The 56,654-nt window shown below is 61.0% G+C and carries 56 protein-coding genes and 1 tRNA gene (2 of these 57 cut by a window edge); 37 read left to right on the forward strand and 20 right to left on the reverse strand.

What is annotated here, in order from left to right:
- The 6 genes in view from SynA1544_RS12310 to SynA1544_RS12335 are tightly spaced (at most 22 nt apart) and all read left to right on the forward strand, a layout consistent with a single transcriptional unit that may run on beyond the window.
- On the forward strand, positions 1 to 413 hold the end of the coding sequence (locus SynA1544_RS12310) for a glycosyltransferase (protein ID WP_186513974.1). The gene continues 1,864 nt to the left of window position 1, outside the view; the window shows 413 of its 2,277 coding nt (coding positions 1,865-2,277); its start codon lies beyond the left edge, outside the window; the stop codon is at positions 411 to 413.
- Entirely contained in the window at positions 388 to 756 is a 369-nt protein-coding gene (locus SynA1544_RS12315; protein ID WP_186513975.1) for a hypothetical protein, read from the forward strand. The genes SynA1544_RS12310 and SynA1544_RS12315 overlap by 26 nt, the downstream gene beginning before the upstream one ends.
- A 22-nt stretch (positions 757 to 778) precedes the next feature.
- Positions 779 to 3,598: a peptidase domain-containing ABC transporter gene (locus tag SynA1544_RS12320; protein ID WP_186513976.1), complete on the forward strand. Its 2,820-nt coding sequence runs from the start codon at positions 779 to 781 to the stop codon at positions 3,596 to 3,598.
- Complete coding sequence (locus SynA1544_RS12325; RefSeq protein ID WP_186513977.1) at positions 3,598 to 4,854, forward strand: HlyD family secretion protein; 1,257 nt, start codon at positions 3,598 to 3,600, stop codon at positions 4,852 to 4,854. The genes SynA1544_RS12320 and SynA1544_RS12325 overlap by 1 nt, the downstream gene beginning before the upstream one ends.
- A complete protein-coding gene (locus SynA1544_RS12330; protein WP_186513978.1) occupies positions 4,854 to 5,132 on the forward strand; it encodes a hypothetical protein in 279 nt (92 codons plus the stop codon). The genes SynA1544_RS12325 and SynA1544_RS12330 overlap by 1 nt, the downstream gene beginning before the upstream one ends.
- On the forward strand, positions 5,125 to 5,874 hold the full coding sequence (locus tag SynA1544_RS12335; RefSeq protein WP_186513979.1) for a peptidylprolyl isomerase: 750 nt from the start codon (positions 5,125 to 5,127) through the stop codon (positions 5,872 to 5,874). Before SynA1544_RS12330 ends, SynA1544_RS12335 begins: the two co-directional genes overlap by 8 nt.
- Here the strand turns inward: SynA1544_RS12335 and SynA1544_RS12340 are convergent.
- Positions 5,860 to 6,924, reverse strand: a complete 1,065-nt coding sequence (locus SynA1544_RS12340) for a hypothetical protein (RefSeq protein ID WP_186513980.1) — start codon at positions 6,922 to 6,924, stop codon at positions 5,860 to 5,862. The two genes, SynA1544_RS12335 and SynA1544_RS12340, sit on opposite strands and share 15 nt — an antisense overlap.
- 61 nt (positions 6,925 to 6,985) lie before the next feature.
- On the opposite strand from SynA1544_RS12340, the gene SynA1544_RS12345 reads away from it, so the two are divergent.
- Positions 6,986 to 8,197 (forward strand): glycosyltransferase, encoded by a 1,212-nt coding sequence (locus SynA1544_RS12345; protein ID WP_186513981.1) that lies wholly within the window; start codon positions 6,986 to 6,988, stop codon positions 8,195 to 8,197.
- Here SynA1544_RS12345 and SynA1544_RS12350 read toward each other — a convergent pair.
- Entirely contained in the window at positions 8,146 to 9,357 is a 1,212-nt protein-coding gene (locus tag SynA1544_RS12350; protein ID WP_186513982.1) for a hypothetical protein, read from the reverse strand. The genes SynA1544_RS12345 and SynA1544_RS12350 overlap by 52 nt on opposite strands.
- A gap of 132 nt (positions 9,358 to 9,489) precedes the next feature.
- Here SynA1544_RS12350 and SynA1544_RS12355 point away from each other — a divergent pair, with 132 nt between their 5' ends.
- A complete protein-coding gene (locus SynA1544_RS12355) occupies positions 9,490 to 10,128 on the forward strand; it encodes a hypothetical protein (protein ID WP_186513983.1) in 639 nt (212 codons plus the stop codon).
- 99 nt (positions 10,129 to 10,227) lie between these two features.
- Entirely contained in the window at positions 10,228 to 11,523 is a 1,296-nt protein-coding gene (purB, locus tag SynA1544_RS12360) for an adenylosuccinate lyase (RefSeq protein WP_186513984.1), read from the forward strand.
- On the opposite strand, the gene SynA1544_RS12365 is transcribed toward purB, so the two are convergent.
- Positions 11,524 to 12,720, reverse strand: coding sequence for a polysaccharide biosynthesis/export family protein (locus SynA1544_RS12365; RefSeq protein ID WP_370594070.1), 1,197 nt, complete (start codon positions 12,718 to 12,720; stop codon positions 11,524 to 11,526).
- Between the two features lie 69 nt (positions 12,721 to 12,789).
- On the opposite strand from SynA1544_RS12365, the gene SynA1544_RS12370 reads away from it, so the two are divergent.
- The 3 genes from SynA1544_RS12370 to SynA1544_RS12380 are packed head-to-tail and all read left to right on the forward strand — an operon-like array spanning position 12,790 to position 15,341.
- Entirely contained in the window at positions 12,790 to 13,731 is a 942-nt protein-coding gene (locus SynA1544_RS12370; protein ID WP_186513985.1) for a GNAT family N-acetyltransferase, read from the forward strand.
- Between the two features lie 45 nt (positions 13,732 to 13,776).
- On the forward strand, positions 13,777 to 14,058 hold the full coding sequence (locus SynA1544_RS12375) for an acyl carrier protein (protein ID WP_186513986.1): 282 nt from the start codon (positions 13,777 to 13,779) through the stop codon (positions 14,056 to 14,058).
- A gap of 8 nt (positions 14,059 to 14,066) precedes the next feature.
- Complete coding sequence (locus SynA1544_RS12380; protein WP_186513987.1) at positions 14,067 to 15,341, forward strand: beta-ketoacyl-[acyl-carrier-protein] synthase family protein; 1,275 nt, start codon at positions 14,067 to 14,069, stop codon at positions 15,339 to 15,341.
- Here SynA1544_RS12380 and SynA1544_RS12385 read toward each other — a convergent pair.
- Positions 15,292 to 17,247, reverse strand: coding sequence for a 1-acyl-sn-glycerol-3-phosphate acyltransferase (locus SynA1544_RS12385; RefSeq protein WP_255477636.1), 1,956 nt, complete (start codon positions 17,245 to 17,247; stop codon positions 15,292 to 15,294). The genes SynA1544_RS12380 and SynA1544_RS12385 overlap by 50 nt on opposite strands.
- A 103-nt stretch (positions 17,248 to 17,350) precedes the next feature.
- Complete coding sequence (locus tag SynA1544_RS12390; RefSeq protein WP_186513989.1) at positions 17,351 to 19,348, reverse strand: capsular polysaccharide biosynthesis protein; 1,998 nt, start codon at positions 19,346 to 19,348, stop codon at positions 17,351 to 17,353.
- A gap of 32 nt (positions 19,349 to 19,380) precedes the next feature.
- Here SynA1544_RS12390 and SynA1544_RS12395 point away from each other — a divergent pair, with 32 nt between their 5' ends.
- Genes SynA1544_RS12395 through SynA1544_RS12430 form a run of 8 tightly spaced genes read left to right on the forward strand, consistent with a single transcriptional unit; the run spans position 19,381 to position 28,590 of the window.
- A complete protein-coding gene (locus SynA1544_RS12395) occupies positions 19,381 to 20,061 on the forward strand; it encodes a cytidylyltransferase domain-containing protein (RefSeq protein ID WP_186513990.1) in 681 nt (226 codons plus the stop codon).
- A gap of 26 nt (positions 20,062 to 20,087) precedes the next feature.
- Positions 20,088 to 21,395 carry a DUF6716 putative glycosyltransferase gene (locus SynA1544_RS12400; RefSeq protein ID WP_186513991.1) on the forward strand — a complete coding sequence of 436 codons (1,308 nt, stop codon included), beginning with the start codon at positions 20,088 to 20,090 and terminating at the stop codon, positions 21,393 to 21,395.
- Positions 21,392 to 22,420 carry a DUF6716 putative glycosyltransferase gene (locus SynA1544_RS12405; protein WP_186513992.1) on the forward strand — a complete coding sequence of 343 codons (1,029 nt, stop codon included), beginning with the start codon at positions 21,392 to 21,394 and terminating at the stop codon, positions 22,418 to 22,420. Before SynA1544_RS12400 ends, SynA1544_RS12405 begins: the two co-directional genes overlap by 4 nt.
- Entirely contained in the window at positions 22,417 to 23,736 is a 1,320-nt protein-coding gene (locus tag SynA1544_RS12410; protein WP_186513993.1) for a DUF6716 putative glycosyltransferase, read from the forward strand. Before SynA1544_RS12405 ends, SynA1544_RS12410 begins: the two co-directional genes overlap by 4 nt.
- 39 nt (positions 23,737 to 23,775) lie before the next feature.
- The gene (locus tag SynA1544_RS12415) at positions 23,776 to 26,061 is read left to right on the forward strand and encodes an N-acetylneuraminate synthase family protein (RefSeq protein ID WP_186513994.1); all 2,286 of its coding nucleotides are present in this window, start codon (positions 23,776 to 23,778) and stop codon (positions 26,059 to 26,061) included.
- Positions 26,058 to 26,975, forward strand: coding sequence for a hypothetical protein (locus SynA1544_RS12420; RefSeq protein ID WP_186513995.1), 918 nt, complete (start codon positions 26,058 to 26,060; stop codon positions 26,973 to 26,975). Before SynA1544_RS12415 ends, SynA1544_RS12420 begins: the two co-directional genes overlap by 4 nt.
- A gap of 3 nt (positions 26,976 to 26,978) precedes the next feature.
- A complete protein-coding gene (locus tag SynA1544_RS12425; RefSeq protein ID WP_186513996.1) occupies positions 26,979 to 27,755 on the forward strand; it encodes a sulfotransferase family protein in 777 nt (258 codons plus the stop codon).
- Positions 27,739 to 28,590 carry a sulfotransferase domain-containing protein gene (locus SynA1544_RS12430; protein WP_186513997.1) on the forward strand — a complete coding sequence of 284 codons (852 nt, stop codon included), beginning with the start codon at positions 27,739 to 27,741 and terminating at the stop codon, positions 28,588 to 28,590. The genes SynA1544_RS12425 and SynA1544_RS12430 overlap by 17 nt, the downstream gene beginning before the upstream one ends.
- A 30-nt stretch (positions 28,591 to 28,620) precedes the next feature.
- Here the strand turns inward: SynA1544_RS12430 and SynA1544_RS12435 are convergent, their stop codons facing one another.
- Entirely contained in the window at positions 28,621 to 29,307 is a 687-nt protein-coding gene (locus tag SynA1544_RS12435) for an SDR family oxidoreductase (RefSeq protein ID WP_186513998.1), read from the reverse strand.
- An 83-nt stretch (positions 29,308 to 29,390) separates the two neighbouring features.
- On the opposite strand from SynA1544_RS12435, the gene SynA1544_RS12440 reads away from it, so the two are divergent.
- The 3 genes from SynA1544_RS12440 (at position 29,391) to SynA1544_RS14960 (ending at position 30,350) form a co-directional block, all read left to right on the forward strand.
- Complete coding sequence (locus SynA1544_RS12440; protein WP_186513999.1) at positions 29,391 to 29,606, forward strand: Nif11-like leader peptide family natural product precursor; 216 nt, start codon at positions 29,391 to 29,393, stop codon at positions 29,604 to 29,606.
- A 4-nt stretch (positions 29,607 to 29,610) separates the two neighbouring features.
- The gene (locus tag SynA1544_RS12445; RefSeq protein ID WP_255477637.1) at positions 29,611 to 30,147 is read left to right on the forward strand and encodes a PAP/fibrillin family protein; all 537 of its coding nucleotides are present in this window, start codon (positions 29,611 to 29,613) and stop codon (positions 30,145 to 30,147) included.
- Between the two features lie 68 nt (positions 30,148 to 30,215).
- On the forward strand, positions 30,216 to 30,350 hold the full coding sequence (locus tag SynA1544_RS14960; RefSeq protein ID WP_255441776.1) for a hypothetical protein: 135 nt from the start codon (positions 30,216 to 30,218) through the stop codon (positions 30,348 to 30,350).
- A 10-nt stretch (positions 30,351 to 30,360) separates the two neighbouring features.
- Here the strand turns inward: SynA1544_RS14960 and SynA1544_RS12450 are convergent, their stop codons facing one another.
- Both SynA1544_RS12450 and SynA1544_RS12455 read right to left on the reverse strand, forming a co-directional pair.
- Positions 30,361 to 30,864: a DUF2808 domain-containing protein gene (locus tag SynA1544_RS12450; RefSeq protein WP_255477638.1), complete on the reverse strand. Its 504-nt coding sequence runs from the start codon at positions 30,862 to 30,864 to the stop codon at positions 30,361 to 30,363.
- Between the two features lie 104 nt (positions 30,865 to 30,968).
- The gene (locus SynA1544_RS12455; protein ID WP_186514001.1) at positions 30,969 to 31,454 is read right to left on the reverse strand and encodes a hypothetical protein; all 486 of its coding nucleotides are present in this window, start codon (positions 31,452 to 31,454) and stop codon (positions 30,969 to 30,971) included.
- 111 nt (positions 31,455 to 31,565) lie between these two features.
- Here SynA1544_RS12455 and SynA1544_RS12460 point away from each other — a divergent pair, with 111 nt between their 5' ends.
- Positions 31,566 to 31,790, forward strand: a complete 225-nt coding sequence (locus tag SynA1544_RS12460) for a hypothetical protein (RefSeq protein WP_186514002.1) — start codon at positions 31,566 to 31,568, stop codon at positions 31,788 to 31,790.
- A gap of 1,022 nt (positions 31,791 to 32,812) precedes the next feature.
- On the opposite strand, the gene SynA1544_RS12465 is transcribed toward SynA1544_RS12460, so the two are convergent.
- Positions 32,813 to 33,439, reverse strand: coding sequence for a MarC family protein (locus SynA1544_RS12465; RefSeq protein WP_186514003.1), 627 nt, complete (start codon positions 33,437 to 33,439; stop codon positions 32,813 to 32,815).
- Between the two features lie 1,451 nt (positions 33,440 to 34,890).
- On the opposite strand from SynA1544_RS12465, the gene SynA1544_RS12470 reads away from it, so the two are divergent.
- From SynA1544_RS12470 to SynA1544_RS12480, 3 genes are all read left to right on the forward strand, one after another.
- Positions 34,891 to 35,142 (forward strand): hypothetical protein, encoded by a 252-nt coding sequence (locus tag SynA1544_RS12470; RefSeq protein ID WP_186514004.1) that lies wholly within the window; start codon positions 34,891 to 34,893, stop codon positions 35,140 to 35,142.
- Between the two features lie 178 nt (positions 35,143 to 35,320).
- Positions 35,321 to 36,670, forward strand: a complete 1,350-nt coding sequence (locus SynA1544_RS12475; protein WP_186514005.1) for a hypothetical protein — start codon at positions 35,321 to 35,323, stop codon at positions 36,668 to 36,670.
- Entirely contained in the window at positions 36,670 to 37,449 is a 780-nt protein-coding gene (locus SynA1544_RS12480; RefSeq protein ID WP_186514006.1) for a PDZ domain-containing protein, read from the forward strand. The genes SynA1544_RS12475 and SynA1544_RS12480 overlap by 1 nt, the downstream gene beginning before the upstream one ends.
- Positions 37,450 to 37,477: 28 nt before the next feature.
- Here SynA1544_RS12480 and SynA1544_RS12485 read toward each other — a convergent pair whose 3' ends face one another.
- The 3 genes from SynA1544_RS12485 to SynA1544_RS12495 form a co-directional block, all read right to left on the reverse strand.
- Positions 37,478 to 37,879, reverse strand: a complete 402-nt coding sequence (locus tag SynA1544_RS12485) for a hypothetical protein (protein WP_186514007.1) — start codon at positions 37,877 to 37,879, stop codon at positions 37,478 to 37,480.
- Positions 37,880 to 38,010: 131 nt separating this feature from the next.
- Positions 38,011 to 38,508 (reverse strand): hypothetical protein, encoded by a 498-nt coding sequence (locus tag SynA1544_RS12490; protein WP_186514008.1) that lies wholly within the window; start codon positions 38,506 to 38,508, stop codon positions 38,011 to 38,013.
- Positions 38,509 to 38,584: 76 nt separating this feature from the next.
- Positions 38,585 to 39,367 (reverse strand): hypothetical protein, encoded by a 783-nt coding sequence (locus SynA1544_RS12495; protein ID WP_186514009.1) that lies wholly within the window; start codon positions 39,365 to 39,367, stop codon positions 38,585 to 38,587.
- Between the two features lie 104 nt (positions 39,368 to 39,471).
- Between SynA1544_RS12495 and SynA1544_RS12500 the strand changes: the two genes are divergently transcribed.
- Together SynA1544_RS12500 and SynA1544_RS12505 are read left to right on the forward strand one after the other, a co-directional pair.
- A complete protein-coding gene (locus tag SynA1544_RS12500; protein WP_186514010.1) occupies positions 39,472 to 39,675 on the forward strand; it encodes a hypothetical protein in 204 nt (67 codons plus the stop codon).
- A gap of 47 nt (positions 39,676 to 39,722) precedes the next feature.
- Positions 39,723 to 40,292, forward strand: coding sequence for a hypothetical protein (locus tag SynA1544_RS12505; protein ID WP_186514011.1), 570 nt, complete (start codon positions 39,723 to 39,725; stop codon positions 40,290 to 40,292).
- A gap of 41 nt (positions 40,293 to 40,333) precedes the next feature.
- Here the strand turns inward: SynA1544_RS12505 and SynA1544_RS12510 are convergent, their stop codons facing one another.
- Together SynA1544_RS12510 and SynA1544_RS12515 are read right to left on the reverse strand one after the other, a co-directional pair.
- Positions 40,334 to 42,634: an AAA family ATPase gene (locus tag SynA1544_RS12510; RefSeq protein WP_186514012.1), complete on the reverse strand. Its 2,301-nt coding sequence runs from the start codon at positions 42,632 to 42,634 to the stop codon at positions 40,334 to 40,336.
- 260 nt (positions 42,635 to 42,894) lie between these two features.
- Positions 42,895 to 43,116, reverse strand: coding sequence for a hypothetical protein (locus tag SynA1544_RS12515; RefSeq protein ID WP_186514013.1), 222 nt, complete (start codon positions 43,114 to 43,116; stop codon positions 42,895 to 42,897).
- Positions 43,117 to 43,713: 597 nt separating this feature from the next.
- Here SynA1544_RS12515 and SynA1544_RS12525 point away from each other — a divergent pair.
- The gene (locus tag SynA1544_RS12525; RefSeq protein WP_186514014.1) at positions 43,714 to 44,856 is read left to right on the forward strand and encodes a class I SAM-dependent RNA methyltransferase; all 1,143 of its coding nucleotides are present in this window, start codon (positions 43,714 to 43,716) and stop codon (positions 44,854 to 44,856) included.
- A gap of 53 nt (positions 44,857 to 44,909) precedes the next feature.
- On the forward strand, positions 44,910 to 46,259 hold the full coding sequence (locus SynA1544_RS12530; protein ID WP_186514015.1) for a cation:proton antiporter: 1,350 nt from the start codon (positions 44,910 to 44,912) through the stop codon (positions 46,257 to 46,259).
- Here the strand turns inward: SynA1544_RS12530 and SynA1544_RS12535 are convergent.
- Entirely contained in the window at positions 46,225 to 46,608 is a 384-nt protein-coding gene (locus tag SynA1544_RS12535) for a phage holin family protein (RefSeq protein WP_186514016.1), read from the reverse strand. The genes SynA1544_RS12530 and SynA1544_RS12535 overlap by 35 nt on opposite strands.
- Positions 46,608 to 47,030, reverse strand: coding sequence for a YqjD family protein (locus tag SynA1544_RS12540; protein WP_006850868.1), 423 nt, complete (start codon positions 47,028 to 47,030; stop codon positions 46,608 to 46,610). Before SynA1544_RS12540 ends, SynA1544_RS12535 begins: the two co-directional genes overlap by 1 nt.
- A 59-nt stretch (positions 47,031 to 47,089) precedes the next feature.
- Here SynA1544_RS12540 and SynA1544_RS12545 point away from each other — a divergent pair, with 59 nt between their 5' ends.
- From SynA1544_RS12545 to SynA1544_RS12555, 3 genes are all read left to right on the forward strand, one after another.
- On the forward strand, positions 47,090 to 47,446 hold the full coding sequence (locus tag SynA1544_RS12545) for a hypothetical protein (RefSeq protein ID WP_186514017.1): 357 nt from the start codon (positions 47,090 to 47,092) through the stop codon (positions 47,444 to 47,446).
- 50 nt (positions 47,447 to 47,496) lie between these two features.
- The gene (smc, locus tag SynA1544_RS12550) at positions 47,497 to 51,105 is read left to right on the forward strand and encodes a chromosome segregation protein SMC (protein WP_186514018.1); all 3,609 of its coding nucleotides are present in this window, start codon (positions 47,497 to 47,499) and stop codon (positions 51,103 to 51,105) included.
- A gap of 90 nt (positions 51,106 to 51,195) precedes the next feature.
- Positions 51,196 to 52,245, forward strand: a complete 1,050-nt coding sequence (locus tag SynA1544_RS12555) for a PRC-barrel domain-containing protein (RefSeq protein ID WP_370594071.1) — start codon at positions 51,196 to 51,198, stop codon at positions 52,243 to 52,245.
- Between the two features lie 25 nt (positions 52,246 to 52,270).
- Here SynA1544_RS12555 and msrB read toward each other — a convergent pair whose 3' ends face one another.
- The 3 genes from msrB to SynA1544_RS12570 all read right to left on the reverse strand — a co-directional run bounded on the left by msrB (position 52,271) and on the right by SynA1544_RS12570 (position 54,076).
- A complete protein-coding gene (gene msrB, locus SynA1544_RS12560; protein ID WP_186514020.1) occupies positions 52,271 to 52,672 on the reverse strand; it encodes a peptide-methionine (R)-S-oxide reductase MsrB in 402 nt (133 codons plus the stop codon).
- 28 nt (positions 52,673 to 52,700) lie between these two features.
- A complete protein-coding gene (locus SynA1544_RS12565; RefSeq protein WP_186514021.1) occupies positions 52,701 to 53,984 on the reverse strand; it encodes a glycosyl transferase in 1,284 nt (427 codons plus the stop codon).
- 10 nt (positions 53,985 to 53,994) lie between these two features.
- Positions 53,995 to 54,076, reverse strand: a tRNA-Leu gene (locus SynA1544_RS12570).
- A 120-nt stretch (positions 54,077 to 54,196) separates the two neighbouring features.
- On the opposite strand from SynA1544_RS12570, the gene accC reads away from it, so the two are divergent.
- Entirely contained in the window at positions 54,197 to 55,543 is a 1,347-nt protein-coding gene (accC, locus tag SynA1544_RS12575) for an acetyl-CoA carboxylase biotin carboxylase subunit (protein ID WP_115131776.1), read from the forward strand.
- A 2-nt stretch (positions 55,544 to 55,545) separates the two neighbouring features.
- Here the strand turns inward: accC and SynA1544_RS12580 are convergent, their stop codons facing one another.
- The gene (locus SynA1544_RS12580) at positions 55,546 to 55,866 is read right to left on the reverse strand and encodes a YggT family protein (RefSeq protein WP_244272311.1); all 321 of its coding nucleotides are present in this window, start codon (positions 55,864 to 55,866) and stop codon (positions 55,546 to 55,548) included.
- 89 nt (positions 55,867 to 55,955) lie between these two features.
- Here SynA1544_RS12580 and psbX point away from each other — a divergent pair, with 89 nt between their 5' ends.
- Both psbX and SynA1544_RS12590 read left to right on the forward strand, forming a co-directional pair.
- Positions 55,956 to 56,078: a photosystem II reaction center X protein gene (psbX, locus tag SynA1544_RS12585; RefSeq protein WP_006851281.1), complete on the forward strand. Its 123-nt coding sequence runs from the start codon at positions 55,956 to 55,958 to the stop codon at positions 56,076 to 56,078.
- Positions 56,079 to 56,127: 49 nt separating this feature from the next.
- Positions 56,128 to 56,654: the 5' portion of a Ycf66 family protein gene (locus SynA1544_RS12590; RefSeq protein WP_186514022.1), read on the forward strand. Its footprint extends 406 nt past the window's final position; 527 of the gene's 933 nt are visible here — the first part of the coding sequence; its start codon is at positions 56,128 to 56,130; the stop codon falls past the right edge of the window.

The following is a 56,654-nucleotide window of genomic DNA, read 5'->3' on the forward strand; positions in this document are numbered from 1 at the left end:
CCAGCACCGTGGCGACAGTGGCCCGCAGCCTTCAGATCCCCACCCTCCTGCATCTGAACGGCAACGCCGCACTGGCCGCCAACTCACTACTGCAAACGGTGACGGCCTGCCTGAGCGCCTCCCCCGAACTGCTCCAGTACGCCGAGGCGGCCGGAGCCAGAGTCCACCCGCCCCTCGTTCTGCCTTGGCAGCCGCGATCGCGCCACCAGCAGCAACCGCGCGATCAACCGCACGTGCTCTGCCTGGCCGATGGGCACTGGAGCAGTGGCCTGCTGACGCTGCAGGAGGCACTGCAGCGCAACGAGGCGCCGGCCGTGCGGCTCACCGTGCTGCTTGGCTCCCCAAAAACACCCCGCCCGCAACCCCAGCACTGGGGGGGGCAGTGTTGTGGACTGGTGCGCGCCGGCCACTGATCAGGAGCTCGAGGCGCTGCTGGCCCACCAGGACCTGCTGGTGATCGCCGATCAGGTCCATGCCGATGACCTCCGCCTTGCCCGGGAGTTGGTGAGCGCCGGGCTCTGGTTGATCGCCAGCAGCAGCAGCAATGCCGCCCAGCTCCTGCAACTGGCCCCCTGTGGCACAGCCGTTCCGGCACAGAATCCAGACGCCCTGATCCAAGCCCTGCAGCACTGGCGGCAGCATCGCCCCAGCCCGGAACCGCTGCTCAGCTTCCCCAGCCTGGAGACCGATCTGGCCCAGCAACTCGCGCCGATCCATTCAGGCCTACGGCTGGAGAGTCCCAAACAGACCGGATAAGTTATGGCCACTGCAGTCCACCATGCTCGAGCAGCCGGTTCTTGATGCTGATCTGGAGCTCCTGCTGATTCAGGGAGCGAAGCAGCGACACCTCGGCACCGGTGAGGTGCTGCTCGATGCCGGGGCAGAGCCCAACTGCATCTGGTGGGTGCAACGGGGCAGTCTGCGCAGCTTGATGCAGCTGCCGCCCCGGCAGGAATGGCGCACGGTGGAGCGCCATGGTGCCGGCACCCTGGTGGGGTGGCTGGGGGTGGCGCACGGACGGGCGATCGAACACCTCCGCGCCGCCGAACCCACCGACCTGTTCGAGCTCTCCGCCGATCGGTTTCACCAGCTCTGGAGCTGCAGTGCAGCCCTGCGCAACTGGTGCGCTGCCCAGACGCCCCGGACCGAACTGGTGCATCTGCTCTTGCATCTGGCCCACGCCAATCCCTCCCGCAGTCGCCAGCTGGATCACTGGTCGAGCCTGATCGACAGCTGCCGTTGGTCGATCGACAGCGCACCGGATCCGAGGCCCGGCGGCCAATGGCACTGGCCGGATGGGCGCTGCTGGCCGGAGCAACCGCCAACGCCACCCCTGCAACAGCGCTTGCTCTGGCTGCCCGACCCTGCAGAACAGCGGCTGAAGCTGGAACTGGAGCAACTGACGCCAGCCCCGAAGGAGGGGCCGAAGCCAGAGAACACTGCAGTGCTTCGGCTCAACCGGGCCAGTGGCCCCGAGGCCATCCCGCTGGCGCTGTGCGACGCCGTCGCCAGCTATCTGCAGGTGCCCCTGGACCACGACGATCTGCGCGATCAGATCAGCTCCTTCCTGCAGCAGCAGCAACGCCTCAATCTGGTGAATATGGGGCAGCTACTCAGCAGCCTTGATTTATCGGTCACCCTCTCCGACATCCCAATCGCGCAGCTGGAACGGGTTCCGACCCCAGCGGTGATTGAACACGAGGGTTGCCTGGCCCTCGTGGATGGCGTGGATCCCGACGGCCAGCTGCGGCTGCTGGACCCGGAACTGGGGCCGCTGCGGGTGCCGGCGTCCGCCATCGCCGAGGGTGACGCAACCCTGAGGCTGCTGCTGCTGCGCCGGCGGCCGGGGGGCAAGCAACAGCGCTTCAGCTGGGGCTGGTATGCCCCCTACCTGCGCCCCCATCAGCGCGAGTTGATCGAAGTGCTGGCCAGCTCTGCCGCGGTCAATGTTCTTGCCTTGGTCACCCCCCTGGGGGTGATGCGTCTGATCAACGCCCAAACCTCCGGCAGCGACTCTCTCGATGCCGTGATCAGCATCGGAGTGATTCTTGTGCTGGCAGGCGTCGTCCAGGCCCTGATCACGGCCGTGCGTAGCCTGATCTTTACCGGCATCGCCAACCGGGTGGACATGGACACCCGCGAAACCATCCTCGACCGCCTGGTGCGTCTGCCACAAGGTTTCTTTGACGCAAGGCCCGTGGGCCAGATCACGTACTACTTCACCCAACTGGATCGGCTCAGGGACTTCCTGATCAGCAAGGCACTCACCACCCTGGTGGATTTCAGCTTCAGCCTGCTGTATCTGGCAGTGCTGCTCAGCCTCAACCCGCTGCTCACCCTGATCACCCTCAGCAGCCTGCCGCTCTTCATCGTGCTGGCCTTGATCGCCAACCCTGTCGTGGAACATCAGATCGATCGGGTGGTGCACGAGGGCGTCAACACCAACAGCTACCTCACCGAGGCGATCACCGGAATCCAGACGATCAAATCCCAGAACGCGGAGCTGAAAACCCGCTGGGCCTTCCAGGACCGCTACAGCCGCTTCATCGGCGAAGACTTCAAACTCAAGGTGAGCGGTGAAACCGTGGGAGCCCTCGCCAAATGCATCGGTGACCTCTCCGGCATCGCCACGATGGTGGTGGGGATCTGGCTGGTCTCCCGCAACGAACTCTCGATCGGAGCCCTGTTCGCCTTTCGGATCATCGGCGACCGCGTCACCGGACCGCTGGTGCAGCTGGTGCAGACCTGGCAGCAGTTCAAGATCCAGTCCCGCAACCTCAAATTGGCAGCTGATGTGGTGGACCGGCCCACCGAACAGAGCGAGAGCGGTGCTCGCAACATCCCCATGCCACCCCTGCAGGGAGCCGTGACCATTCGCAACGTCGACTTCCGCTACACGGACGATGGGCCCGCCATCCTCCATAACGTGAGCCTCGATGTGCCCCAGGGCACCTTCGTGGGCATGGTGGGCGGTTCCGGCTCAGGCAAATCCACCCTGCTGAAGCTGCTGCCACGCTTTTACAGCCCGGAATCGGGCCAGATCCAGATCGATGGGCTCGATGTGAGCAAGGTGGAGCTGTACTCCTTGCGGCGGCAGATCGGCGTGGTTCCGCAGGATTCCCTTCTGTTCGACGGGACGATCAAGGAAAACCTGCTGATGGTGAAACCGGATGCCACCAGCGAGGAGCTCATGAGGGCCGCCCGAATCGCCTGCGCTCACGACTTCATCATGGAGTTGACGGAGGGCTACAACAGCTCGGTCGGCGAACGGGGGGCTGGTCTGTCCGGTGGGCAGCGACAACGCATGGCCCTGGCTCGGGCGGTGCTGCAGAACCCCAGCATGCTGATCCTCGATGAAGCCACCAGCGCCCTTGACGCCCGCACCGAACGGCAGGTCTGCCGCAATCTGTTCGAGGCCTTCCGCGGCCGCACGGTGTTCTTCATCACCCACCGCCTCTCGACCGTCCGTCCTGCCGACATGATTGTGGTAATGGATCAGGGCGCCGTGATGGAGATCGGCGACCACGCCAGCCTGCTGGATCGACAGGGCTGGTACTACGCCCTCTACCAAAGCCAGGCCCAGGAGGGTCTGAGCTGATGGAACCATGGAGTTTCAATCAGCCGGTGCTGCTGAACAAGACCCGCCACGCTTCCTCGGTGCTGGTGTGGACGCTTGTGGGGGCCACCGGGTTGACAACACTCTGGGCCTTTTGGGCGCCCTTGCCGGAGACCGTGATGGTGCAGGGCAAGTTGCAGCCGCTGCGGCCCGCCCAGGCCGTTACTGCGCCGGTAGCCGGGGTGGTGGACCAGGTGACGGTGAAGGAGGGGCAGCAGGTGCAAGCCGGCACCGTGCTGCTCCATTTCGACACCCAGAAGGCCACCGCCCAACGGGATGCAGGGCGGATCAGCCTCGCCAGCCTGGAACGCCAGTTCAAGGTGAACCAAGTGCTGCTGGGGGAGGGGCTCCAAAACGCTTTAACCCCTGAAGAACGCGAGCTCTACCGCAATCAGGAGCAGGAACAACGAGGACGCCAGAGCAGCGAAGCCGCCTCCCTGGCCCGCAGCCAGGTGCGGATCCAGGGACTGGAACGCTCCATCGCCACCGCCGAAACGGTGGCGGAGCGGTACCAGCAGCTGCTGCAAGCTGGCGCCAGCAGTGAACTGCAGGTGCTCTCGGCCCGCGAGAGGCTGGCCCAACTGCAGTCCGACCTGGAGGCCGAGCGCCGCGACGAACAGCGCCTGTCCGCCAATCAAGCGGCGGGCATCGCCAGCCGAAACGTCAGCCTGCGCAAGGAGAACGAACGGCTGAGGCAACAAATGCAGGTGCTCCGCCGCCAAATCAGCGAAGCCGAACTGCTGCTCGAGAGCAGCAGCCTCACAGCCAGCACCGATGGTGTGGTCTTCGACCTTCAGGTCCGTCCCGGCAGCGTGGTGCAACGGGGAGACAGCAACCGTCCCCTGCTGCGGATCGTCCCCACAGATCCCCTTCAGGCCAAGGTGTATCTCCCCAACAGCGCCATCGGCTTCGTCCAGATCGGCCAACGCGCTGATATCTCGCTCATTGCATTTCCGGCCGGGGATTTCAGCGATCTGCCCGCCACGGTGCAGCGGATCGGATCCGATGCACTCACGCCAGAACAACAACGTCGTGAGCTGGGGCTGGACGCCCAGGGCCTGCACTTTCCCGCCGTCCTGAAACTCAGCAGCCAAACCCTGCAGGTGGGACGGCGGTCGCTCCCCCTACAGGCGGGCATGAGCCTCACTGCCAGCCTGCACCTGCGAGATCGCCGCTTCATCTCTGCCATCACCGGTCTGTTTGACGACAAGCGCCGCAGCCTGGAGCGTCTGCGTTGATGGCAGCTGCCGATCCCCATCCCTTCTGGCGGTACCTGCCGCAGCAGCGCCAGCGGCGCCGGGACCGTCTCCGGCTGCACAGCCGGCGCTGTTGGAGCTGGCTGCAGGGCCGCCGGCAGCGCATTGGTCTGATTCTTGGGGTCTACAGCCTGAGCTGGTGCCTGCCCTGGCTGTTCGGGGAACCGATGATCACTGCGGCGGCGCTGCTGCCTTTGGTCTTGGTGCCGCCCCTGGGATGGCTGGTGTACCGGCTGGTGTGGAGGGAATTCCATGGCTGAAATCGAACTGCATCCCGGCGTTCCCTTCTGTGATGCCATCACCTTGAACCGCATCGCCCGGCAGCAGGGGCTGTGCCTGGCCATTGCCCAAGCGGCGGTGTACGACGAAATCTGCCGGGCGGTGCCGCTTCCCGTGGCGGTTGAGGAGCAAGAGGTGGAGGACTACCTGCAGGAGCTGGAGATCAGCACCGCAGCGGAACAGGAGTCCTACCTTCAGAGCAAGGGGTGGACCGCCGAGGACCTGCTCTACTTCGCCACCCGCAGCGAACGGCTCGAACGCTTTCAACAGCAGATGTTCGACTCCGAAGTGGAGGTGCGCTTTCTCGACCAGAAACTGGAGCGCGATCAGATCAGTTATTCCCTCATCCGCGTTGAGGACGGCGATCTCGCCTTTGAGCTGCACCAGCGTCTGCTGGATGGCGAAGCGGATTTTGCCGGCCTCGCCCAGCACTACTCCCTCGGATCCGAGCGCGAACGGGGCGGATGCGTGGGGCCGGTGGCGCTGAACCAGGCCCACGACACGGTGGTGCACAAGCTGCGGACCAGTCGCCCGGGGGAACTGCTCGCGCCGTTCTTCCTCGAAGACGTGTGGCTGATTCTTCGCCTGGACGACTGGCAGCGCGCCAGGCTGGATGGCGCCACCCGCGAGGAGCTGCGCGAAGAGTTGTTCGAGGCCTGGCTCGACAGCCGGGTGATGCAGCTGCTGGCCGGCGAGGTTCCCGGACCCCTACCCAGCCGCTGACTGCAGGCTCTCAACCACAACCCCCAGCCACTCCGGCAGCACGGAGGGGTCCTCCACCGTCACCGCACCGCTTGGGTAGAAGAGCATCAACGCCAGCAGCACCGCCTGGGCCTGGGGATCAGAAAGGTCCGGCATCAACCCGGGCAACTCCCGGCGGGCCCGTTCGTCGTCGTCATCCACCAGCTCCTGGCCGAAGCCGCTGCTGATCAAGCTCTGGGTGACCAGCCCCACCGGTGTGTCGAACAGAGTTTTGAGTTGCTCGGGTTCCACATCCAACCAGAGCTGAGCGACCACACTGCGCAGCCCGCTGAGTTCCTCAAGCACATCCTGATCGGCAGGATTCAGCCCGTACTGATTGATCAGCGCCACCACACGGGACAGGGCTGCTTCGTCTTTAAACCAGGCCATCGCCTCCTCTCCCCGACGGTTGCTCAAGGGCGTTATCTCCTCAACCTGCGGCGGATCAGCCGGTTCCAGCAGCGCCATAGGGCGGTTCAGCTCCTCCTCCAGCCCGGGTTCACAGAAACGTACGTAATCCGACAGCAACCACTGCGGCAGGGCATGGCTGGGATCCACCACTGTCAGCCCGATCGCGCTGGCGTAGGGCATCCAGGCCACGAGCAGATTCGCTTGCCTTGGTTTCTGATCCGGTTGCGAGAGTGCGGCCGTGAGCTGGTCCAGCCACTGCCGCTCATCCCGCGCCAAGACCTGCCTCATCAGAGGCCCCTGCATCAGCTCCTGCTGCAACGACCCCAGCGGCCCTTGGTACAGGTCTTCCAGATGATCGGTGGGGGCCTCCAGCCAGAAGGTTGAGAGGCGATGCCGCACTTGACGCGCCGCCTGCAGCGTCACCACCGAGGGCTGCAATGCAGCTTCCTGCAGCAGCACCGACATCCGCGATACAGACCAGGGGCGTTCCGAGAGCTGAAGGTCCAGCTCGGCCCACTGGGGCAACACCAACTCCTCACCCTGGTTGTGGAGCAGCTCAAAGCGGTTCGATCCTGAGCCCAGTCCAGCCAGGCGTTGCAACATCCAGCGGCGCATACCCATGGACCACATCAACGTGGGCCCTAAGTTACGAGTGTTGGCGGATTGCACCAAAGGCAAAGGGATGCATCTGCTTCTGATCCACCAGAATTTTCCCGGTCAGTTCAGAGATTTAGCCCCCGCTTGGCTCGCTGCGGGGCACCAGATCACAGCCCTTGGATCCTGCGGCGATGTTCCAGAGGGGAAAGCCTGGGAAGGGCTGCGTTATCTGCGATATCACCTCAAGAATGACGACGCCCCCTCGGCGGAACAACGGGGTGCGGCAGTGGCTGAAATCTGCCGCCATCTCTTGGCCAGGGATCAGGCACCTGATTTGGTGCTCGTGCACACAGCCTGGGGAGAAGCCCTTGGCCTGAACACCATCTGGCCGGACCGGCCACTGATTACCTTCCCCGAACTCTGGGGCTCCCCCCTTGCCTTGGGCTATGGCTTTGACCAGTCAATCGGAGGCGATTGGCCCGATCCCGAGCTGTTCATTGAACAAAACAACTTGGCACGCCAAGGGATTGAGACAGCGAGCGTGTCCATGGTGGCGAGCCCGAGCCAGCGGGACAGCTTCCCGCCAGACCTGCAACAGCAACTCAGGGTGCTGCCAGAAGGGGTCGACCTTGAGGCCATCAGCCCCAATCCAGCCGCCCAACTCCTACTGAATGGGCGACCCATTCGAGCTGGAGACCCCCTCGTCACCCTGGTGTCCCGAGAGCTGGAACCCCTGCGGGGGCTACGCCAGGTGCTGTGGGCCTGGCCAGCCGTGAGCGCAGCCGTTCCCGACGCGAACCTGCTGCTCGTAGGAGGGGACGACGGCGGCTACGGCCTGGAGGAACCGAGGAGCGACAGCCACCTGAACGATGCGTTCTTGGCCTTACCGGCGGAAGTCAATCGCAGCCGCATCCACGTTGTGGGGTGGCTAGAGCATGAGGAGATGCTTACCGTGCTGCAGTGCAGTGCCTGCCATCTCGCCCTGAGTTACCCCTACACCCTGTCCTGGAGTGTGTTGGAAGCGATGGCCTGTGCAGCGCCCCTGATCAGCAATCCGGGCAGCCCGATCTCAGCATCGATCCGCGATGGGGCCAACGGTGTGCTGGTTCCGTTCAACGACCATCACCAACTGGCCGAGGCCATAATCCGCATGCTCAAGGAGCCCAACAAACGCCGTGCCCTGGGGCAAGCCGCGCGCCGCACGGTGGAGCAACACTTCAACCTCCGCCACACTCTTCCGAGATATCAGGCCCTGTTTGAGGAGCTCACAGCAGCGGAACGCTCCAGCAACCACTGATCCAAAGCGTCTAACAACTTCGCCAGCAGCCCCTGCCAATCACCATGGCGCGGCTGCCGAAACAAGCGCATCGAGGCATAGAGGGGTGTCGAAACGGACGAGCGGCCCCAGCGACAGGCACATGCCCAAGGGAGAAGCAACCAGGTGGGGTGCCCCATGGAACCGCCCAGATGAGCCGCAGCCGTATCCACACTGAGCAAAAGATCACAGCGCTGAATCCACTGCGCCTGCTCAAGGAAGTCGGCGGAAGCAGGGAGGTGCGAGCCTGGCTCCAGCAAGACAACCTCAAGGCTCCGAGCCCGCAGCTGCCGACATAGCTCCTGCTGAACAAGGGGGGGCAACGACTTACGGCGGTACTCCAGAGCCTGACCGGGCTCGTCGAGATAACGGCCCGCTTCCCAGACCAAGCCAATTCGCAGCGCAGCGTTTTCACGCCTGGCAGGCGGCGGCAGCCTCAGTACGGCACCGTCTGCCCAACACCTGCACTGCATCAGAAGCGGCAGGCTCAATATCGATCCATGGCAACCAAGAAGAGGATGGGGGGCCTCCTGCGGCGACCAGGGAACGACTTGCAATCCTGCGCCGAGCCATGCCATTCCCTGCTGAATCAGACGCAGCAAGGGCTGGCGCACCAGTAGCTCTACCCGTCCCGAATGCTGTTGGCACAACAGCGGCAGCCAGCGCAGGGCCTGCAACGTGTCACCGAACCCCTGCTCATCCCAGACGATCACCGCCTCGCATTCCTGCCAGCCCTGCCAGAAGGGTGGCGCTGGACAACCTCGATGATCTGGCATCGACAGCCAACGTCCTTCCGCTAACTGCCAAGCGCGTAGCAGGTCCCCCCGCGCGAGGGCGATGCGACTGCGATTCCACTGCACCTCAGCCAGGCAGAAGGCAGGATCGGCTCTGCTGAACCAGGTCTCCGCTGCCTCGAAACGACCCAAATCCAAGAGCACATTGGCCAAACCTTGTGCCGCTCGGGCATCCACCACCCCGTCGGGCCAACTATTCGGGCGCACCGACCACTGCGCCCAGCACAACGCCTCCGTCAGTTGATCGTCGAGTCGACAGGCATTGGCAAGATTGAGCAACCTCAGTCCGTCGTCAGCATCCACTGACAACTCACGCCGGCACCTCAAAACCCCGGAGAAAGCAGTCATCACCTGCGAAAACACCCTTAAAACGATTGTGGCCAATCGCAAGACCGGGGTGACAAACCACCAAACCGACCACCGCCGTTAGCAATTCCCAAGAGCCACTAGTACGATCAAGTCAATATTTCCTTCGTCAAAATGCCTACCATAACGACCGGCGACCTCGAGGTTGTCTTTCCAAAGGTCGCCAAAGAAAAGATTGAAGTCGCAGAATTAGATGTTGGCACTGAGATTGTCGCTCTCAAGTACGTTACAGACTTGGAGACAACAGTTACTGGAGATGCGGCTTTTGTAGGCAAAGGTGTCGCCGAGTCTTCGGTTGTCCTGAAATCCACCAAGGAAAATACCCCTAAACTCGTTTTTCAAAACAACGCTTTTAACAAGAGCAATATCAAGATTTCCGGCAAGGGTGCTGGCAACATCAAGTCCAACACTGGTGCATTTGCCAATAGCAAGATTACTGGCGGCAAAAGGGGCGATTCTGTCAAATTTGGCAATAAGTCAATTGTCAACAATGCCACAATCGTCCTCGGCAAGGGTGGCGACTCAATCACGTTCGGCAAACGCACTACCTTCAAGGGCAAGACGATCGTTAATGTGACCCCAGGCGGCAAGGACGTTGTCACCTTCGGCAAGAACCTGAAGTCACAAAGTGGCTCTGTAGTCATTAAGAACTTCGACAAGCAAGATAAACTTACAGTAGGCAATGACACCTTTACATATAAACAAATTAAGAATGGTGTTGATATCCCGGGTATCACAATCAAGCTCGCCTGATCCACTTACCTATTGCAACCAAGCTCCTCTTCTGAGGAGCTTTTTTTTGGCTTGTACGTCGCAGCATAGATTTGTTGGGTTGTTCAACCGAGCGCGCCGGTGATTGAGCGTTACACCCTTCCTGAGATGGGAGCCGTCTGGAGTGAGCAGGCGAAATTCCAGAGCTGGCTTGATGTGGAAATCGCCGCCACAGAAGCCAACTGTCGCCTCGGCCGGGTGCCCCAGGACGCCCTCGATACCATCAAGGCCAAGGCCAGCTTCGAGGTGGAGCGCATCCTCGAAATTGAAGCTGAGGTTCGCCACGACGTGATCGCCTTCCTCACCAACGTGAACGAGCACGTCGGTGATGCCGGGCGTCACATCCATGTGGGCATGACCAGCAGCGACGTGCTGGACACGGGCGTGGCCCTGCAGCTGAAACGTTCCGTGGCCCTGTTGCGCACAGAACTGGATGCCCTGGCCAACGCCCTGCGCGCACTGGCCAGAGCCCACAAGGGCACCGAGATGATCGGCCGCTCTCACGCCATCCACGGCGAACCGATCACCTTCGGGTTCAAGGTGGCCGGCTGGCTGGCGGAAACCGAGCGCAACCGCATCCGGTTGGAACGGCTGGAGCAGGATGTGGCTGTGGGCCAGGTGAGCGGTGCCATGGGCACCTATGCCAACACCGATCCCCAGGTGGAAGCCATCACCTGCGAGATCCTCGGGCTGACTCCCGACACCGCCAGCACCCAGGTGATCTCCCGCGATCGCCATGCCGACTACGTCCAGACCCTCGCCCTGGTGGGAGCCTCCCTGGAGCGCTTCTCCACCGAGATTCGCAACCTCCAACGCACCGATGTACTGGAAGTGGAGGAGAACTTCGCCAAGGGTCAGAAGGGCAGCTCCGCCATGCCCCACAAACGCAACCCGATTCGCAGCGAACGGATCAGCGGTCTGGCCCGGGTGCTGCGCAGCTACACCATTGCTGCTCTTGAGAATGTGGCCCTCTGGCACGAGCGCGACATCAGCCACAGCTCCACGGAGCGAATGATGCTGCCCGACTGCTCCGTCACCCTGCACTTCATGCTGCGGGAGATGACCAGCGTGGTGAAGGGGCTTGGGATCTACCCAGACAACATGCGACGCAACATGAATGTGTATGGCGGTGTGGTGTTCAGCCAGCGGGTGCTTCTCGCCCTTGTGGGCACCGGCATGAGCCGAGAGGAGGCGTACCGGGTCGTCCAGCGCAACGCCCACACCGCCTGGAACACGGCCGGCGGCGACTTCCGCGCCAACCTGGAAGCGGATGGTGATGTGACCAGCCGCCTCAGCGCAGCGGAGCTGGCCGACTGCTTCAGCACGGCACTGCACCAGGAGAACCTGGGCGTGATCTGGGAGCGGCTGGGGATCTAACTAACGATTACGGGAAGATGAACCGACTCCTGTCGGCATCCCCAGAAGCCGGAAGACAGAAGCCGCATCAACAATCGGTTCGAGCGGCAACATGGCATCAGCCATGGTGTCGGTGACCTTCGTGAAGTTGTTGCGATCCACCACCACAACATCACCGTTGCGTAGCGGCGGGTTATTCACACTGCTCAGTACAGCGTTGGGGTCGTAGCGCAACTGTTTCACGGTTGTACGACCCTGACCATCCATTCGGATCAAGTCCACCCGCTTTGAGCTTCCCCGACGGGTGACGCCTCCGGAAGCAAGAATGGCGCGTGACAAAGGGGCATTGGATCCAACCTGGACCACCCCAGGCGAAAGGACCTCACCAACAACCTGAACATTGATCGCAGAGGGAGCGAAGTTAGAAGCAGCCGTCGTTAGTAAGTCAACGTTGATCGGTGTCGTTGCTTTGTGTACCCGGATGCTGTCGCCGTCGTAGATCAATGGATTGGGAGCAAATCCTCCGTTTTTCAGCACATTGAGGTAGTCGAAAACGAAGCTCTGGGTTGGTCCTCCTGGCGAAGGAGACGGCCTCAGTAGTTCCAGACGGGCCAAATCACCTGAAGCAGAAATCCCACCAGCTTTCTGAATCACGTCGATCATGGTCGGCCAACCGCCACCATCGGAGCCGACTCCAGTGAGAGTTCCAGAGCCCCCCGCGGAACCTGAACCGTTGACAGGAAGTGTGAAGACGCCGGGACGCAAAACCTGACCTGTAACCGTGATCCGAACTGGACGCTGTTCAACAAGGTCGAGATAAACCAGGGGGCGCCTCAGAAATTGGCTGTAGCCATCGGTGATGCGCTGCCGGGCTTCCTCCAAGGTCAACCCCCACACATCAACTGTGCCAAGTCGCGGGAGATTAATGGTGCCGTCACTCAACACCTGCACTTGCGCCTCATAACCGTCGATCTTGAACACCGAAGTGACCAACCGATCCCCGGGAGCTAAGCGATATCGGTAGGTCTGGGGCGGCAGGCTGGGCGGGGATGGCAACGGTGGGGGCGATTGCAGAGACCTACGCGCGGCCGCCGCCGGGGTCTTCAGCCAGTTGATCCGCTCTTCAGCCTTCACACCACCGCCCAACATCACAGGAGCCGAGAGCATCACCGCTGCAGCAACAGCTGCGGAAAGACCGGTCCTTGAGGGCACAACCATGGGTGGAGCTGAGACAGCGGTCAAAGGGACGCCAATCTTCCCGCATAATGCATTTCAGGCATATGGCCCATGACGCAGATCGGACCAGCACCGCAGCATGACGTCTTGCTCCCTACCGGTTGGAGCGAAGCCAATCGCGCAACAACTCTGCTGTTCCAGCTCGACGGTTTAGAGCTGCATCTGATCCCTGGATCAACATTTGAGACCGTCGCTGATGCTGTAGGCACTCTGAGGGAATCCACCTACCGCCAGCAGCTCTCTGGCTCCGGCAACACACGCGACCTTGACGGCCGCGACACCTCTTACGACCATCTGATTCTGTTGGAATCGAACACCGGTGCCCTAGCGGGGTCTGCACGGTTGCAATTCATTCCTCAGTTCAGTTCAGCCGAGCAACTCCCCAGCAGCCAACAGTCCTATCTGGAGCATGTCTATCCAGGAATTAAAGCGATGCTGGCGGGGCAAAACCACCATGTGGAAATTGGTCGAGTCGCCCTGGCCCCACGCTTTCAGCGCCAACCGCACTCTCTGATGGCGTTGTTCCGCGGAGGGCTTCTGATCGCAGCCCACTCGGGTTACAACGTCCTGCACGGGCTGGTCTCCTACAACCATTTCGCACACAGCGAAGCAGTCAATACAACCTTCCTCAGTGCCTTACTGCGGCCTCCCTACCGCAGAACGAGCCCAACGCTGCCGCCACCGCGTCACCCGATCAACAACATCCAGCCCAGCGACAGCACCCACCCAAGCGGCAACGTTCAAGCCCTGGAAATGGCTATCCGCCAGGAGCACAGCGAGGACTTCCGTCTGCCGGTGCTGTTGCGCCAATACTTCAACCTGATGGAAGCCAAGGTCTGCGACCTCTCTCTGGCGAAGGATTTCAACCAGATCACTGAGATCCTGATGGCCGCCGTCCTCACAGACCTGCCGAAGGAACGGCTCGGCTTCTTCATCGAGGTTGACCACCAACCCGTCTACCAGCGGTTCAGCTGGTACCGAGGCGAGGGATAAACACGTCAACACTGGTACTTTACTGGAATAACTCGGTAGGCGGCGTTGAGCGAGGGAACTCTCGATAAGCATCAGCTGGAGGGACACCTTGTCGAAATCCTGCATCGCATTTCCGGCGCCGACCCTGCGGTCATCACCGCAGACGCCCGCCTGATGGAAGACATCGGGATCGACTCCCTCGGGTTTTACGAAATTCTGATCGAGGCCGATACCTGCTTCGGCATCCGCATCCAAGAAGAGCAGCTGCTGCAGTTCAAGACGGTGGGTGACATCCAGCGCCATCTGGAATCACTCAACATCGATCCCCCCAGTTCCACAACCGCCTGACCGTGGTAGTGCGGCAGCAACTTTCCAAGCGGGTTTCGATCGTAGGGTGGGGCTCCGTCTCCCCACTCGGCTGTGACGCCGCGTCCACCTGGGATGGCGTGTTGGCGGGCCGCTCCGGCATCCGAGCCCTGAGGGCAGCCTGGAGCGAAGACCTTCCGGTGCGCATTTCGGGCTGCGTGCCCGAGGCAGCGACCGCATCCCTGGAACCGTTGCTGCAGCGGCGCTCCGACCGCTGCGCCCAGCTCGGGCTGCTGGCCGCTAGGGAGGCCTGGGCCATGGCTTCCGCGTTCACCAGCGGAATTGATCCAGCCCGCGTGGCAATCGTGCTGGGTACTGGCATCGGCGGACTCCACACGATGCATGAACAGCACAACCAGCTGACTGCCGGGGGACCAACACGAGTCAACCCTCTCACTGTTCCGATGCTGATCCCCGATGCAGCAGCGGGGCAGGTCGCCATCGACCTGGGCTTGCATGGCGGCGCGCACACCCCTGTATCGGCCTGTGCATCAGGAGCCGAAGCGATGATGCTGGCCCAGATGCTGCTCAATGACGGGCGGGCCGATCTCGTGCTTGCCGGCGGCACCGAAGCTCCAGTGAACCGACTGGGACTCGTGGGCTTCTCCGCCATGCGGGCCCTGTCCTCCCGAAATGATGCTCCTGACCAGGCCTCCCGGCCCTACAGCAAAAACCGGGACGGATTTGTGCTCTCCGAGGGGGCGGGCGTGGTCGCAATGATGCGAGAGGAGGACACCCCCAGCGGTGCAGCACTGGGTTGGCAACTGGCCTGTGGCAGCAGCAGCGACGGCCATCACATCGTGGCGCCTGAACCTCAGGGCACTCAAGCCAGCCAAGCGATCGAGGATGCCCTGCGACGAGCTGGGGTGGAACCTGGCGATCTCTGCGCCGTTCAAGCCCATGCCACCGGCACAAACCTGGGCGACCTTGCCGAAGCGAGGGCGCTACGCCGCAGCCTGGGGGCTGCCGCCGATCACATCCCCGTCTTCGCCCCCAAGGGCCAGCTCGGCCATCTGCTGGGAGCCGCAGGAGCTGTGGAGGCGATTCTTGGCGTGCAAGCCCTTCGGCAAGGCGTGCTGCCCCGCAGCGTCAATTCCGATCCCCTTGACCCTGAAGTGGAGCTGGCGGTCACCAGCCAGGGCCCCGTCGAGCTGGCTGCCTCAAGCTCCGAAAAACTGATGCTCAAGAACGCCTTTGGCTTCGGTGGTCACAACATCAGCCTTGTGCTGTCTGCTGCCGGTAGTACCGCTGAACAGCAGCGCTGAATCCCTCACGGTCGCGGGGATCATCGGGCAACTGGAGATCATCGGCCCGCCCACGGCGGCAGCGAATCGTGCCCAACGGCGCTGTCAAACGACTCAGCAGCAATTGCAGCGGTTTGTAGTGGGCTCCGACGGCCCCCTCCAAGCCGTCGTAGCTGAAGTACCAGGGCACCACCCGGCCGCCATAGTGCTGGGCCAGCATCCAGGCACTGGGCGACACCCGCTCCTCAATCGGCGTCACCAGGGAACCGTTGGGGGCAATCATGATTTGGCCGTGGTCCCGCAGCAGGGTGGAAGCACCCATCATTCCGGCGAAGCGTGACTGGGGCTGACGGTGGTCGAGCACCGCCGAGCCGGCGTTTCGGGCGGCAGAGGCGTAGCCCGGCAGCACCCAGCGCAGGTGCAGTTGCGCTGTGGTCAACCCCGGCATGCGCAGAACCCCTTGGGTCACAAGACCATCCAGAGGACTGCGATGGTTATAGATATGCACCAGGGGCATCCCAGCAGGCTCCGAGGGTTGACTGTCATCCACCACCACCTGCGTGCCCAGGGCCCGCAGGGCCACGGAGGAGGCCATCGTCATCAATGCTGCGGCCCAGTCCGGTCGGCGCAACAGCATCGCCGGCAGCTGCAGGCCATAGAGGGTGAAACCCAGTCCGGCCCAGGCCAGCCGAGCCATCAGCCGCCCCAGCAGCAGCACGGGGTTGCGAAGCCTGCCTGCTGTGGGAGTCGGCAGCTCGGGACTGGGGGGAAGCTGACGGGCCTCCAGACCGATCGGGAAGGTGGTGCGGAAAGGAAAATCCCCATCGAAATTGCCGTTCACCTGCGTGCTGAGCACCAGATGGTTGTAGAAGCGATAGAACAGGGCCCGATCGCTGGGCTGCGGATCACACCAGAAGGCATCGAGCGGCTTCTGATCGGTCAATCCCTCCAGGTTGTAAAAAGTGTCCCCCATCGTCTTGGTGGGCACGGCGTGGAACAAGGCCTGCAGCCCCACGGTGCTGTTCACCGTGATCACCCCACGGCACGTGCGCAGATAGCGGCTGAGGGGACCGTCGTGGAAATAATGCACGCGGCCCGAGACGCCGTATTGCTTGGCGAGGAGCCGAATCAATGAGGCGTAGTTGTTGTACCCGCGATCCCGGGGATGGTGCTTGAAGGCCAGCTGGTCGGAGGCGTGGGCATGGCCGGCGAAGGAGCGGATCACGTCTTCGATGAAGTCGTGCATGCCGCGGTAAGGCGACCCCATCTGAATCTGCGAATCGCTGGAGACCTGCAACACCGCCAGGAAGAAGGAGCAATGTTCCAGCAACCGCTGCTTGACCTCCCGCTCCTGCCAGCGGTAGAGCCAATAGCGCCAGGTGCCCCGCACCTGGCACCAGAGGAAGCCTGGGGAAGGCTGAAGCTTGTGCTCCCCTTCGATGATCGGGTAGCGGGTGAAGGCGTGCTGAATGAAGGTTGGCGCTTTCCAGGCCTTGCGCCAGCGCCAGCCCGGGTCCAGAACGATGTTTTGCGGCAGCTGGTCACACGGGGGGAGCTCCCGATAGAAGGCTGCTGGCTTGTTGAGATTGGAGCGGGCATTGACCCGATCCCGCTCCAGCGTCACGTAGTTCGGGCGCAGATAGCCAAGCTCAAACACCCAGGCTTCAACGCCGAGGGCGCGGGCTTCTTCAATGGCAATCCGGTGGGGAATGATGAAGTCGCCATACATAAAGATGTGGCGAATTCCCCGTTCTTCAATCAGCCGACGCAGGAAGGGGCGCCAAGAATCCATCCCCTTGCTGTAGGACACGCAGACATCGCCTGGGAAGCCGAATTCCCGCAGGGGGAACGCCACCTTCGTGACCGGAATGCCACAGCCTTGCAAGTAGCGGCACAAGCGGGCGAAGAACAGACCGATCGGACCCATCAACAGCAGGACCGGTCCGTCGATCCGCACCTGTACGAGAGCTGGCGCCCGTCCCCTACCCAAACTGCGTCACGCCCATGAATGAGCAAAATCCTGGCACGCCTCAACGGCGCCGCAGCCGGCCCCAGTGGCGGAACAAAGCCTGCACGAGCGTGCGGCGCTGCGGTGGGGCCGACCGCCAGGCCACCAGATCGTCGATGGCCTGCTCTGGCGTGATGAACCAGCCGCTATCGCGGCTGACATAGCGGGGATAGTCGATCAAAGCGGCATGCACCAGCTCGTCCAGCGCGAGCTTCCGCTGCCGGCGGTCGCAACGTTCGCGGTCCTGGGTGAGTCCCCAGCCGGCATAGAACGGAAGCCCCCAGCAGTGGACCTCCAGGCCGCGCAGCAACGCCTCAAACCCCGCCAGTGAGGTGAGCACGTGGAGAGCATCGATCTGGGTGAACAGCTGCTGGATCGACCCCTGCGGCAGCACCGCATCGCAGAGCTCAGCGGCATCGTCCTCACCGGCACCGGCACGGCAAAGACCGGCCACCACATCGGGATGCGGCTTGTACACGAGATAAGCCTCCGGCTCCGCCGCCCGCACCGCGGCGAGCAAGGCGCGGTTGCTGCGCAGCCCCGGGGCGCCATAGCGGATCGAAGCATCGCTTTCCACCTGACCGATCACCAGCACCACCCGTCGCTGGCCGACAGGGCGCGTCCAAGGCGCCGCCTGGAGGTTGTATTTGGTGATCGCCTCCTCCACCAACCGCTGACGCAACGCCGCGGCCCGCTGGCGTTGGGCCGGGGTCCACTGCCCCGTTGCCAAGCGTGTTTCCAGATCACTGGGTCGGGTGGCGTCGTAGTACACCCCTTGGTGATCCACCACCCAAGACACCGGATCCACCAGATCAGCCCCGAGGCCAACCGAGCGCAGGAAACCGTCCTCCACCTGCAGCACCGGCAACTGCCGCCGCGCCGCCGCGTCGAGCAGCTTGGGTCGGGCGCGCCGCCCCCAGACCACCACGGCATCAACGCCCTGCGGAATCCGCCGCCAGGGAGCGCGAAAGCGCAGCTGACTGCCCGCCAGGAAGCGACGCAGATTGCGCTGTTTCCAGGGGGTGAAACCGAAGGCCACACACCGCGGCGGCTGTTGCGCCTGCAGGCGCCGCTGCAAGCCGATCGCGGCCATCAAGGTTTCGATGCTGCAGGGCTGGTGCCGATGCGGGTCGATGCAGCGGCAAGCCCCCACCAGAGCGGCATGCACCAGAGCCTCCAGGCTGGCGCCCTGGCGCCGCCGGACTGGGGCCTCGCATTGGTCGTGGGTCAGCCCCCAGCCGCCATAAAACGGCATACCGAAGCAGTGGACCGGGCGACCCCAGAGCAAGGCTTCAAACCCCATCTGGGAGGTGACCACATACACCGCCCGGGCTTGCTCGAGCAGCCGTGCCGGATGGCCACCATCCGCACTCAGGCGGACGCGGGGATGGGCCAGATCCTGAGCCTTGAAATGGCCCCGGGCGCGGCCAGAGATCACATCCGGATGCACCTTGAGCACCACCGTGCAGTCGGGATGATCCGCCAGGGCGGCCTGAAGCATCCGCTGAAAACAGCTGGCATCCGCCAGCCCGAGGGTGATGGATCGATCCCCAGCGGATTGATCCACCACCAGCACGTAGGGCTCCTGAGGGGCCTCCGCCTCCACCGGGGGGTTCACCTTGCTGAGCCGTTGCTCACGCCACAGCCTCTGGAGAGCGCGAGCGCGGTCAACCTCAGCCGCATTGATCGGCGCCGCAATCAACTGCTCCATCCGGCTGGGGGCCGTGGCATCGAAATGCACCCCCAACACATCCACCAACAGAGCCAGAGGGGGATGCTTCCGCCCCTTGGCCACCGAGCGCAGCAGACCGTCCTCGAGATGCCACACCGGTAGATCCCACTGACGCGCCAGGCGCTCCACCCGCAGCGCACTGGGGCGCCGCCCCCAGGCCAGCAGCACATCCACATCCCGGTGGCGGCCTGGCACCAACCGGTCCGGTGCCATCAGCTCAGGCAGCGTTTGGTGGGCAAGCATCCCCCGGGCCGGAACCCCGAGCCGCAGAGCAGCAGGCCTGGTCATCGGGTAAGACAGGTCGCACTGAATCCTCACCGATGGCAGTCCCCCGTGGCGCGCTGGCCCTGATCCCCGCCCGCGGCGGATCGAAGGGCATCCCGGGAAAAAACCTGCAACAGGTGGGCGGCGTGCCCCTGGTCTGCCGCAGCATTCGGGCAGCTCAGGCCAGCATTGCCGTGGGCCGGGTGGTGGTGAGCACCGACGATGACGCCATCGCGGCCGCCGCCGAACATGAAGGGGCTGGCGTGATTCGCCGCCCCGCCGCCATCGCCGGCGATAGGGCCAGTTCGGAATCGGCCTTGCTGCATGCTCTCGAGCAGCTGGAGCAGCAGGGACCACTGGAAACGGAGCTGGTCTTCCTGCAATGCACCTCCCCCTTTACCACCGGGGAGCAGATCGATGCGGTGCTGCACGCCTTGCAAGCAGACGATTGCAACAGCAGCTTCGCCGTCAGCCCCTGGCACGGCTTCCTCTGGCGCGCCGATGGACAGGGCATCAACCACGACCCTGCACAGCCTCGCCAACGCCGCCAGGACCTGGAACCGGCTTTTCTGGAAACCGGTGCGATCTACGCCATGAACGTTGCAGCCTTCCGACGCTGCGGCAGCCGCTTCTGCCCTCCAGCCCGCCCAGTGATGTTGGAGCAGGTGGGGCCAGAAATCGACACGCCGGAGGATCTGGCCCTCTGCCGCTGCATCGCGGCCCAAAAGGACGAATAATTTTGCCCAGCAAGGTTTTGCCGTTGATGGCGCCCCCAGAATCCAAGCGCCTTGTCGGCCGCAAGGTCACCGCCGTGGCCTGCTTCGATTCCTTCGGCAAACTCGCCATGACCATGCTGGCAACCTGCCGGCGGGAAGGAGCTGAGACAACCCTGCTGCTCTTGCAGTTGAACAACCGGGCTCTCTCCCGCCGGCAGCGTCTCGAAATTCGGCGAATCGATCCCAAGACTCGTATCGAGAAACACAACTGGAACGATCTGCGCCAGCTCTGCACGGGCATGGCAGGAGAGGTCGATGCCCTGATCATGGGTCTGGATGGCCAGCGCAGCCGCGACGCCCTGCTGCAACTGCAAAACATCTGGGCAAATCAGGAGCAACGCCCGCGCCTGATCAGCGCTTATCCCGGGATCCTGTTCCGCTTCGGCCTCGAGGGAATGATGGATCGCTCGGGCGCCGACCTGCTCTGCCTCAACAGTGCCGACGATCTGGCTCTGTATGGCCGTGGCCGCAAGGCCCTGGGCCTCGATAGCAGCAATGCGGTGGTGACGGGCCTGCCGATTCTCTGGCGCACAAAGCAGCGCACGGAAGAACCGGATACCCCTTCGATTGTGTTCTTCGAACAGCCGTCAATTCCGGTGCATCCCCTGCAGCGCCGCTTTCTCTGTGACCAGATCAAAGCGCTGGCCGCGGCCTGGCCCAATCACCCTGTGATCTTCAAACCACGCACCTCGAGCATCGAGAGCACCCTGCACAGGCGCCATGGGGAGATGGCCAGCGTGATCGACAAGATGACGCGCGATCAACCGAATCTGCGCCTGAGTTTCAAACCCGCCACCCTGCTGCTGCGCCAGTGCGGTTGCGCCATCACCGTCTCATCGACGGCGGCCATGGAGTCGATGGCGATGGGCATCAGCACCCGCATCGTGGGTGATCTGGGGGTGACCGAAACCCTTGGCAACCACTTCTTCGCCAGCTCGGGCGCCATCGCCTGCTTCGGCGCCATCAAGGCCAACCCTTTCGACGTCATCCATGACCCGCAGTGGCTCGAGCAGCAGGGTCTGCAGCGGGACGGCGAGGATCGCTTCATCACCGCCCTGGTGGAACGGCTGAACAACCCGCCTGCACCGCTGGGCACCTCCAGCCACGGCCCCCTCAGCTGGGGCAGCAGTGACTGGCAGAAAGCCGCCTTGCGCAACGGGGGCCGGCGGATGCTGAGCAGCGGTGGCGCCCGCTCCAGCCAACGCAAGCGTCACCGCACCCGTCGCATGCTGCGCAGCCTGCGCGACAGCGTGGTGGGATTCGGCTGGCTCTCCAAGCTGCTGCGGGAACGATGACCCTGCTGCTGGTCAGCGACGGAGGGCTGGAGCGGTCCGCCTGCGTGCTGATGGCCGAGGTGCTGCACCAGCAGGGGCAGCACTGCATCACGGCAGGACCACCGCTTCAGGGACACCAACCCCTGGCCACGCCGGCACCGCACCTGAGCATCGACGTGCAGCAACTGGCGGCACACCCCCTCTTGGACCAGGTCTCCGCCATTGGCCTGTTCCTGCAGGACCCACATCAGGTTCAGCGCTTCATCCAGACCTATCAAGGCCTTTGCAGCGCACGTGAACAGACGGCAGCAACGTTGTTCAGCGGGCCCCTCGTGCCCTTGGTGGGGGATGCCTTGATCCGCGATCTCAGCCTGCGCCTGGGCAGTGACCTGCTGCTGGTGAGCGGCGAACACCAGCGCCGTCAGCTGCAATCGCTCACCTTCAACTGGCCCGCCAGCCTGAAGCTGCCGGCCGTGATCAGCACGGGCTTCTGGTTCCCCACGGCCGCACCCTGCGCCCCCGCCGAGCAGCCCTTGCTGCTGGCGTTGATCCAAAAGCAGATCCCCACCCATATCGGTGCCCGGGAGCAACTGCTGCGCCAACTCAACAGCTGGGCGCGCCAACGGCCGGACTGGACCGTGATGCTGCAACGCGACCACAGCTGGGACGCAACGACGGCGCTGCTGCCCAGTGACGCGCCCCGGGCGAACAACCTGGTGGACGCCGCCCCCGGACAGCTGTTGCCGCTGCTGGGATCCTGCAGCGCCTGCCTCACAGTGAGCTCACCTTGGAGCATCGCGGCCATGGCCTGGGGCCGGATCCCGATCATCGTGGGCGACTACGGCATCCATGACGAACAGAACACGACTGGCTTCTTCGGCTGCGGCGCCATGCATCGGCTGCGCAGCATCCCCCACCTGGATGCCGTCAACGACCTGCCCCTGGCGAACCAGGCCTGGCTCGGGGGCATGGGTGCTGAGATCACCGACGGACCGAACCGCCTGATCCACGCCCTGAGCGCGCTGGAGCGCCAGGAGCAGCGATGACAACGCCCCCGACCAAGCCCACGATCAGCGTGCTGTTGATCGCCGACAGTGACAGCCAACTGCTGGCCTGCGAGGCCCTCTGCAGCGCTCCGACCGAACGAAGCGTGCAGTGGACCATCAACGTGATTCCACGGGATGGAACACCCCGGGCGTTGCTGCAACGCCTGGCCCAGAGGGCCAGCCTGCGCCACCAGAGCCTGGCTCAGCTGCTGCGGGATCGGCGTCTGCTGAGCGTTGATGCCATTGGCGTGTTCCTGACGGGCAGCAAGCTCAATGACATCCGTCTCGCCCTGCAACAGGAACGCCAGCGCCCCCTGCTGTTCTGTGGATTCAACGGCGTGGTGCTGGACCACTTCATCGAAGGGGTGAGCTGGCGGCTGGGCTACGACCTGATCTGCCTCAGCGGTCCCCGTGATCAAGAGTCCCTGGCACAGCTGGTGGCCGGAACCCCATTCGCGCAACAGCGGACCGTGCTCACCGGTCTGCGGCGCAACACCCCCAGCACAGACCTGATCCCTCTGGCAAAGCGTCCACGGCGCCTTGTCTTTGCCGAGCAGGTGATCATGCCTGCATCAACCAGCGAACGGGCCCGGCTCGTGCGTCTTCTCAGCGATCTGGCCAACCGCTCTCCCAACTGGGAGGTGCTGATCAAACCCCGCATCGCGCCCGGCGATGCCACATTTCATGACGTCAACACCCACATCAGCACAACGCTGAAGCAAACCCTGGGGGTGCCCCCTGCCAATCTGCGGCTGGACTATCGCCCCCTGCCGGTGCTGTTGAAGCAGGCCCGGCTGCTGGCCACCCTCTCCTCAACGGCCTTCTTCGACGCCCTCGACTTCGGCTGCCGAGCGATTGCCATCAGCGATCTCGGTCTGCAGCCGGATTACGGCGGCCACGTCTATGCCGGCAGCGGCGTGTGGCGGTCCCTCGAGGCCATCCCCAATCTGGATGTCCTCGATGCCGAAGGGCCCTCCCCGGATCCGCGCTGGCTGGAGTGGATGGGGTACGGAACGCAGTTCAGCCCCTCCGCCCTGCTCCAGGCCCTGGATGCACAGCGACAGCAGCCGCCACAGCCCCTCCCCAGCAGCATCGGCTACCCGGGCAATGCCCAATCCAGCTTCAATCAGCTGCGCTTGGGGGCCGAAGCCGCCATCACTACTGGCGACTGGAGCAGTGCTCGCGAGCTGCTCTGCCAGGCGACCCTGATGCGCCCGCTTCACCGCGGTGTCGCCCGCCGCCACTGGGCCGTGCGCCAGACCAACCCACTGCTTCGGCAGATCGCCCTGCTGATCTCCTACAGAGATCTGAAGTAGGTTCAATGACGGACTCAGCCCAGGCGGCCGAACAGAACGGTGAGAGGCATCCTGATTGAGCGGAATTTCACCCAGTTCGTTGTCTTCGCGGAAGACAGCATCCTGTCGGCGCTCAGCAAGATCACAGCCAACCAGTCGCGACTGATCTTCGTTGTTTCCGAGAGCGGCATCCTCCAAGGCGTGCTCACCGACGGCGACTTCCGCCGCTGGATTGCCACTTGCGGCGAGATCGACCTGAACCGGCCGGTCACCGCGGCCATGAATTCAAACTGCCGCTCGGCCGCCGAAGGCACCAGCGCCAGTGATCTGAGCGCCCTGCTCAACTCCCGCATCATTGCCCTGCCGCTGCTGGACAGCCATGGCCGGATCGTGGCTGTGGCCCGCCGTGCCACCGATGGGCTGCAGATCGGCTCCCACCGCATCGGTGATGACGCCCCCTGTTTTTTGATCGCCGAAATCGGCAACAACCACAACGGCGATCTCGACATCGCGATCCAACTCATCGATGCCGCCCACGCCGCGGGAGCGGACTGCGCCAAGTTCCAGATGCGGGACATGAGTCGGCTGTACCGCAATGCGGGGGACAGCAACGACATGGCCTCCGATCTGGGCACCCAGTACACCCTGGATTTGCTCGAGCGTTTTCAGCTCAGCGACGACGAACTGTTCCGCTGCTTTGACCATGCCGCCAGCAAAGGGCTGGTGCCCCTCTGCACCGCCTGGGATGAAGCCAGCCTCGAGAAGCTCAACTGCTGGGGCATGGAAGGCTTCAAGGTGGCGTCGGCAGATTTCACCAACCACGCCCTGCTCTCCAGCCTTGCAGCCACTGGCAAGCCGCTGATCTGCTCCACCGGCATGGCGTCTGAGGTGGAGATCCGCTCTGGCATTCGGCACCTCCAGAACGAAGGAGCCGGTTACGTGCTGCTCCACTGCAATTCCACCTATCCCACCCCGTTCAAGGACGTCAACCTGCGCTACCTCGAGCGGCTGCGGGACCTGGCCGAGGCTCCCGTGGGCTACTCCGGCCATGAACGCGGCATCGAAGTGCCCATTGCCGCCGCCGCCCTCGGCGCCGTGGTGATCGAGAAACACATCACCCTCGATCGCTCCATGGAGGGCAACGACCACAAGGTGAGCCTGTTGCCCGATGAATTCGCCCAGATGATCCAGGGCATTCGCCGGGTGGAGGAATCGATGGGCAGCGGCGGTGAACGCAGCATCAGCCAGGGCGAAATGATGAACCGCGAAGTGCTGGCCAAGAGCCTGGTCGCCACCTGCGATGTGCCTGCCGGCACGGAGATCACCGAGGCGATGGTGGGCATCCAGAGCCCTGGACAGGGTCTGCAGCCCAATCGCCTGGATGACCTCATCGGCAAGACCTTGCCGGTGAACAAAGCCACCGGGGACTTCTTCTTCCCCTCCGACCTGGAAACCCCGGCAGCCACCCCACGCGCTTACCGCTTCCAGCATCGCTTTGGCGTCCCGGTGAGATACCACGACATCGAGAGCTTTGCTGCCACCAGCAATCTCGACCTGGTGGAAATCCACCTCAGCTACAAGGATCTCGATGTAAATCTGGACCAGGTGCTGCCAACACCGCAGCCGATCGGCCTGGTGGTGCACGCCCCCGAACTGTTTGCCGGCGATCACACCCTCGATCTCTGCAGCGCGGATTCCGACTACCGCCGCCACTCGATTCAAGAACTCCAACGCGTGGTCGACATTTCCCGTGATCTGCGACGCCGCTTCCGCTGTCCCGATCCCGTCCTGCTGGTGACGAACGTTGGCGGCTTCTCCGAACACCACCATCTCGAGCGAGCGGAGTTGCAACCGCTGCGCCAGCGCCTGATCGACAGTCTTCAGCAGATCAACACCGCCGACGAGGTGGAGATCATTCCCCAGACCATGCCTCCCTTCCCCTGGCACTTCGGTGGGCAGCGCTATCACAACCTGTTCGTCGACACCGCCTTCATTCAGGAGTTCTGCCAGGAGACCGGTATGCGCGTCTGCCTGGATGTGTCCCACTCGAAGCTCGCCTGCACCCACCTCAAGGCCTCGTTCAGTGCCTTCCTTAAGGCAATCCTTCCCTTCACGGCGCACCTGCATCTGGCCGATGCGAAGGGGGTCGATGGCGAAGGCCTGCAGATCCACGACGGCGAAATCGATTGGGTCCAGCTGTTTGTCCTGATGGACCAACTCGCCCCGCAGGCGACCTTCATTCCCGAGATCTGGCAGGGACACAAGAACAATGGCGAAGGTGCCTGGCTTGCCCTCGAACGTCTGGAAGGCTGTGTCGAGGCCAGCCCGGAACGGCAGGTCGCGTGAGTCAACTCAAACCGGACCGGATTGTTCTGCATTGCGGGCTGCACAAAACAGGCAGCACCTACCTGCAGCGGAACCTGCAGACCAACCGCGAGCTGCTGCTGGAGCAGGGGGTGCTCTATCTCGGGCCGAACACGTTCAAAAAGCGTTGCTCCGAGTTGTGGCGTCACCTGCAATGGGGCCGCTGGGACCGCAAAACGCCCAAACGCCTGACATCACAAACGCGATCCACCCTGATGGAGCTGGCGGGAGACCATCCCGACAGGATCCACACCATCCTTCTCTCCTTCGAAGCGATTTTCGGAACGTTGCGCAACGGCCTTGCAGAACCGCCGCGCCGAAAAACGCCCAACAAGGAACGCAAGACGGGCTTGTATCGCTATGCCAAATCGCGCACCAAGCGTTTGATCACTGGGCTGGAAGACAGCCTTGAGCATCGTTCGATCGCCTGGACGGTGCTGTTCGCCAACAGGGAGCCCGAGGTCTTCATCCGCTCCTGCCACACCCAGCTGCTCAAGGAAGGACGCCACAACCCTGAAACCAGCCACTTCGACACGTTCCGACAAACGGCTGATTTCTCCTGCACCGATCCCAAATCGCTGGAGCAGACGCTGTTGAAGCTGGGCAGCAAACGCGACTTGAAGATCGTGCGTATCGACTATGAGCAAGCCAGCGACCCCCATGAGCCCAGCACCTTTTTGTGGAATGTGCTCAAGCAGGCCCTGCCCCAGCAAGCCGACCGGCTCAGGCAGCAGCTGGAAGCCAACACCGAGAACGAAAACCTGAACAAAACCACGAATCCGGGCCTGAACGAACGGGGGCTTGAACTGGCGATCCAGGCGCGACCCCTGTTCAGCCGCAGCGAATGGAAGCTGTTTCGCAAATTCCTCGAAAAAAATTTCGCCAAAAGCCGCTAATTCATGGCCCAACCGCATCACTTCATCCGAATGAAGCGCCACAACCTGCTCTACGGACGGGTCCCCAAGGCAGCGAATTCATCGATCAAAGCGGCCCTATGCCGCCTGCTCAGCGAGAGACCTCCCAAGGGGACCAAAACAACCTCCGACAAGTTCTGGCAGCACGAAACCAATCAGGAAACGGAACTGATCACCTTGCGGCGTGCCCGCAAGTACCGGCGCAGCCATTTCAGCTTCAGCTTCGTACGCAACCCCTTCGATCGTCTGATCGCGGCCTACAACAACAAGGTGATCGAAATCGAAGCACCACCGCTGCCGATGCAGAACATGGGCATCACCCATGGCATGTCCTTTGAGGCCTTCCTCGATGCCTTAATCGAGACGCCGTTCAAGCACTACGACGTTCATGTTCTGCCCCAGAACCAGTTGCTGTGCATCGGCAATCAGATCGTGCCGAAGTTTGTGGGACGCGTTGAACAAATCGACGTGCACTGGGCGGAACTGCGCGACCTCTTGGCCCGCCGCGGCATCGACGTGATGGAGTCTCTGCCGCAGAAAAACGTCAGACGGAGTGACCGTGCCGACCTGCAGAGCCACTTCAACAGTGATGCTCTGATCGAGAAAGCGATGCAGATCTACGGCGACGATGTGCGCCTGTTTTACAACGATGTGTCTGTGGAGCACTTGATCCAGAACGTCCCTCTGCCGGCCATCGATCCCCTGCACAGCGCCGGCTTAAAGCTGTCGAACTGGCTCCGATCCCATGGCTTCCGGCGCTGAGCGCAGGGGCTGGCTGGAGAGCTGGCGTTGCAGGCAGCAGATCCATCGCAGCCTGCAGGGGCAGCACGACCGGATTGCAGCGATCTACCGCGCTCAGCTGCCCACCTTCATCATCATCGGAGCAGCCAAGTCGGCCACCACAAGCCTGGCCACGGCGCTCGGCCGCCATCCCGAGATCCAGATCAGCCAGTCGATGGAGCCGAAATTCTTCGGTCGGCACTACCTGCGCGGCTGGGAGTGGTATTCCAATCAGTTTGAGGCAGACCCACGGCGGCCCTTGCGGGGCGAAGCCAGCACGATGTACACCTCGTCCTACGGCTCCTACGCCAGAACGCCGGAGCTGATCCACCACCACCTCGGCCCGATCCCGCTGATCTATCTGGTGCGCCACCCGCTGCGACGGATTGAATCCCACTGGCGGCACTGGCGGGGTCGCATCAAGGACTGCCCCCCGTTTGAGCAGCTGCTGCGCTCACCTCGCTTGAGACAACGCGTGGTGGAGGCCTCGCTCTATCACCAGCAATGGCAGCGCTACCGGCGCTGGTTTCCGCAGCAGTCGATGCTGAGCATCACCACCGAAGAACTCAGCACGCAGCCGCAATCCAGCCTGCAACAGATCCTGAGCTTCATCGGCGCCACGCCGGATTGCTCCGGACTGCTGGAAAAGGGCAAGCTGCCGCTGATGAATCCGGCTGGCTCGAAAGGCCGCAGAGATGTAGCAGCCCCCAGCTGGAGCGACGAGCTCAAACAGCAAACGATTGATCTGATTCGGCCCGACAGCGAACGCTTCCTGGCCAGCACAGGCCGGCCGATCAGCACCTGGGCCTGGGATTGAAGCCCGCGCTGCCGTGGATTAAGCGATGGATTAAGCGCACTGATCCAACCACTGGCCCAGCGGCTGCTGGGGCTGCCCAGGGGAGCTGGTGATTTCAAGGATGCGACCGCAAGCTCGGGGCTGCTCCAGAGCATCGAGGCACACCTGGGCCACGAGGCGGCGAGGGATGCTGTTGCTCTGCTGTTGATCCGCCGCCGTCACCAGCACGCCTTCGTTGGTGCTGCGGCCATCGTCTTCACTGAGACCTCCCGGCCGGATCACGGTCCAATCCAGACCACTCCGCTCCAGGCAGCGCTCACCCACCCGCTTCCAGACCAGGATCAGGCCGAACAGGTTGAGGGGATGCAGCCAGCGGCCGGCGCAGAGGGAACTCACCAGCACCACACGCCTCACCCCGATGGAGCGGCAAGCCTGCACCTGCGCCTGCACCCCCCAGGCATCCACCTGCAGCGGCCCCGCGATATTGATCGAAGGTCGAGCACCGGTGGCGATCACCAAGGCCGTGCAGCCCTGCAGCGCATGGAGCAAGGCTTCCGCCGTATCCAGCTGCAGGCGACACACCTCAAGGCGCCCCTCCTGCTCGGCTTGGGCCAGGGCAGAGGGCAAAACGGAGCCGGGCCGAACGATGGCTCGAACCGATTGACCGCGCTTGAGCGCCTCCACCACCACCCGCCAACCGGTTTTGCCGGAGGCGCCTGACACTGCCAGTTGCGTCATCCCATCAAGCCTGATCTGCGCACCAGTCAACAGGCAAGGGGCAAGGCAAGACCGGTCAGAATCAGAACGACTTCCCCAACTGCATGAGCACGGACCAACTCCGGCAATTTTTTGCACACATCGCCCGCGATCCTTCCCTCAAAGCGCAGGTGCTGCAGGCCGTGAGTGCCGATGCTGCCGCCCTGATTGCCCAGGAGCTGGGTTACGAAGTCTCCGGCGATGAACTGCTGCGGTTCTCTGGAAAGAGCTCCTCGGGGGTCAGCGTCACCAAGATTCAGCACCCCGGCGAATACCACTAGACCCGTGGGGCATCACCGGGAGCAACTGGTTGATCTGTTGCAGCACAGGCCCAGCGATCCAGGCCTGCAGACGCTGATCAACAGGGTGGAACAGGAACACCCCACCGACCTGACCAGCTCAGCCGACTTGCTGCATGGGGTCTGGGAGCTGCGCTGGAGCAGTTCCCGGCAACCCTGGTTGAAACCAACAGCCGGGCTGGAGAACCTGCAGATCCTGGATCCAGTGCAGGGGCGCGGCTGCAATCTGCTGCGGTTGCGCGGCCCTTTGAGATCGTTGGGGGGAATCCGTGTGCAGGCCGAGCTGAAAATCGCGGACAGCACGCGCGTTGCGGTGCGCTTCCGCCAGGGAGGCTGGATCGGGCCCTCCCTGCCGAACCGCCAGCAGTTGACGTTGATGCGACAGGTTCAGCAGAGCATCCCTGCCTGGCTCGACATCACCGTGCTGGATCAAGAGCTGCGGATCTGCCGCGGCAATGCAGGCACAACCTTCGCGCTGCTGAGGCGAAACGACTTGAATCTGCGCACTTTTTTGGGTGTATGAGGAGTCGCAAACAAGGCTGGAATTTGACAGCCACCTGAGCCAGAACCGAAGAGCTTGCATTCCTTCTGATGGCACGCCTTCTTCAGCTTTTGCAAGGGTCCAGCAACAATGCCGATCTGGCGGCATGGACAGCCGTGATCTTTGCCTCGATCACCGCACTGGTGATCTGGGGACTCCTCAATGCCTACCCAAACTTGCTCTAGGAACCAACAGCTACCAATACGGATCCTGCTCATAAACGTTCAAGCGGAGGGTGGGGCCGACGTAACGGATGGGATCCTCACCATCAGCTATCAGTTCTGTCGACCATTGATAAATGCTGGACTGAGGATTAAAGCCGCGGAAGACAACATTCACGGTTTGCCCCGGCTGAACCGCTGGTGTGAGTTGGATGTTCAAGACCTCTTCGGATTCTGAGACAACAGCGGAGGCCAAACCCCTTGTTCCTTTTGCGTGAAGGGAATAGTCGCCGAGGTAAACCCGAGGTTCCAAGCGACCCCAATCCCACTGATCAAGATTGGGCAACTGCCGCAAAACAATCGATCTCAAGGCATTTCCTGCATCCGCAGGGACCACAACCGTGATCGTGGTGCGATTGCGCCTGCCTTCAGTGGATTCAGGGTTATGAATCATAACCCGAGTTGGGGGCCGATCAAACAACGATTGGGCGAACGATGAGGGAGCCTGCAGCAACACCACTGGAGCCCACAAAAGCATCGCAATCCACTGATGTTTCACCCGATTGTTCCGACGAATCAATCAAGGCTAGCGATGCCAAACAGAACAACATCGAAGGCAGAAGCTCCATCCTTCGATAGGAATCAGCAATGCCTGGCCAGCAAGGATTCGACCATGCCGGTCTGGCCCTGAAGCGCATAGGCCTCCACTTCCCGCTGGCGCTGCAGCGGCCCGAGCGACTGGGTCACCGTCAGCACGTGGGCAGCCGTAGAACGGTCGAGATGATGTGTCAAAAACCGATCGACCTGCGCTGGACTGAAACCACCCTGCGCCTGCAGCATCAAGCTGATCGTGGACGACGACGGCGTTTCCAAACCATCCAGACAATCTTGAACGACATGGATCGCCTCATGGGTCAGAACATCCAACTGAAGCCCTGGCTCGTCACGCAATCCCTGCGATAAACAGAGACGGTTCACGCCCATGTTGTAAGCGGCGCGTTCGGCCCCGGGGCCACACCGCTCGAGCCGATCGATCACAACACCCAGCTGCTCAAGCCGATCAATCAACCGATCCGTCCGCGCTGAAAGCGAAATCGCTCGAGCAGGGGTTGCCCAGGAAGTCAGCAAGGCAGAAGCGAGTAGCAGACGAATCAGCAAAGGCGAGACGCATCAGACGCAGCCTGAGCCTACGCTTGTGCGAGGTTCCGCCATCAGACTTTCAGCAGTTTCAAGAGTGCTGTGCCGTTCAAGCTGCGTCTGAGCGGATCGGAATGGCGGTTTGCCTTGACGTCATTTGCAGCAAAGGTGGGTTTGTTCTGGTTATCCGAATTGGTGATCTGCCAATGGGATCAGGAACGCTGGGTTTGCAATGTTGTGGGAAAAGGTTTTATCCCCTGCCTGATCACATTCGCACTGATGGATCTTCTGGTGATCCCACAGATCAGGCGCTTAAGAAACCGCTGAAATTCAAAAACTTGGCCTGAAGAAAGGGCCAATCACCTTCATGAGCAGGGTTTTACATGTCCAAGCCAAGCAGTGATCAAAACCTAAGACCATGAGCTTGACGGAGTTGCTCATTACTCACCAAGCAAGTACCCAGATCAGGATTGGTTGCACCTGGCCGGTACTCAGCATTCTTCAGAACCTCAGTCGATTTACCCCGCAGCCAAAGCAGCTGCCCCGTTGAAGTATCACGCTTGCAACTCACCCACTCGTCAGAACGAGCAGCCGGAGCACAAGCCACCAGCACCCCAACAGCAATCAGGCAAACAGAACGGAGTGAGGACAACATCTGGTTTCAACAATCCTTGTTAGGTGGCCAGCAACTCAAGCCAGAACAATGCGATCAGCGAAGTGACTCCCAAGGCCAAAGCGAACCATTGGTCTTTGAGGGTGCGGACCACGTTGCATCAGCTGTTGCCCCAATAAACCAAGATTTCGACGAGAAGCAAACTTCAACAAAGGTTCTGTCACTCCGCCGCCTCAGATAAAAACTGTCACGCCATCTTTTTTCTGCTGGGAACAAAGATCACACAGTCGGATCAGTTCAGGCTTAATCAATTGCAGCCGCTGTCGCAACCAAGACGATGTCTGTCCATAGCGGATGAAGACCCATGTCAGCGGCAACAACGGCTGGATCCAGCTGCCCCAATCAAATCAACACATGCAACGAACAGACTGTTGAGAACAGCAGAGCCGAAATAACGGGATGGTGCAAAAACCTGGTTCCAAGCCAAAAGCCATGCCGTCGGCACAAGCTTTGCACTGCTGGTCATTGCGTTCCGCCAGTTAATTCAGACCATCCCTCGAGCGATCTGCATGTTGACACCCAAGACTGGCTGGGGCCCAACTTTATTTCCAGAACGAAGCATATATTGCAAGGGGAACTCATCAAGGTTTCTTTCATCAATAATTCCACTTTGAACCATAAATCCCACAATTGGCACTCGGGAGAGCTGCTGAGCCAATCGCAGCATTCAGGATTTTCAAGAGGCAGCCTGACTGAGCGATGGGAATACGGAAACAAGTCCGTTAATCAGCATCTGAATGGCAATCGCTGTCAGGAGAAGCCCCATCACCTTCGTGAGCACCTGCAACGCCGATGAGCTGATCTGACTGGCGATGCGATCTCCAGCAACAAAGATCAAATAGACCACCAAGCCCAACACCAGAACGACAAAGCTGATCCCCATCCGACCACTCAGACTTGCAGCCAATGGATCAGCAATAACAACCGTCAATGTCCCTGGTCCAGCCAGAAGAGGGATCCCAAGGGGGACAACACCTTTAATCGAGGAAGACTGATCACGAGCAACTGAAGCCGGGTCATGATGCTCTGGAGGCGCTTGCGAACGCAGCATCGAAAGACCAATCAAGACAACGATTACGCCACCGGCAATCTGAAAAGCTCCTCGACTGATGCCAAAAAACTCCAGAAGATTATTTCCAACCCACGTCGACAGCAATAGAGCGACAATGAATGTGAACACTGCGCTTCGGGCAATCGCTCGATCCTCCCGAGAGTTTCCAGTAGTAAATGACAAATAGATGGGCAGGTTTCCTACGGGATTAGCAATCGTAAATACACCAACTGCGGTATGAAGCAGTGACATGACAATGAAACGCTTTTGATTCAGTTATAGACGACGAACATCTATCCCGCAAAATCTGTCGGCAACTCGCATCCTGCAGCCCCTCTTGGCCTTCCACTCCTCAAGCCACAAAGGGGTCGAAGAGATCAGAGCCATTGGTTCATCGAGCGGCAACCGGTTGAAACAGCTCGAACATGTTGCCCGCTGATTGCTGTCAGGGAGGTTCACTATTAAGCCTCCAACCCCTGAAGCCCAACCTGACTCCTCAGAGGAAGCAACTTCAGGCAAGCAGCAGCATCAGATGCCGAGACAGGTCATGCCCCCTCTTGCCTGTCGTCTATCAGCCGATAAGAAGCCTCATCTGGCATAAGCAGGTTGTGATGGCCCCTGCTTTTTGCGCCTGCGATGAGCAGTTTCCTAGCTCTTTCAACAAACGCTCAGGAAGATCGCAGGTTGCGCTAACCCGTCTGCCACCAGAGCGGGACATGACCGAATCAGCGAAGTCATCCAGCTATGGCGTCTGCTCTCACCTCCTTTTGCAGCCGGCTCGGCAATCCTCCAACAGCGCTCGATTGGGCTCTGGCCATCAGCCTTCTTGCAACCTTACTTTTCGCGGAATCAACCTTTGTGCTCGCCAAACAAAATCCCGCAGTCAGCACCCCAAGGAATATTCAAACAGGCCTCGAGAATCGACAAGCAGACACACCAGATTGGTCCAAATACAGGGTGGCTGGCTTAAGCAAGTGACAGTGGAGGCCAAGCTCACAAGCTCATCCTCCTCCCAGGTGCCACTTCAGCAGCACAGAAACAACAACGTGCAACGTGGCAGAAGGGGACGAGCTTCTGACGACGGTGCGAGTCAATTGGCCCTGGCCTCAGTTTCAGCCACCGCTCCAACGCCTGAAGTTGATCACGAAAACAAGCCAATCGCCGTCACAACCAACAGAAGATGACAGGGCTTATCGATACACTTTTGATACAAGCCAGACATAAATGGCACATTAGAAAGAGCCCGCAAAATAATTCACCCAAAAAACATTCCAAAGGCACAAGTCATTCATCCCATAAGACCCAACTACACTGGTCTTCATTAGCGCCCACACAGACATCAGGAGATAAAAACCAACTATCTGAGCGACTAAAAAGCGCTGGAGACGCGAAAAATCACGGACCAGAAACGAATAGACATTCAAGAATTTATTCCTATTGAAACAACGACAACAAAACACCAACTCCGATCAAACACCTAACCCCTAAGTCAAAACCCCATGCTTTCAGACACGAAAGCCTTCTTCTGAATCCAGGGAAAGACAGTTCTTTCCTGAAAACAGATGACGACTTGGCTTGGTTGAAGGACTTGATGCTTGGCCTGCTGTTCGACTGGGGGCTGCTGTGATTAGAGAAAAGACCAGTAGTCAGACCTGACCACAACGGCTAAACCCAGAAGGTGCTGCTCACCCCTGCTAATCACGATGAAGGCTCTTCTCACCACCTGCCTCCTCCTTGCCACCACAACTCTTCCTGCCCTGGCTCAGAAGGAGATCCCCAAAGCTCAAGGCCATGACCAATGTCCTCTGGGTTACGTGAACACGCTTGGAACGACTTGCGTCTCCCCCATCTATTACGAAGTGGCTCCCACTTATGGAAAAGCCTGCCCAGAAGGGTGGATGAACATCGGCGCTGGCTACTGCAAGAAGAAAAAAGGTCCCCTCGGCATCCTCTGACCACTCCAAGTCCGATAGGCGCACCAGCTAGATCTCCAAGATCTCACTGTCGGCAATGATTGAGGGGGCCTTCCAGCCCCCATGAGACATTTGGGTGATAAACCTGCATTTGCTTTAGCCACCGCAATGCTTTTCAGCCAAAGCCCTTACCAGAGCATGATTATTTGAGAGCAGCTGTTTGCGCCTGATGCTCGCTGAGGCTAATTTTAGGCACAGCATGCCGCGTCAGGCCAAAAACAAGCCCTCCTGGGAAATCGGCCTGCAAGGTGCTGTCAAAGAAGGCAGGCGTGGGTGGTCTGTCGTCAACTTCAGGGGGAAGACACGTTTGCGGCTGCAGTTCCCCAAGCAAGGCAACTGGCCTGCTGATGCTCAAGCGTTCCTCCCCTATGCCTGGGAATCGACATCAGTGAATCCAGTGATTCAGCTGGTGAATGCGATCTACCCCCGCGTCATGAGTGGCGAAGTCACGTTGAGGGCAGCCATCGATGACGCAGTAGCCACCAAAACCATGCCTGCTGCCACAGCGGTTTCACCGTGGCCGGCGATAGAGGAAGCCTTCAAGCGCGACTTGATGGAGTACGGCAACCAGATCAAGGCCAAGACCTATGAGGGCTCCTACGGCCAATACCTAAAAATTGCTCTGCTGCACCTTCAGGGACGTAAGCAGGCGCAAAACGGCTTTGAGCTGGTGGATACCACGTTGAGGCACGAAAGGACGCACCAAGGCCGTGGCAAGCGCAATGGCGACACTCTTGCGACGTGGATGGATCAACCAGCCAGCCGCCATCAATGCTGCCTTGCGTTGAAAACTTTCCTGGACTTCGCCGTCCATGAGCACCACCAACCTCAGTGCTGGTTGGTCAGCGACAGAGACCACAAAAAACTGCGCGGTGCACCGTGCAAGCAAAGAGTGAAGGCTTATCCCACTGACGAGGAGTGCCTAGCTCTGTTTGACCTGCTGGAAAAGGACAATCCCAACAATCCCGGCTGGGCCAACGTCATCAGGCTGATGCGCGTCTATGGCATCCGGATGTGGGAAGCCAACCACCTGGTGGCAAAGACTGATCCAAGGGGACAGCTCAGCTTGTTCGTCACTGAAGGCAAGACGTACGCAACCAGAGGCACCAAGCGTCAAAACGATCCACGCTTCCTGCGCCATGTCCCAGTAGGTGGTGAGATTTTTGATTTGGTTGGCGAAGTTCATCGTGGTGAACTCGATTTGCCGACGAACAAACAAGGCGAACCAGTTGAGGTTGATGGCCGCAACCTTGGCAATCGTTTGAGGAGGCTGCCCATATGGCGCGAATTAGAAGCCAAATACGCAGCCCAAGGGGAATGGCTCAGGCCATACAGCTTCAGGGACAGCTGGAGCCATGAGGCTGGACGCTATGGGATGAACGACCACAACATCTGCAGGGCCATGGGCAACACGGTGGAGGTCAGAAACCGCAGCTACAGAACCAGCAGCTTCGATTCGATGGCTGACGACTGGGGCAAAGTGGATCAGGCCCTAGTCAAAGCGAGCTGATGAAACGCTTCCTACTTGCCTGCCTCTTGTTAACCGGGAGTCCTATTTCAGCGATAGCCCAGGTTCAACTAAATCCATATCAAGTTGGGATGGAATATTGCAATATGGTCAAAAGTGGAATCTCACGGGAAAAGGCGTGGGATTACATCATTGAGAACATCGCAACAGGAGCAACCAATAATCAATTCAGTAGATCTGATCCTTATGCTCCATGGTCTCCGAGCAGATCAATTGGAGGCTCTTTAGGGCAGGGAATTGGTATCGGCATCACCCAAGGAATCATGGTCGGCTCTCAGTTGAAGAAGATGAGGCCAGATATCGAAAGGGTTATTGCTGCTAATTGCCCGATAGGCGGAAGCGTCAGAAATTACCCTTCAAATCAGACAAAGCCTTCAGCAGATGATCCATGGAAGAAAGAATATTCAAGCCAAGAGCCCTTAAGAAAGGCAACGACCAAAGGAGTTATTGGAATCGGAGTTAAATGTGCTTACTCAGCTCAGAAGGTTAAGAAACTCCAACCCGATGAGTTACGCAACGCAAAGTCAGACGATTGCAGGGTTGTACGTATTGTAAAAAATACACCTGCCTACAAGGATGGGAGACTTCGTGTTGGCGACAAAATCCTTGAAGTGAATGGACAAAAAGTAAAGCAGATAACTCAAGAAGAGCTTAGCAAGCTCATCGGTGGCGAGCCAGGTACATACGCAACCATTTTGGTGGATGGCAATTCAAGACCCATAACTATTCAGCGCGCAGAAGCTGCAATATTTGAAAAATAATCCACCTAAAACAACATCTCGAATCGGACTAAGGCTCCAACCCCTCAGCCTCAACCTGACTCCTGAGTTCATCCAGCGTTCGGCAGAACAGCCGTAGACGTTGCGGATCCGATGGCTGCTGCCAGTACACCGGGCTCGCACCTAGGGAGAACTCCAGCTTCTGATTCAGGCGTTCCCAATACGTGGTCGCAATTGTTGGCGGCTGATGCTCACGCTGCGTGAGTGTGATTTGCGCTTTGCGTTGCGGTGCATCAATCCGCGGCCGCGTTGTTTGCCGAAACTTCACCTCCAGACCCGGGCGATGCAGCAGTCGGCGCTCTGGGTCGGCGTACTCCAACCGACCATCGCGGAGTGCCCTCGAAACCGCTGAAACACTGCGATTCAGGATCGCGGCGGCCTCTTTCTGACTGACGAGATCACCTGTTGGCATGGTGCTGCGCTTAAACGGCCCTAATGGGGCTTAATCGGCCTTATTTGCGGTAGTTGCTGGGGCTATGCCTGGACACAACCTGCGGTCCGAATTCACCCGCAAGTGATTGGTCTGATTGGGACCCGCACTTGTCAGCATCTTTTCCATACATGCTTTCCATCTTTTTTACCGACATATCCAAGGCGAAAGATTACGTTGCCGGCACGAGCACAAATGAAACCCATTTTGCCTGGCCTAACATCTGATTCCTCAGCAGAGACAATACCCCTCTCTTCCTCAGTTAGCTGCTCAAATACAGCAGCCATTATCTGCTGCTGATCCTTGACTGTCTCGTCGACATATATATAGGTCTGTTTGTTTACAGGGGCTGGTGAACCCACTGGCGTTGTCTCTAATCTCACCGACTCTTTCTCTTCAATGGCTTCAAGCTTGATAGCAATTGACCGCATGTATTGACGAAGTCTCCGATCAGGCATGCCTGCCACCCCAATCAAACCAATTGGGCCAAAAAAGAAGGCCACCATTGCCCAACTTGATCCATCTAATCCTTTTGCTTCAGCAACATTACCCGCAACCATCGCGGATGCGATCCAGATGCCGATTAAAACCAACAACGCAATGCCAAGCATTAGTGTTCAGCAAAAACTTTATTCATTCTGATAGCTTAAGACAACGTTGTCTAGACTGTCTATATACATGAATAGATCAGACCTTGCTGCGATCGTAGCCTTTCACATTGAATTCCCAAGTACGGGATCCTTCCTGATAAACGGAAACAGTGATAAACATCTTTTTGGCGGTCTTCATGCGGCCCTCAAGTCGAGCTACATTCGTGATAAAAGCGAATTCAGTGCTGTGATCAGACGCACCTGTACAGCTGTAAGCGCTTGCTGCACCATTATCAAAACGAATAAGAACATTCGTGTCGCTATAGCTGTTGCAGAGTAGTTGGCCTTGCTCGATCTTCAAATAAGCATCAACTCCGTAGCGAGGATGATTCCGAACAATGAAGCGCCCGTACTGAGTGCCGCTGTATGGGAAGCCAAAGTTCATGCTGTTCTTACTAGTAAGACTTGCTGTCTTGGCACGCCTACCAGTGGCTTGATCTGTGTAGCCGCCGTAAATCCATTCACCACGAGCTGCAATTTCAGCTTTTCGTCTAGCTTCAGCTGCCTCCATTTTGGCCAGCCTTTCTTTGCGCTCTGCTTCGAGCTGTGCAACAGCCTCTTGCCGCTTTTTTTCAAGTTCCGCTTCTTCAGCAACACGTTTAGCCTCAGATATCGTGAAAGCCTTTATCCACTCCGTATTGGTTATGCGGCTGTGGTTACTTTTTAGCTTATATGCCTCAACGCAAGCGGCAGGATCACCTGCATTGCATTTAGCCAAATTGGGTTTATAAACAGACGCGCCAACTGCAACAAGAGCAGCAATACCCCCAACACAGACGGCAGGCAAAATAAAACGATTTTTTATTTCCTGATTTGACACCGTGCGCCCTCAATCTGTCACAACAACATCATTCTATTAGCAAGGTTAAGAGCCTGATCAGCCAGCTCAGCTCACCATCGGCCAGCTATCGCGAGCAGTACTTCGTGCTGACGGAACGCCACGGAGGTCTCGGCCCCGGCATCTGGCGGAAGTACCGCGCCAAGAACGCGGTGTCTTTGGCCTTCGCGCTGCTGGACCGCAAGCCGACCCAGGACACCAGCATCGACATTCATGGCCTGCTGCTGAAGGAAGCCGAGCAACGCTTGCCAGTGTTGATTCAGCAGAAGCTCGATCGGCTGCTGCGCTGACAGGATCGCGAGCCCATTGCCATCCTGTCTTCAGAGTTGCAGCGGCAATGGCCCTGATCGTTTGCAAGGAATGCGGCAAGGAGTTTGCAGACCGGGCGACCGCGTGTCCTCACTGCGGGTGCCCTAACGACAATCTCGAACAAGCCAGCCCGCCTGCAGCGAAACCCGCCCCAGAGAAACCCAAGAAAGGTGGCTGCGGCAAAGGATGCCTTGTCCTAATTGGCTTCTTTTTTGTTATGGCAGTGATAGGTGGAGTTATCTCAAGCTACGAAGACTCAGAGCGTGATCAAAAACTCAAGAGCTGTAACTCTGGCAAGGCAGCTGATTGCGAGGCGCTCTTAGGCGACAGTGAATTCAAGGATGACAACCTTGTCACCAACACAGACTTCAAGTCGAAATTCTCCGCACGCGAGGAACGACGTAAGGAGGCAAATGCACGCAATACACGTTTCTACCTTTGCGAAAGAGCCCTCAAGGAAAGCTTGCGTGACCCAGACAGCCTGAAGGTCATCAAGCGCGACAGAGTCAATCTGCTGATCGAGTACTCGGCTACCAATGGATTCGGTGGGCGTGTTCGCAACGTCATGAATTGCGAGACGCTGAAAAACTTGTACTGAGCTGACCAGCTCCATCCGCATGGGGTTGGCCAGCTCGCCTCCTAGCCGTTGGTGGTTGGTCGCGGTCCCCAGTGAGGGTCGTCTTCGCCACGGACCACGGGCTGTGTCTTGGAAACACCCTCCGCACCCTCCTTACCCTCCGCACTGATCTGATCAGGAGACATAAGAGGCAGTTGTTCTTCAGACAGCCCGTGGTTGGAAGGGTTCGGAGAGTCCGGAGACTCCGGAGGGTCTTCTGGAGACACAAGGGGCCGGAGCCTTACCTCCCCCAGGTCTGCCTCCCAGGGCCGATACATGTTCCGCCGTGCATCCCCGCTACCGAGGGTCCGCTTGTCGACCAGCTCCTTGCCGTAAAGCTGATCGAGATTCGCTCGGGCCTTTCTGGTCGCTCCGTCCCCGGTGTATTTGGCCGGTAGACGTTCAACCAACCAGGCCGCCGTCATCTCGTGACGGCCCTCCTCCCAGGCATCACACACCTCGGCCAATGCCAATTCCTGTCTCTCGGTGAGGCTGTTACGGGACTTCTCCCGCGCCTCCTCCTTCGCGATCTCCTCAAGGTCGCCCACCTTGATGAACTGGCATGCCTCCTCCTGCTCAATGACCAGGCCAACCGGCTTGGCAGCCCTGCCCTGAGTCGTCAGGGCAATGCGGTTGTCGGTCTTGTCCTTTTCGTTGAGCCAGGCCAGCTGGACGACCCGACTGGCAGCGGCAGTGATTGCTGTGCTCCCGCGTGATGCAGTGGATGCCCGCTCAGCTTCGTTCCCTTTCCCGGCGTGGTGGATAAGGATCGCGGTGGTCCTGTGCGGAGCCAATGCCCGAGCAAGGGCACGCATCGGCTCAGCGAAGTCGGCGTCGTTTTCCTTGAGCCCAAGAGGCCCATTCAGGGTCGCGAGCGAATCAAGGATCAACAGAGCACCGGGGTGCTTCTCGCAGTGTTTGGCGATGTTGGCGATGCCCTCCTCATCGAGGAAGACGGGAGCATCCTGCGGCCAGATTTTTTTGATCTCTGGGATCAGCTGAATGTCGGCACTGTCCTCGTCGATGACTGTCTCTGTCGCCAATCCCGCCTTCGCCAGATACCAAGACCAATCCGCCAAACCCTGATCTGGGCCAGCAATCAAAATTGCCGGACGCTTCGGCAGCTTTGCCAAGTTCAGCTCCATCGCCATTGCGCAACCACTCAGCCAGGTGCGGGCCAGAAAGCACATCAGGGCCGTCTTGCCGACCTTCTCGCGGGCGATTAGCAGATTGAGTCGATTTAAGAGGAAGATCCCTTCCCAGAACCATTGAGTCCTGGGGACACGGATTACCTCGCTGGCGTCGTAGCCATCCTTCCAATCGTGGAGCTTGCGCTCGGCTTGCTTATCGACGAAGCCAATCTCGTTGTCCTTAAGGCTGAAGCCCTGGGAGTAGGCATAAGCCCGAATGGAAGCGTGCCGTTTGCGTATGGGCTGATCCTGGCGGTGCAGCTCAATGGCGTACTCCTCGAGACCAAACCAGAACTGTTCGTCAGCATCTGCAGGAGACGACTCAGCCGATGCGGGGGCCGGCTCGGTCGCGCCGGCCTTGGGGTTGGAGACGTATTCCCGAAGAGCCTCGACCCTCTGCTGAACGGTGCCGGGTGCATCGTCAATCGAGCCACCGGGCGGAAGGCCAGGCCAAATCTGCTGAGCCCTCAGCACCGTGATAGTTAATTCGGCTAACTCCGCACCTTTCACGGCTTCTGCGGCCTTCGTCTCGCCTGTTTTGTCGTTATCAGCGAGATAAATCAGGCAAGTGCAACCGCCGTTCTTGAGCCGCTGATACCGGGGAGCACGTTGCTCCGGTTTGTGGGCATGGCCGGGCTGGCTGACCGCCAGCAGGCCACCCTGCACAGCCAACTCGCAGCATTTCTCGCCTTCGAACTCCCAGACGACACCATCGGAGTCGGGGCAGTCCAGGCCTGCCAAGGCCTCGTTCTCGAAGTACAGCGACCAAGGGTCAGGACCAGCCCCTTGCTCCCAGCTGCCTCCGACCAGGTGCTGAACCGCAAAGTGTTTTTTGCCGTTCTTGTAATAACGCTTGGAGCGTTGGGTGTCGGAGTAGCCGTAGAGGATCTCCGGCTCTTTTTGGCGGGGCTTATGCGGTGTGAACTTGCCAGTCCGACCGTCACCGGACACACCGGTGAAGGCCCAGCCGTCAATGACATCACCGACCTTGTGATCGGTGTTCTTGTGGCAGAGGACTAACTCAGGACTAATCCGGCAGTCTGCGTCTTTGATGCGACCGCAAATTGGGCAAGCGTTGTGCTTGCCGGAGGGAGTGAATTTTGTTTTTCCACCCCCAGAAGTGGGGGTAGTCATCAGCTCACCTCACAGTGAATCGGTACTTGATCTCCAAATAAAATGAGGAGAACGACTTCGGGGCTCTCGCTGTTGGCGCAGCGGGGCTCTTTTTTTGTCATTGAGCCCCCACTGCGACGTAGGTCTCGATCTGACTTGCGGGCTGGATTCTCAGGCTGGTGAAGGCCGCTTCAGTGCGCTCTAGATGCCACTGCAAGGTGGCTTGAGCACTCAGACCAGTGCGCCGGTAGTGGTGAGCATCACGGAATGGTGAACGGGCATCACGCCGCAGCCTGAGAAGCGTTGAGCGATGGATTCCTAGGTGCGCCGCCATTGTTGGCGTGGTCACCCACGTTGTTGCTGGATCGGGCATTGCTGCGCTGGGTCGAGCCCTGCGCCACAAAGGACAGATCCGAGCCAGTGCGCTGCAAGGCAGACCAGCTGATGCCCAGGACCTCGCAGTCCTGCTTCAGCAGCTGAATGTCCTGGGATTGGACATCCATGCCTTTAAAAAATCGCGACCGATTGCGGTGTCCCATGGGGAGCAGGTGTGTTTATCGACCTGTCCGGAAGGACACCAACGAAGTTCCGCACCCTCTCGGTCAAAAGGGGGGCCAACCGTTGACCTCTAAATATTAAGACCTTCAGCTGCCTTCAGCCACCACATCTAGCGCTCATCTGCATGCGGATCGCCACACCTGGTGCCGCGTTAGGCACACTTTTAGGCACAACTACGATTTAGACACACCAGACGGATCTTCAAGATCTCACTAGTGGAAAGGCTTTGAAGGGGCCTTCCAGCCCCCACGAGTCATTTGGGTGATAAGGCTGACTTCACCCCATCTCCCCTAAGGGTCAGGCAGCAACAGGGGCTGCTTGACGGGAGAAACGAACGATGTTGTTCGCAGTTACGGGTTTGCTCTCACCGAGCAGGCTTCAGTCACCCTCCTCATGCCCCGTCGAAACCATTGCAGCCCCGTGAGGGGGAATGGAGCTGAGCGGAATCGAACCGCTGTCCGAAACACTGGTGTGGATCACCTAGTCCGACGAAGCCGGACCCTGTCATTCTGACAGGAGTGGTGACCTGGAGCACAACGCCCTTGGGTCGAATCAACCGGCTATCCGCCGTGGCCGTTGTGCCACAAGGCCTGGAAGCAGCCGCTGGCGAAGAACTCAGCGCCCTTGGGGCCCATGCCGTGAGGCCCGGCAGGCGTGCCGTCAGCTTCCAAGCCGACATGGCCTGCCTGTACCGACTGCACCTGCAGGCTCGTCTGCCCTTCAGGCTGTTGCGACAGGTGGCACGCTTCGCCTGCCAGGGCCGAGACGACCTCTACGACGGCATCCGACAGGCGCTCGACTGGGAGCACTGGCTGCATCCCTCCATGACCTTTCGGGTGGATGTAACCGGAACGGCACCAGGTCTGAACCACAGTCATTTCACGGCACTGCAAGTCAAAAATGCTCTTGTAGACGCCCAACGGGATCTATGGGGGCAGCGCTCCTCCATCGATCTCGAGGATCCCGACCTCTCCCTGCACCTCCACCTCGGCCGCGGGGAAGCACAGCTGAGCCTCGATGGAAGTGGCGGCAGCCTGCACCGCCGCGGCTACAGGGCCGCCATGGGAGCTGCACCGTTGAAGGAAAACCTGGCCGCTGGTCTGATCCACCTGACAGGGTGGGATGGAAGCCAGCCCCTCGTGGACCCCTGCTGTGGATCAGCAGTGCTCTTGATCGAAGCAACCCTGGCCGCATTGCGGCAAGCCCCTGGTTTGGAGCGCCACTTTGCTCTCGAGGGCTGGGCCGATTTCCAGCCGGAACTCTGGGGCAAGGAAATTGATCGCGCGCGGCAACGGCGGAGGGGAGACCTCACGCTTCCGCCGATCGTTGGTATCGAAGCGGATCCCACCATTGCCGATCAGGCCCGTACCAATGTGGAAGCCGCCGGCTTGAGTGACTGCATCAAGATTCGTTGCAGAGACTTCCGAGAGGTCACCTTTCCCCAAACACGTGGGGTGGTTGTGTGCAATCCCCCCTATGGCGTTCGCATCGGCGACCAGGCGCAGCTGGACGCTCTCTATGGTGACTTAGGCAGAACCCTGAAAGCCCAGGCATCGGGTTGGGATGCCTGGGTGTTGAGCGGCAATGCTGCGGTGACGAGTGCGCTGCGGATGAAAGCCTCACGCCGAATCCCGGTCAGCAACGGCGGAATCGACTGCCGCTGGCTCCATTACCAGGTGCGCTGATCAGCATGGGAAGAGAAAACCTGGACAAAATGAACACCTGATCCCGCTGTCGCATGAGTTCCCTGCCGCTGACGTTTGGAACAGCTGCATATGCAGGTGCATCATCCCTACAGAGCGTTCCGATAGAAGCGCAGTTGCTGTTTATCGGTGTCATCTTTCTCGGCACACTGATCATCAATCGATTTTCAATCCGCATTGGCATCCCCGCGATTCTCGGGGTACTTGCCCTCGGCTTGATGATCAATATTCATGTACTGGATGTCAGTCATGGCGAAGTTGAAAACCTGCACACCTTCGCCCTGGCACTCCTTCTGTTTTATGCAGGACTGAAAACCGATCTGAAATCAATAAGAGGGTTTCTGGAATACGGCCTACTACTTGCCGTCGGGGGCGTAGCCATCTGCACAATCATTCTCGGCATCGCAATTTTTTGGCTGAGCTCATCAACGGGCACGGGGATAGCACCCGGGATGACAGAAACAATGCCACTGGGAGCTGCATTCCTTATAGCGGCATGCCTGGGATCCACCGATGCCGGCGCCACGCTGAGCGTGCTTCGAAAGGTTCGAAACATTGTTCCACGCAAGGTGCTGCAACTTCTGGAGTTTGAATCGGCTCTGAATGACCCCTCAGCGCTGATCATTTTCAGCATTTGTCTGAGCCTGTTCCTCGCGTCCAACAACACCCATGAATCATTCCCATCTCTCGCCCTGGCGGCATCAAGCGAACTGCTGCAGAAGCTGGGGTCTGGACTTCTGGTGGGTATTGCCTTCGGCTACCTCTCCAAACTGACAATCGATCATTTTGTCACCGACAAAGAACAGCTCTTGATCGTGGCGATGTCGATCGCCTTAATCGATTATGGAAGTTCTTTTTTTCTTGGAGGCTCAGGCTTTGTTTCTGTATACGTGACTGGTGCTTTCATGGCAAACCTGCACTATCACGATGCAAATGTGAATCACGAGAGCATTCAGGATGTGCTGCTGCCCTTTAACACGATGACAGAAATCAGTATTTTTCTGTTGTTTGGCCTTCTGATTCACCCCGCCGATCTTGCTCCTTGTCTTCCTGCGGGACTGGCCGCCGCTGCAGCACTAATGCTGATCGCAAGGCCAATCGGTGTTATCTGTTTTCAGAGCATTTCACCCTTCAATCGAAGAGAGTCAGTTTTGATCGCATGGTGCGGACTTCGTGGTGCTGTACCCCTTGCGCTGTCCTTCAATGTGCAGGAGGCCATTGCCACCTACCCCGGCCTGGAACCGCTAGCCGCGGCCCAGCTGGCGCAGAATTCGCAGGGCATCATCTTCATTGTGGTCATCCTCAATCTTCTGTTGCAGGGAATTTCAATTGCTCCACTTTGCAGAGGACTCAGCGCCCCAACACGGCCCTCATCGTTCGGCTGATGCCTTGCAGCGTCTGAGGCAGGAACGGGCCCTTCAGCACTTGGCCGCCAATGCGCAAGCTGATCCCCGCCAGCACCAGGTTGGCCACCGTGAGACTCAACAGTGCGCGCATCCAATCCAGATCCCACTGGGCCTGAATCCAAAGCAGCAACGACGCTTCGCCCGCAAGCAAGGCCAGGAACATGGCCGTGCCTCCGATAGCGAGGAACAGGCCACCGCTGATCAGTCGGCGTTTTTCCCGATCCACTTCCTGCAGAGCAATCCGCACGTGCAGATCCATCACTGACGCCGCCAGTGCGGTCACTCGAGCTGCCGCTCCAAATCCGCGTGGAGAGTTCTGATCGGCCATCAGGAACGCCGCCCCCCGCGAAGCATGCTGCCCAGCAGCAACCCAACACCAAGGGCAACACCCACAGCCAGCAGCGGTCGCTGGCGCACAGGCGCCTCGATCTTCGGCCGCAGGGTGCTGTTCAACTCATCCAGCAACTGTTCCAGTTGCTCTTCAAGGGGATCCAGGCTGTCGGCCCAGTCGCGGCTACGATCACCGGCGCTGTGGAGAAGCTCCTCCAGTTGCTCCCGAACCCCTTGGGGCGTCAGGCCTGTGTTCTGTTCAATCAAACGAACCAACTCATCCACACTCCCCCGTGTGGCTTCAAGGGTGTGCTCAGCCAGATCCGGCCAGCGCTCCTGGATCGTGGGCAGCAGGCTTTCAAAGCGCTCGCGGAAGTGGTGCTCGAATCTGCCGTTGGACTGCGGCGATGGCGAGGCCATGAAGACCGTTGGCAGGACGCTTTAGAAGGGTAGGGAGACTGAAGGCTGAGGGAAAGTCTTTGCCGCGATACGCCCTCCTGCGTCACACCGGAGCACCGGACGACCCCAGCGGATGCCACATCGATCTGCTGCTGGAGGACGGGGACAGCTGCAGAACCTGGCGACTGGCCACAGTGCCGCAGCTCAACGCAAAGGCCCAACCAGCGGTTCCCCTGCCTGCCCATCGAAAGATCTGGCTGGAACCCCGCAGTGCTGCCGTTTCGGGCAATCGGGGCTGGGCCGAACGCATCCATGCCGGCAGCTACTTCGGGGTGCTCCCCAACGCCACGGATGCAGACGTCACCCTGCAGCTCGAAGGCGACCTCCAGGGCTGCCTGCGCATCACATCCGGGCACTGCTTTTTATCGAACCCTTGAGCTTTTCGTGGGTTCCGCTAGTTTCGACTCGCTGACAGTCCCAGATCCTGTTGGTTCATATCAATCAGGTTGGGCTGACGCACTTCAAGTCGTTCGGCGGAGCGATGACCATCCCTCTTGAGGAGGGATTCACCGTGGTGACCGGACCCAATGGCTCCGGCAAAAGCAACATTCTTGATGGCGTTCTGTTCTGCCTGGGCCTGGCCACCAGTCGTGGCATGCGGGCTGACCGCCTGCCGGACCTGGTCAACAGCGGCATGCTCAAGGCCGGTAAGGCTGCTGAAACAACCGTCAGCGTCCGCTTTGATCTGAGCGACTGGACCCCCGATGCCGCCGAGGAAGGTCTGGAGGCACCAGCGGAGGGGCCCTGGATTCAACCTGGACAAACGGAATGGACGGTGACCCGCAAACTGCGGGTGATGCCGGGGGGCTCCTACAGCTCTAGCTACAGCGCCGACGGGGTGCCCTGCAACCTGCAGCAGCTGCAGACCCAGCTGCGCCGCCTTCGGATTGATCCCGAGGGCAGCAACGTGGTGATGCAGGGGGACGTCACCCGCATCGTCTCGATGAGCAACCGCGACCGCCGCGGCCTGATCGATGAACTGGCCGGTGTTGCCCTGTTCGACACCCGGATCGAACAAACCCGCCGCAAGCTCGATGACGTGCAGGAGCGCCAGGAGCGCTGCCGGATCATTGAGCAAGAACTGCTGGCCAGCCGCCAACGGCTGGAGAAGGACTGCGCCAAGGCCCGGCAGTACCAGGACTTGCGGGAACGGCTGCAACTGGGACGCCGTCAGGAAATGGTGCTGGCCTACGAAGCCGCCCAGCAGGCCCTCAAGGATCTGGCCACGCGCCAACAGGCGCTGGAAGCCCAGGAACAGAGGGACGCCGCGGCCATTGCCAGCGGCCGGGAGCAGCTGAACAAGGCCGTGGCCGAACTGGACTTGCTCCAGGAGCAGGTGAAGGCCCTGGGGGAAGACCAGCTGCTGGCGGTTCAGGCGGAACTGGCTGGCCTCGACACCAGCAGCCGTGAACTGGAGCGCCAGGCCAGCCTCCACCAGGACGAAGGCCAGAAACTGCAGGCGCAGCGCCAGGACCTCGCCACCCGTCGCCAGCAGTGGCAGCTGCAATCACGGGAACTGGAACGTGATCCCCATCAGGACGCCCTCAGCGCCGCCGAAGACAACTGCAGGGCCGCTGAAGCCGCGGTGGACATGTCCCGCCGCCGGCTGGCGGATGTGGCGGGCCGCTCCGGCGCCTGGGTGGAGGAACAGAAGCGCCGCAGCGGTCGCCGGCAGGTGTTGCAAAGCAGCATCGCTCCCCTATTGGAGGAACAGCAGCAGTTGCAGGAACGGCTGCGCCAGGAACGGGAACGGCTGGAAGAGCTCACCCAGGAGCAGCACCAGGACGGCGCCGACGGCGACGCCGTGCAGCAACAGCTCGCAACCCTGGAGGAGACCTGGCAAACCCTGCTGCAAGCCATTGCCGACGGCAAGCAGGAGCTCCAGCAGACCGCCGAATCACTGGCCATCCAACAGCGCACCCGCAGCCGGCTGGAGCAGGAGCAGACCCGCTTGGAACGGGAGATCGCTCGGCTGGAGAGCCGGCGGGATGCCCTTCAGGAAAGCCGCGGCGCCGGAGCCCTGCGCCTGCTGCTGGAGGCCGGCCTCGATGGCATCCACGGCCCTGTGGCCCAGCTGGGAGAGGTGGAGGATCGCCATCGCCTCGCCCTGGAAGTGGCCGCGGGGGCCCGTCTCGGCCAGGTGGTGGTCGACGACGACCGCATCGCCGCCCGCGCCATCGAACTGCTCAAGAGCCGCCGTGCTGGCCGGCTCACCTTCCTGCCCCTGAACAAGATCCGCGCGCCAGGGGGCGGGGGCTCTTCAGCCGCCTTTGCCCGGGGTGCACGCCCCGGTGGAGACAGCGGTGCCGGCCTGATCGGCCGGGCCGTGGAACTGGTGCGCTTCGAACCGGTCTATGACCAGGTGTTTGCTTACGTCTTCGGCGACACCCTGGTGTTCTCCGACCTGGCCAGCGCCCGTCAACAACTAGGGCGTTCCAGGGCGGTGACCCTGGATGGGGAGCTGCTGGAGAAGAGCGGCGCCATGACCGGCGGTAGCTTCTCCCAGCGCAGCAGCAGCCTCAGCTTTGGCCGCAGCAGCGATCAGGACGAAGCTGAACCCCTGCGGCGGCGCCTGCTGGAACTGGGGGAATCCCTGGTGGCCTGCCGGCGGGAGGAGTCGAAGCTGGCCCAACTGATCGAACAGCAGAAACCCCAGCTGCGCGAACTGGAAAAGCAACAGGCGGCCTTGATCGCCGAGCGCAATGCCGCCCGGCGCAACCACGGCCCCCTGCTCGAGCGCAGCCGCCAGCGGGCCGAACGGCTCAGCAAATTGCAGCAGGACCAGACCGAGCAACAGCAGCGGCTCGAAGCCATCAGCACTGCGCTCACACCACTTACCGCGGAACTGCAGGCCTTGGATGAGGCGGAGCGCAACAGCGGCAACAACGACGATGCCGCCGCCTGGGCCCAACTTCAGACGGAACAGGAAGCCGCCGACCAACGACTGGAGGCGGCCCGCCGCGAGCGCGACCAGCTGCTGAATGCCCGCCGCGAGCGGCAGCTGGCGATTGAACGCCTGGGTGACCAGGAGAAGGCTCTGGCCGCCGAAGAAACCCGCTTGCAGGATGCGGTGAAGGCACTCGCCAGTGCCCATGGGGCCTGGCGCCAGCAGCAGAGCGACCTCCAGGAGAAGCGCAAAGAGCTCGAGCAACAGCAGACCGACCTGCAGGAGCGCTTCGGCAGCCAGCGCCGGGCCCGGGACGCCGCGGAAGCCGAGGTGGGCCGCCAGCGTCAGGCCCTGCAGCAGGCCGAATGGAATCTGGAGCGGCTCAAGGAAGACCGCGAAGGATTGATCGAAGAACAGCGCAGCGGTGCGGTGCGCCTGCAGGAGATGGAACAGGCCCTGCCGGACCCAAAGCCGGAGATCCCAGAAGCCCTGCGGCTGGCGGGCTTGGAAGCCTTGCAGACCGATCTGCAGGCCATCCAGCAACGCATGGAAGCGCTGGAACCTGTGAACATGCTGGCGCTGGAGGAACTCGAGGCCCTCGAAGAGCGGCTCAACGAACTCAACGAACGGCTCGACGTGCTCAACAGCGAGCGGGAAGAACTGCTGCTGCGGATCGAAACCGTGTCCACCCTGCGCCAGGACGCCTTCATGGAAGCCTTCACCGCCGTGGATGGCCATTTCAGCGAGATCTTTGCCTCGCTCTCCGATGGTGATGGCCACCTGCAACTGGAGAACCCGGAGGAGCCCCTGGAAGGTGGCCTCACCCTGGTGGCCCATCCCAAGGGCAAAACCGTGCGGCGCCTGGCATCGATGTCGGGGGGAGAGAAATCACTCACCGCCTTGAGCTTCCTGTTCGCCCTGCAGCGCTTCCGGCCGTCGCCGTTCTATGCCCTCGATGAGGTGGACAGCTTCCTCGACGGCGTCAATGTGGAGCGCCTGGCGGCTCTGATCGCCCGTCAGGCCGAGGCAGCCCAGTTCATGGTGGTCAGCCACCGCCGCCCGATGATCGGCGCAGCCCAGCGCACGATCGGGGTGACCCAGGCCCGCGGCGCCCACACCCAGGTGGTGGGTTTACCGGATGCCGCCTGAACGATCGGAGTTTTCGCTGTGCAATCTGAACGTGACAGGCGGAACCCCTGCGCCACAATGGTTTGAATGTCCATGGCCGAGGGCCCGCGCTTGACCCCGACCCCTACCCCAAACGACGCCATCACCACTGGCGTGCCCAGCGATCGCCTCTGGTTGCGCTCCGAACTGATGGGCACCCAGGTGATCACCCGTGACACCGGCCGCCGTCTTGGGGTGGTGGGTGAAGTGATCGTCGATATCGACCGCCGTGAAGTGGTGGCTGTGGGGCTGCGGGACAACCCCTTGACCCGTTTCCTGCCCGGCCTGCCGCGCTGGATGCCGCTGGACCGGATCCGTCAGGTGGGCGACGTGATCCTGGTGGATTCGGCCGACTCCCTCAGCGAAAACTTCAACCCTGAGCGCTACAGCCGGGTGATCAACTGCCAGGTGATCACCGAGTCCGGTGAACAGCTGGGGCGGGTGCTCGGCTTTGCCTTCGACATCGAGACCGGCGAGCTCACCACCCTGGTGATGGGCGCCCTTGGCGTGCCCCTGCTGGGGGAAGGGGTGCTGAGCACCTGGGAAATGCCGGTGGAGGAGATCGTCAGCAGCGGCCCGGACCGGATCATTGTTTACGAGGGAGCCGAAGACAAGCTCAAACAGCTGAACAGCGGCGTTCTGGAAAAACTTGGAGTCGGCGGCCCCAGCTGGGAAGAGCAGGAGCGGGAGCGCTACCGGGTCAACCTGGTGCCCGTGGAAAATCAGCTCACCTCCGGACAACCCCAGGAGCAGGAGCAACGGCGTCTCCAGGCTTCAGAAGCGGAGCGGTTTGAGGCTGATGCAGAACTGGAATATGTGGAGCTGGAGGACCGGCGGCAGGAGTCCATGCAGCAACGTCGCTACCTCGATGAGCCCCAGAGGCACGACGAGCAGCGCTACGCCGAACCTGCCCGCTACGACGAGCGGCCGGCTGAGCGAGCACAGACCTACAACGAGCCCGCACCCTTCGAGCAGCAGCCCGCCTACGAGGAACAGCCTCCGCGGCGTGCCATGCCAGCCTCCCGCCGCGCCGTTCAGCAGTCGGGCGAACCCCTGGATGTGGAACCGATGGAGGATGCAGCGCCCCAGCGCCGGAGCCAGGATCTCGACGATCCCTGGTGATCGGGCCTGAGGCGCTGAACGGTGCTCAGGACCTCTTGAAGTTCAACGATGCGCTGTTGACGCAGTAGCGCTGGCCCGTGGGGGCGGGACCATCGGGGAAGACGTGTCCGAGGTGGGCATCACATTGAGCGCAGTTGATTTCGGTGCGCACCATCCCGTGGGTCAGATCCTCTTTGGTGGTGATCGCCTCGGCACTCACACCGTCCCAGAAGCTGGGCCAACCCGTGCCCGAATCGAACTTGGTCTCAGAGCTGAACAGCGGCGCACCACAGCAGACGCAGTGATACATCCCCGTGGCCTTGTTGTTCCAGTAAGCCCCGGTGAAAGCCCGCTCCGTGCCGCCGCAGCGGGCCACCTGGAACTGCTCTGGCGTCAGGGATTGCTTCCACTCCTCGGCGCTGCGTTCGACCGGATTGGACGGGGACATGGTCGTCGGAACCAGAGTGGGGCGCAGCCTAAGAAGCGTTGAGCTCTCGGGGAAGCAACCCCCTCACCTCGGCGGCCAATGCGGCCACCGCCCCGGGTTCTCCCCGCAACGCCTGGAGGTCCTGCCGCTGGCCCTCAAGCCGCTCGGGGGCGTTCAGCCAATCGCGGGCCTCCTTCGCAATCTCCTCCGGTGTGATCGCCCCCACCCGCTCCGGCACCACAGCACGGCCTGCACTGATGTTGGGCCAGGCCATCAAGCCGTTGTTGCGCAAACGCCAGAGGGTCAACAGAACCCCGATCAGACGCCGCAGACCCGGCAGACGCGCCAGCAGCCCCAGCCCGCCGTCCCAGGCCTGCATCACCTCCAGGTGCTGGGTGGGAACAATCACGATCATCGGCACCGCAAGGGCGCCAAGTTCGGCCGTGTTGGCGCCGACCGTGGTCAGGGCCAGGGCGCACTGGCTCAGGGGGCCATGGGCCGGATGCTGCTCCAGCAGACGAATCCGTGTGCCCGCACCCGTCACCAACTCCGTCACCGACTCCCCCTTCTCCACCGAAGCAACGGTGGCGCTGTAGCGGGCAGCAATCGGGTTGGATGCGCCGGCGAAACGCAGCAGTTCATCAACGCTGGTGGTGGGGGCCAGCGGCAGCAAAAAACGGCATCCGGGTTGCAATCGGGCCAAACGATCGGCGGTATCGAGCAAAAACGGCATGCCGACGCTCAACTTGGCCGGCTTCGATCCCGGCAACAGGGCTACCCACTGGCCCTCGGGGAGAGGCTCCTCTCGGCGAGCGAAGGACGACAGATCCGCCATCAGATCACCGACCACGCGGCACCGGGGCTGGTAACGGACCGGCAGCTGGCGCCGCACCGCGTCCGACATCGCCGCAATCCGATCGTTCCAGCCCGGCCAACGCGCCACCCACTCGGCATAGGTGATGTGGCGGTAGCCGAGACGAGCCGAAAGCAGAACGGTCCAGAACTGATCACCGCCCAGAAACACCACCACACCCTTCTGCGGCCATGGTCCGTAGCGCTGGGGACACAGCAGCAGCGACCAGAAGCGTCCTGCCGGCACGATGCGCTCGAACAAGCCCCAGGGCTCTGCGGCCGCACACTCATGGCCCGTGGCATTGGGGCAGGGCACCAACACCAAATGTAACGACGCTGGCGCGCTCTGAGACAGGGGACGCAGGCGAAGGCTGGTGTGCAGCCGTTCGGCCAGAGGTCGAACCCAGGTGGTCAATTCACCTGGACCGTTCGAAACAAGAACAACGGCCGGTCCTGGTTCTGCTGCGCGGGGACGGGCCAAAGAAAAAAAATGCGGATGGCGAGACTTGAACTCGCAAGGCCGAAGCCACACGCCCCTCAAACGTGCGTGTCTACCAATTCCACCACATCCGCGTGGTCGACTTCACCGCTCGGGTGCTGTCGAGGTCAGATCATACCGGGCGGGGTCTTCGCTCCTCGGCAACTTCGGTCGGCGCTGATACGATCCGGCGTCAGGCCTGAACATGCTGCGGGATGCCCATCGGCAAAGTGCTGATCGCCAACCGCGGCGAGATTGCCCTCCGGATCATTCGAAGCTGCCGCGAGCTCGGCATTGCCACCGTGGCGGTGTACAGCTCCGTTGATAAGGACGCTCTGCACGTGCAGCTCGCCGATGAAGCGGTCTGCGTGGGCGAAGCCCTGAGCAGCAAGAGCTACCTCAATATTCCCAACATCCTGGCGGCCGCCACCTCCCGCGGTGCTGACGCCATCCACCCCGGCTACGGCTTCCTGGCGGAGAACGACAAGTTCGCCGAGATGTGCCGTGATCATGGCCTCACCTTCGTTGGGCCGTCCCCCCACGCGATTCGCTCGATGGGGGACAAGTCGACCGCCAAATCGACCATGCAATCGGTGGGTGTTCCCACGGTGCCCGGCAGCGAGGGTCTGCTCAGCAGCACCAGCCAGGCGGCCGCCCTGGCCGAGGAAATGGGCTATCCCGTGATGATCAAAGCCACCGCTGGCGGTGGTGGTCGCGGAATGCGCCTCGTACCGGACGCCAGCCAGCTGGAGAGCCTGTACAAAGCGGCCCAGGGGGAGGCGGAAGCCGCCTTCGGCAACCCCGGCCTCTACATGGAGAAATTCATCGATCGGCCCCGCCACGTGGAAGTGCAGGTGCTGGCCGACCGCCACGGCAACGTGGTTCACCTGGGTGAACGGGACTGCTCGATTCAGCGCCGTCACCAGAAACTGCTGGAAGAAGCCCCCAGCCCGGCCCTAGATCCCGACCTGCGCCGCCGCATGGGCGAAGCCGCCGTTGCTGCCGCCCGAAGCATCAATTACGAGGGCGCCGGAACGGTGGAATTCCTGCTGGATCGCAGCGGCGGCTTCTACTTCATGGAGATGAACACCCGGATCCAGGTGGAGCATCCGGTGACTGAGATGGTGACGGGTGTGGATCTGATCGCTGAGCAGTTGCGCATCGCCGGTGGCGAACCCATCAGCGTGCGCCAGGAGGACATCCAGCTCACCGGCCATGCGATCGAATGCCGGATCAACGCTGAGGATGCGCGGCACAACTTCCGTCCCGCACCCGGACGCATCACCGGATGGCTGCCCCCCGGCGGACCGGGTGTGCGCGTCGACAGCCACGTCTACACGGGCTACGACATCCCGCCCTTCTACGACTCCCTGATCGGCAAGCTGATCGTGTGGGGCAAGGACCGCGACCACGCCATGACCCGGATGAAGCGGGCCCTGAATGAATGTGCCGTCACCGGGATTCCAACCACGGTGGAATTCCATCTGGAGATGCTGGATCGGCCGGAATTCATCAACGGCGACGTGCACACCAAATTCGTCGAGCAGGAGATGCTCCCCTGAGCTCAGGCCACTGCCTGGGCGTGCATCAGGATTTGAGAAAGCAGCCCCTGCTGGCCAACCAGCAACTCACGCACGAGGCTGATCAAGCCCACCCAGATCACTGGAGTGACGTCGACTCCACCGATCGGTGCGATCACGCGGCGGCTCAGCGAGAGCACAGGTTCCGTTGGCCATGCCACCAGGGGCCAGGCGCCCTTGCTCAGATCGACCTGGGGGTACCAGGTGAGCACGATGCGCAGCAGAAACGCCAGGGTCCAGGCCGCTAGCAGCAAGCCCAGAAGCAAATGGAGGACTGGCAGGGCCTGCAGCAGCAGCGGCGTCACAAAGCTCAAAGCAAATCGTCCCCTCATCGTAGAAAGACGGCATCGCTTCTTAAGATCGGCGCGGCTTTGAAGCAGACGTCAGCAACCCCATGACCCCCTCCCTCTCCAACTTCCTGAGCAGCCTCCTTTGGGGAGGTGTGATCGTCGTGATTCCTGCCTCCATCGCCCTGTTCCTGCTGAGCCAGACCGACCAAGTCGACCGCAAGCTCTGATTCGCCCCTGGCGCCCCTCGTAGACTGACTCCCAAGCGGGAGCAGAGCTTTGGTTAACGCCAGTCTCAATTGGGCCAGCATCGTCGGCATCGTTTTGGCCGTCGGCGGCGCTCTGCTCTATTTCATGCGGTCGTTCAAGCCCGCCCTGGCGCGGGACTACGACGTGTTCTTTGCAGCCATCGGGCTGCTGTGCGGCGGCATCCTGTTCTTCCAGGGATGGCGGCTCGACCCGATTCTTCAGTTCGGCCAGTTCCTGCTGGCGGGAACCACCGTTTTCTTTGCCTACGAAAGCGTGCGACTTCGCGGCGTGGCCACGGAGCAGGCCCGGCGTTCCGCCTATTTCGATGACGAACCAGCACCGGCCCGGGGCGGAAGCCCTGGGGGACTACGGGGCGGCTGGGATGACGGCGGTTACGACCGTTTTGATGAGCCCCAGCCGGTGCGGCGGCGCTTCTCAGGCCGTGACGATGACGCCGAAGAACGGCCGGAAGAGGAGTTCTACCGACCGCGCCGCGCCAGCCGTGCCGCCATTCCTGAGGAAGCCGCCAGCCGTCGCTCCGCAGACCGTGATCAAGG

It is taken from the genome of Synechococcus sp. A15-44 (genome assembly GCF_014280115.1).
GTDB lineage: Bacteria > Cyanobacteriota > Cyanobacteriia > PCC-6307 > Cyanobiaceae > Parasynechococcus.

Bases quoted from the DNA above. Each gene is read 5' to 3' on its own strand.
- SynA1544_RS12405 (WP_186513992.1), top strand. From the start codon at position 21,392: ATGACCCTGCTGCTGGTCAGCGACGGAGGGCTGGAGCGGTCCGCCTGC.
- SynA1544_RS12470 (WP_186514004.1), top strand. From the start codon at position 34,891: ATGAAGGCTCTTCTCACCACCTGCCTCCTCCTTGCCACCACAACTCTT.
- SynA1544_RS12435 (WP_186513998.1), bottom strand. From the start codon at position 29,307: ATGACGCAACTGGCAGTGTCAGGCGCCTCCGGCAAAACCGGTTGGCGG.
- SynA1544_RS12335 (WP_186513979.1), top strand. From the start codon at position 5,125: ATGGCTGAAATCGAACTGCATCCCGGCGTTCCCTTCTGTGATGCCATC.
- SynA1544_RS12540 (WP_006850868.1), bottom strand. From the start codon at position 47,030: ATGGCCTCGCCATCGCCGCAGTCCAACGGCAGATTCGAGCACCACTTC.
- SynA1544_RS12505 (WP_186514011.1), top strand. From the start codon at position 39,723: ATGGCCCTGATCGTTTGCAAGGAATGCGGCAAGGAGTTTGCAGACCGG.
- SynA1544_RS12365 (WP_370594070.1), bottom strand. From the start codon at position 12,720: ATGGTTGTGCCCTCAAGGACCGGTCTTTCCGCAGCTGTTGCTGCAGCG.
- SynA1544_RS12450 (WP_255477638.1), bottom strand. From the start codon at position 30,864: ATGCTTTTGTGGGCTCCAGTGGTGTTGCTGCAGGCTCCCTCATCGTTC.
- SynA1544_RS12400 (WP_186513991.1), top strand. From the start codon at position 20,088: ATGGCGCCCCCAGAATCCAAGCGCCTTGTCGGCCGCAAGGTCACCGCC.
- SynA1544_RS12320 (WP_186513976.1), top strand. From the start codon at position 779: ATGCTCGAGCAGCCGGTTCTTGATGCTGATCTGGAGCTCCTGCTGATT.
- SynA1544_RS12530 (WP_186514015.1), top strand. From the start codon at position 44,910: ATGAGTTCCCTGCCGCTGACGTTTGGAACAGCTGCATATGCAGGTGCA.
- SynA1544_RS12480 (WP_186514006.1), top strand. From the start codon at position 36,670: ATGAAACGCTTCCTACTTGCCTGCCTCTTGTTAACCGGGAGTCCTATT.
- SynA1544_RS12385 (WP_255477636.1), bottom strand. From the start codon at position 17,247: ATGGGTCCGATCGGTCTGTTCTTCGCCCGCTTGTGCCGCTACTTGCAA.
- SynA1544_RS12395 (WP_186513990.1), top strand. From the start codon at position 19,381: ATGGCAGTCCCCCGTGGCGCGCTGGCCCTGATCCCCGCCCGCGGCGGA.
- SynA1544_RS12425 (WP_186513996.1), top strand. From the start codon at position 26,979: ATGGCCCAACCGCATCACTTCATCCGAATGAAGCGCCACAACCTGCTC.
- msrB (WP_186514020.1), bottom strand. From the start codon at position 52,672: ATGTCCCCGTCCAATCCGGTCGAACGCAGCGCCGAGGAGTGGAAGCAA.
- SynA1544_RS12490 (WP_186514008.1), bottom strand. From the start codon at position 38,508: ATGCTTGGCATTGCGTTGTTGGTTTTAATCGGCATCTGGATCGCATCC.
- SynA1544_RS12355 (WP_186513983.1), top strand. From the start codon at position 9,490: ATGCCTACCATAACGACCGGCGACCTCGAGGTTGTCTTTCCAAAGGTC.
- SynA1544_RS12430 (WP_186513997.1), top strand. From the start codon at position 27,739: ATGGCTTCCGGCGCTGAGCGCAGGGGCTGGCTGGAGAGCTGGCGTTGC.
- SynA1544_RS12485 (WP_186514007.1), bottom strand. From the start codon at position 37,879: ATGCCAACAGGTGATCTCGTCAGTCAGAAAGAGGCCGCCGCGATCCTG.
- SynA1544_RS12515 (WP_186514013.1), bottom strand. From the start codon at position 43,116: ATGGATGTCCAATCCCAGGACATTCAGCTGCTGAAGCAGGACTGCGAG.
- SynA1544_RS12330 (WP_186513978.1), top strand. From the start codon at position 4,854: ATGGCAGCTGCCGATCCCCATCCCTTCTGGCGGTACCTGCCGCAGCAG.
- SynA1544_RS12410 (WP_186513993.1), top strand. From the start codon at position 22,417: ATGACAACGCCCCCGACCAAGCCCACGATCAGCGTGCTGTTGATCGCC.
- SynA1544_RS12465 (WP_186514003.1), bottom strand. From the start codon at position 33,439: ATGTCACTGCTTCATACCGCAGTTGGTGTATTTACGATTGCTAATCCC.
- SynA1544_RS12535 (WP_186514016.1), bottom strand. From the start codon at position 46,608: ATGGCCGATCAGAACTCTCCACGCGGATTTGGAGCGGCAGCTCGAGTG.
- accC (WP_115131776.1), top strand. From the start codon at position 54,197: ATGCCCATCGGCAAAGTGCTGATCGCCAACCGCGGCGAGATTGCCCTC.
- SynA1544_RS12440 (WP_186513999.1), top strand. From the start codon at position 29,391: ATGAGCACGGACCAACTCCGGCAATTTTTTGCACACATCGCCCGCGAT.
- SynA1544_RS14960 (WP_255441776.1), top strand. From the start codon at position 30,216: ATGGCACGCCTTCTTCAGCTTTTGCAAGGGTCCAGCAACAATGCCGAT.
- SynA1544_RS12325 (WP_186513977.1), top strand. From the start codon at position 3,598: ATGGAACCATGGAGTTTCAATCAGCCGGTGCTGCTGAACAAGACCCGC.
- SynA1544_RS12370 (WP_186513985.1), top strand. From the start codon at position 12,790: ATGACGCAGATCGGACCAGCACCGCAGCATGACGTCTTGCTCCCTACC.
- SynA1544_RS12340 (WP_186513980.1), bottom strand. From the start codon at position 6,924: ATGGGTATGCGCCGCTGGATGTTGCAACGCCTGGCTGGACTGGGCTCA.
- SynA1544_RS12510 (WP_186514012.1), bottom strand. From the start codon at position 42,634: ATGACTACCCCCACTTCTGGGGGTGGAAAAACAAAATTCACTCCCTCC.
- psbX (WP_006851281.1), top strand. From the start codon at position 55,956: ATGACCCCCTCCCTCTCCAACTTCCTGAGCAGCCTCCTTTGGGGAGGT.
- SynA1544_RS12345 (WP_186513981.1), top strand. From the start codon at position 6,986: ATGCATCTGCTTCTGATCCACCAGAATTTTCCCGGTCAGTTCAGAGAT.
- SynA1544_RS12390 (WP_186513989.1), bottom strand. From the start codon at position 19,348: ATGACCAGGCCTGCTGCTCTGCGGCTCGGGGTTCCGGCCCGGGGGATG.
- SynA1544_RS12350 (WP_186513982.1), bottom strand. From the start codon at position 9,357: ATGACTGCTTTCTCCGGGGTTTTGAGGTGCCGGCGTGAGTTGTCAGTG.